The following is a 57,671-nucleotide window of genomic DNA, read 5'->3' as shown; positions in this document are numbered from 1 at the left end:
ACCATACGGAACTTCTCGATCAGCTCGTCAAGCAAGGCAAGCTGAAACCGCAGCACGCGATCAACGAAACGATCACATTCCACGATTCGTGCTACCTCGGCCGCTACAATGATGTCTATGATCCGCCGCGTGAGATTCTGAAGGCGATTCCAGGCGTCAACCTAGTCGAGATGAAGCGGAACCGCAACGACGCGATGTGCTGCGGAGCCGGTGGAGGTCTCATGTGGATGGAAGAGGACGCAGGGCACCGCATCAACGTTGCGCGTACCGAGCAGGCGCTTGAAGTGAGCCCGGGCATCATCTCGTCCGGCTGCCCATACTGCCTGACGATGCTTTCGGACGGCACGAAAGCGGTCGAAGTCGAAGACAAAGTCGGCACGTACGATATCGCGGAATTGCTTGAGCGGTCCGTGTTCGGCGAAGATTATGAACCTGCTATTGTCGAGGAAGAAGAACCAATCTTGCAATAAGATGATTGCAGATAGAAATGAACAGCGATATAATTAAGAAAATAGGAACTAGCGGATGCATTGCTAGTTTTCCTGGCAACCGAAGAGGGAGTGGAGATGCTCCCTCTTTTTTTGAACACTCGTCGAGCGAGCGTTCAGTCAGCGGTTTATCCAGAAATGAAAACGCTATCAAACATATGGAGGCGGTTCAATTGGCAAAGACAGTCATTCTTGACGGGGCACGCACCCCGTTTGCGAAACTCGGCGGTGCCCTTGCGTCAAAATCGGCGAGCGATCTCGGCGGCATTGCAATCAAGGAAGCGCTCAGCCGCGCAGGCGTGCAGCCTGACGAAGTCGACGAAGTGATCATGGGAACAGTGCTTCAGGCAGGACAGGGGCAGATCCCTTCCCGCCAGGCGGCGACGAAAGCGGGCATCCCGTGGAATGTCAAAACGGAGACGGTCAACAAAGTGTGCGCGTCCGGCATGCGTGCTGTCACGCTCGGCGACCAGCTCATCCGGCTCGGCGACGAAGAAACGATTGTTGCGGGCGGCATGGAATCGATGTCAAACGCGCCGTATTATGCGCCGGGCGTTCGTTTTGGACTCAAAATGGGCGACGCGGCGCTCGTCGACGGCATGATCTACGACGGACTTTCCTGCTCGTTCTCGCCGGACCGCGTCCATATGGGCACATACGGAAACAGTACGGCAGATGAATTTTCAATCAGCCGGGAGACCCAGGATGAATGGTCGCTCCGCAGTCATGAACGCGCACTGAAGGCGATCGATGAAGGGCTGTTCGCTGAAGAAATCACGGCAGTTGAAATCCCGCAGCGCAAAGGCGATCCGGTCCGCGTCGATACGGACGAAGCGCCGCGCCGCGATACATCACTCGAATCGCTCGCGAAACTGCGTCCTGCATTCGGCAAGGAAGGCACGATCACGGCAGGAAACGCGCCGGGCGTCAATGACGGGGCCGCGGCTCTCGTCCTTATGAATGAAGAGCGGGCAGAGAAGGAAGGGAAATCGGTGCTTGCAACGATCCTTGGCCATGCCGAGGTCGCCATCGAGCCGCAGAATTTCCCCCAGACGCCTGGGCTTGTCATCAATGAACTTCTGAAGAAGACGGGCAAGACATTGGAAGAGATCGATCTGTTCGAGATCAACGAAGCGTTTGCTGCAGTCGCACTTGCAAGCTCGCAAATCGCGGGTCTTGATCCTGAAAAAGTGAACGTTAACGGCGGCGCGGTCGCGCTCGGCCATCCGATCGGGGCAAGCGGCGCGCGGATCATTCTGACACTTGCGTATGAATTGAAGCGCCGAGGCGGCGGAATCGGAATCGCGTCGATCTGCTCGGGCGGCGGCCAGGGCGATGCAATCATGATCGAAGTGCCGAAGCAGTAACCGGAAAAACAGAACATGGTGCGCCTGCTCGCTGGGGCGCGGCCATTCATTCATATGAAAAGCATGGGAGGCAGTCAGATGGAAATCAAAAAGGTAATGGTCATCGGAGCAGGACAGATGGGCGGAGGCATCGCGCAAGTATGCGCGCAGGCCGGCTATGACGTCAAACTGAATGACATCAAAGAGGAATCGTACGCGAAAGGGATCAAGGTCATCGAAAAGAACCTTGCGCGGAATGTGGAAAAGGGCCGGATGACGGAGGACGAGAAACAGGAAGTGCTCGGCCGCATCACGAAATCTCTGGACCTGAAAGACGCATCGGACGTCGATATCGTCATCGAAGCGGCCGTCGAGAACATGGACATCAAGAAATCGATCTTCAAGCAGCTTAACGAAATCGTGCCGCAGCACGCTATCCTCGCGACAAATACGTCTTCGCTCCCGATCACGGAAATCGCTGCGGTCACGAAGCGTCCGGGCAAAGTGATCGGCATGCATTATATGAATCCGGTGCCTGTCATGAAACTTGTCGAGATCATCCGCGGACTTGCAACGGAAGACGCGGTCTACCAAGCGGTCGAGGATATGACGCGCACGCTCAAGAAGACGCCTGTCGAAGTGAACGACTATCCGGGGTTCGTCGCGAACCGCGTACTCATGCCGATGATCAACGAAGCGGTGTTCACGCTGTATGAAGGCGTTGCGACAAAAGAAGCGATCGACGAAGTGATGAAGCTCGGCATGAACCATCCGATGGGCCCCCTTCAGCTTGCTGATTTCATCGGGCTCGACACATGCCTGTACATCATGGAGACGCTCTATGAAGGGTTCGGCGACTCGAAATACCGTCCATGCCCGCTGCTCCGCAAATACGTCAACGCCGGATGGCTCGGCAAGAAATCCGGCCGCGGTTTTTATGAATATTCCTGACAGGAGGCCATATACATGGACCTGCATTTCAACGAAGAACAACAGATGATGCGTAATATGGTGAGGGACTTCGCGAAAAACGATATCGAACCGTTCATCCCGCGCATGGAAGCCGGCGAGTTTCCGCGTGAGATTGTAAAGAAGATGGGCGACCTCGGCCTCATGGGCATCACCGTTCCTGAAGAATACGGCGGCGCGGGGATGGACTTCGTCTCCTATATCATCGCCATCCATGAGCTGTCCAAAGTGAGTGCCGTTGTCGGCGTCATCCTGTCCGTCCATACATCGGTCGGCACGAACCCGATACTGTATTTCGGCAATGAAGAACAGAAACAGCGCTACATACCAAAGATGGCGTCAGGCGAATACCTCGGCGCATTCTGCCTGACCGAACCGCAGGCGGGATCGGATGCGGGCTCGCTGAAGACGCGGGCAGTCTTACAAGGCGACGACTACATCATCAACGGCTCCAAAGTGTTCATTACAAACGGCGGCGAAGCGGATGTGTATATTGTCTTCGCATCGACTGATCCGGCTCAAGGCACGAAAGGCGTCACGGCGTTCATCGTCGAAAAAGGGACGCCGGGCCTTATCATCGGCAAGGACGAGGAAAAGATGGGGCTGCACGGCTCCCGCACAGTCCAGCTGACATTCGAAGATATGAAAGTGCCGCAAGCGAACATCCTCGGCGAAGTCGGGGAAGGTTTCAAGATTGCGATGGCGAACCTCGACGTCGGCCGGATCGGCATCGCCGCCCAGGCGCTCGGCATCGCGGAAGCATCGCTCGAAGCGGCAGCCGCTTATGCGAAAGAGCGCGTCCAGTTCGGCAAACCGATCGCCGCGAACCAAGGCGTCGGCTTCAAGCTCGCGGACATGGCGACAGCCGCAGAAGCAGCGCGGCTCCTCGTCTACCGGGCGGCCCAGCTCCGCGCGGAAGGCAAACCATGCGGCAAGGAAGCTTCCATGGCGAAACTGTTCGCTTCACAGACTGCAGTCGACAATGCGATTGAAGCGGTCCAAGTGTTCGGCGGCTACGGCTACACCGAGGATTACCCGGTCGAACGCTACTTCCGCGATGCGAAAGTGACGCAGATCTACGAGGGCACCAGTGAAATCCAGCGGCTTGTCATTAGCAAGAATTTGACGAAGTGAAGTTTTTTTAGGAACTTTATAAAATATATAAATATATTTAATTGGCACTCTTAGTTGCTTGGAGTGGAGGGCGGCGACTCTAGCGGGAAAAGCATGAGTCTTGAGACCCCGCAGGGAGCGTAGCGGACGAGGAGGCTCAAGCCATGCCCGCAGAAAGCGTCCGCCCGGAACGGAAAGCAACGGGTTTACGAGCAAGGTTTTACAATTCACTTTAAATAATCAATCATTCCACCACCAGCCAAGTGCGCTGGTGCAGATCCAGGAGGAACCCATTATGGACTTTACATTATCTGAAGAGCATGAAATGATCCGCAAGATGGTGCGCGATTTCGCGGTGAAGGAAGTGGCGCCGACTGCAGCGGAGCGTGACGAAGAAGAGCGTTTTGATATGGATATCTTCAAGAAGATGGCGGAGCTCGGACTGACGGGCATTCCGTGGCCGGAAGAATACGGCGGCATCGGCAGCGACTATCTTGCTTATGTGATCGCGGTCGAAGAACTGTCCCGTGTCTGCGCGTCGACAGGTGTCACGCTGAGCGCGCATACATCGCTTGCGGGCTGGCCGGTCTATAAGTTCGGCAACGAGGAGCAGAAGCAGAAATATCTTCGTCCGATGGCGGAAGGCTCGAAAATCGGTGCTTATGGCCTGACGGAGCCGGGATCCGGATCGGATGCAGGCGGCATGCGCACCACGGCGAAACTGGACGGCGACGAGTACGTCTTGAATGGCTCGAAGATCTTCATCACAAACGGCGGCATCGCTGATATTTATATCGTTTTCGCGGTCACGGATCCGGAATCGAAGCATAAAGGCACGAGCGCATTCATCGTCGAAAAGGACTTCCCGGGCTTCTCGGTCGGCAAGAAAGAGAAGAAACTCGGCATCCGTTCATCTCCTACGACGGAAATCATCTTTGACAACTGCCGCGTGCCGAAAGAGAACTTGCTTGGCGAAGAGGGCCAAGGGTTTATCATCGCAATGAAGACGCTTGACGGCGGACGGAACGGCATCGCAGCCCAAGCAGTCGGCATCGCGCAGGGCGCGCTGGACGCAGCGACTGATTACGCGAAAGAGCGTGTCCAGTTCGGCAAGCCGATTGCGGCGAACCAGGGCGTCGGCTTCAAGCTTGCGGACATGGCGACAGCGACGGAAGCATCCCGCCTTCTCACGTACCAGGCGGCTTGGCTCGAGTCCAACAACCTTCCATACGGCAAAGCGTCTGCGATGGCGAAGCTGATGGCGGGCGACACGGCGATGAAAGTGACGACAGAAGCGGTGCAGGTGTACGGCGGCTACGGCTACACGAAAGATTATCCGGTCGAGCGCTATATGCGCGACGCGAAAATCACGCAAATCTATGAAGGAACACAAGAAATACAGCGCCTCGTCATCTCCCGCATGCTGACGAAGTGACCGGGGGGATCGCGGTGGAATCAAAACGGGTAGTGAAATCGTCCGTCAAAGATGAAGGGTTGATTGAAAAAAGGCGTGAGCAGATCATTGACGGCGCGGTGAAGCTCTTCAAGGAGAAGGGCTTCCACCGTGCAACGACCCGTGAAATCGCGAAAGCGGCCGGGTTCAGCATCGGCACGCTGTATGAATACATCCGGACGAAAGAGGATGTCCTCTACCTCGTCTGCGACAATATTTACAATGAAGTGCAGAGCCGACTGCATGCGATGCCGGCGGAAGTCGGCACGCTTGAAGGCCTGCGCTCGGCGATCGACGTCTATTTCCATCTCATCGACGACATGTCCGACGAGTTTGTCGTCATGTACCAGGAATCGAAGTCATTGCCGAAAGACGCGCTTCAGTATGTGCTCAATAAAGAGCTCGAAATGATCGGGCTGTTCGAGGAGCTGCTCAGGTCCTGCGTGAAATCGGGGGAGCTGCGTCTTTCGGAAGATGAAATCATCCTCGCTGCCCATCATATCGTCATTCAAGGGCAGATGTGGGCGTTCCGCAGATGGGCGCTCGCCAAACGCTTCACGCTCGAGGAATTCATTGAAATCCAGACGGCCCAGCTGCTGGGCGGCATTTCATCACGTTCGTAAATCAGAGGGGGAGGATCACGAATGGCAACAGTAGAAGTATACAAACCGAAGCATCATATCCGTTTCGTGACGGCATCGAGCCTGTTCGACGGACATGACGCATCCATTAACATTATGCGGCGCATTTTGCAGTCGAGCGGCGCGGAAGTCATCCATCTCGGGCATAACCGCTCCGTCGAGGAGGTCGTCAACGCGGCGATCCAGGAAGACGTGCAAGGCATCGCAATTTCCTCGTATCAAGGCGGCCACGTCGAATACTTCAAATACATGCATGACCTGCTTCAGGAAAAAGGCGCTCCGCATATCCGCATCTATGGCGGCGGGGGCGGCGTCATCCTGCCGAAGGAGATCAAGGAACTGCATGACTACGGCATCGCCTGGATCTTTTCTCCGGAAGACGGACGGAAGATGGGCCTTCAGGGGATGATCAACCGGATGCTGGAGGAATGTGATTTCGCGACCGAGAAATCGGATGAGATGGCATTGCTGGAGAAGGTCGGCACGGAAAATCCAGAAGTGCTCGCGAACCTGATCACCTACGCGGAAGAGATGTACGACCAGGACAACAGAGAGGCGAAGGCGCTGATCGCAAAAGCGCGTGAGATGTCGAAGGGCACGCCGGTCCTTGGAATCACAGGTACAGGCGGCGCAGGGAAAAGTTCCCTGACGGATGAGCTGATCCGCCGGTTCTTGCGCGAATTGCCGGATAAGAACGTCGCCATCCTGTCCATCGACCCGACGAAGCAGAAGACGGGAGGCGCCTTGCTCGGCGACCGGATCCGGATGAACGCCATCTTCAATAAGCGTGTCTTCATGCGGAGCCTGGCTACGCGCGGCTCGCGCAGCGAATTGTCAGGCGCGATCAAAGACGTGCTAGACGTGACGAAAGCGGCGGGCTTTGACTTGATCATCGTCGAGACGAGCGGAATCGGGCAGGGAGATGCCGAAATCACGGAAATCTCCGATGTCTCGATGTATGTGATGACGAGCGAATTCGGTGCGCCGACGCAGCTTGAGAAGATCGACATGATCGACTTTGCGGATTTGATCGTCATCAATAAATTCGAACGCAAAGGCTCGGAAGATGCACTTGCGCAAGTGCAGAAGCAGTATCAGCGCAGCCATATGCGCTTCGAAGAGGATATCCGCTCCATGCCTGTGTATGGCACGATTGCAAGCCAGTTCAACGACAAAGGGACGAATTCCCTTTTCGCGGCGCTTGTCGCAAAATTGAACGAAAAATGCGGCCTCGACTGGGAGACGTCCTATACGGATTTCGTCAAGACGCAGAAGCAGAACGTCATCATCCCGAACGACCGCACACATTATTTGCGCGAGATCGCGGGCACAGTGCGTGACTATCACAAGAAGACCGAGCAGCAGGCGGACTTTGCGCGGCGGCTGTTCCAGCTGGAAGGTGCGATTGAAGCGGTGAAGGAATCTTCGCCGGACGATGCACTCATATCGTCGCTGGAGAACCTTGCGGAAGGCGTGCACGACGAACTTACGGCGGAATCGAAGCGGATCCTGACGAACTGGCAGGCGCTCAAGGAAGCGTATGCGGGCGATGAATTCGTTACGAAAATCCGTGACAAGGAAATCCGGACAATGCTGACGACGACGAGCCTGTCGGGCACGAAAATCCCGAAGGTCGTCCTGCCGAAATTCAAGGATTACGGCGAAATCCTCCGCTGGGTCTACCGCGAGAACGTGCCGGGTTCATTCCCGTATACGGCTGGCGTTTTCCCGTTTAAGCGCGAAGGGGAAGATCCGAAGCGCCAATTCGCAGGCGAAGGGACGCCGGAACGGACGAACCGCCGCTTCCACTACTTGTCGAAAGACGATGATGCGAAGCGCTTGTCGACAGCGTTCGACTCGGTGACATTGTACGGCGAAGATCCTGACGAACGTCCGGACATCTACGGAAAAGTCGGCGAATCGGGCGTCAGCATCTGTACGCTTGAGGACATGAAGAAACTGTACGCAGGCTTCGACCTGTGCGCGCCGTCGACTTCCGTGTCGATGACGATCAATGGACCTGCGCCGATCATTCTCGCGATGTTCATGAACACGGCGATTGACCAGCAGGTGAAGAAGAAGGAAGAGGAGCTCGGACGCATGCTGTCGGTCGAGGAATTCGCGGAAATCCGCGAAATGACGCTCGGCGTCGTGCGCGGGACAGTCCAGGCCGATATCCTGAAAGAGGACCAGGGGCAGAACACATGCATCTTCTCGACGGAATTTGCGCTCCGCATGATGGGCGACATCCAGCAGTACTTCATCGACCATAAGGTGCGGAATTACTACTCCGTCTCGATCTCCGGCTACCATATCGCGGAGGCAGGGGCAAACCCGATCTCCCAGCTCGCGTTCACTCTCGCGAACGGCTTCACGTACGTCGAATATTACCTCAGCCGGGGCATGAACATCGATGACTTCGCGCCGAACCTGTCGTTCTTCTTCTCGAACGGCCTCGATCCGGAGTATACGGTGATCGGCCGCGTGGCGAGACGCATCTGGGCCGTCGCCATGCGCGAGAAATACGGCGCGAACGAGCGGAGCCAGAAGCTGAAGTACCACGTCCAGACGTCGGGCCGTTCCCTGCACGCGCAGGAAATCGACTTCAACGATATCCGGACGACGCTTCAGGCATTGATGGCGCTGCAGGACAACTGCAACTCGCTTCACACGAACGCTTACGACGAAGCGATCACGACGCCGACCGAGGAATCGGTGCGGCGCGCGATGGCGATCCAGATGATTATCACGAAGGAGTACGGCCTCGCGAAAAACGAGAATCCGCTGCAAGGGTCTTTCATTGTGGAAGAACTGACGGATCTCGTCGAAGAAGCAGTGTTGACTGAATTCGACCGGCTCAACGACCGCGGCGGCGTGCTCGGCTCGATGGAGACGCAGTACCAGCGCGGCAAAATCCAGGAGGAATCAATGCATTACGAGCATCTGAAGCACTCCGGCGAACTGCCGATCATCGGCGTCAACACGTACCTCAATCCAAACCCGCCGTCCGAAGAGGAAATTGACAACATGGAAATCGCGCGGGCGACGAAAGAGGAAAAGGATACGCAAATCAAGAACTTGCGCGCGTTCCAATCGCGCCACGAAGACAAATCGCAGGAGGCATTGCGGAAGCTACAGCAAGTCGCAGTCTCCGGCGGCAATATCTTTGCGGAACTGATGGAAACCGTCAAATACGCGAGTCTCGGCCAGATTACCGGAGCACTTTACGAAGTCGGCGGACAATATAGACGGAATATGTAAGAACGGCAACAGGGGCGGCAGAAGCGGTAATGCATTCTGCCGCCTTTTTGCGAATGTCCGCATATCCACTTCTGCCCTGCGATATAGTGGTGGAAGATGCAGGCCGCCAGCTTACTTGACATCGCGGAAGGGTATAGACGATAGAGATGCAATGAAGTTTTTATTTTCAATCATAAAGGAAAGACCGTATAATGGAATCAATTGAAAGGGGGCCGCACCCATGAAACCGTATCAGCATATCCTGATTGTCACAGCAATCATCGTCATGATCTATTTCATGTATGATGCAGGTTTCGGGGCGGTTCCCTTCCTGCTCGCCGCCTTCTACCTCGCGCTCGTCAGCCTGGATGAATTCAAACGGTTAAAGAAGAGGAAAAGATGGTAGCATAATAGGGACAGCTTTGTATATAATGAGGAGTATGCCTATGTTCAGGGAAAGGACGTGCATCAATTGAACCTACTAGAAATGTCAAAAGAGGAGCTTGCCGAAGAATCGTTGATCGATCTCGCCTTCGCCATTCTGACAAAGCGGCACGAGCCGCTCAGCCTTCAGCAGCTGATGGATGAAATCAGCGAGCTCACGGGCTTGGATAAAGCCGCTATGCAGGAAAGACTCCTTCAATTTTATACGGATATGAACATCGACGGACGTTTCCTGGCGATCGATAACCGCTGGGGACTCCGCGAATGGTACCCGGTAGACCAGATCGAAGAAGAAACAGCGCCTGTCGTCAAAGTGCGCAAGAAGAAAAAGAAGAAGACGTACGAAGACGATGAAGAGGAAGACGAGGACGTCGAGGAAGAGGACGAGGAAGAATTGTTCGATGAAGAGTTTGATGAACTCGACGACGACGATGAGGAAGAAGATCTCGATGAAGATGAGGACGAAGAAGAAGTCATCGAAATCGAAGAAGACCTGATCGACGGAGACGACGAACTCGAAATCATTCCGGACGACGAACTCGAAATCGAAGACGACGAACTGGACGAAGACGAAGAAGAGGACGAGCTCGTCGAAGAAGACGACGACCTGTAAACGCCTCACATCCCCGCCTGGCAGATGATTCTGCCAGGCGGGGATTTTTTTGTTGGGCGGATGTCAGCAACCGAAGGAAGCAGCGGCCCGCGCGAAGTGAGCAATGAGCACCGATGAATGAGCAATCCGCACCGAAAAGCGGGCAATGCATACGGCTTATGAAGCAATACGGCTCAAAAGTACGCAACGACTGCTGCGAAGTAAGCAACATTCCTCGGCAAGTAAGCAATATCAATTGCCGCTCGTCTAAGGAGCAGTGCCTTTCGCGAAGTAAGCAACACATCCGGCTTAAGAAGCAATACTGCATGCGAAGTAAGCAACAGTCAGCGCAAAGTGAGCATTGCACCTTGCAAAGTAAGCAACGCTGGGCGCAAAGTATGCAATAGGCCTCGCAAAGTAAGCAATGAAGTTTGCCGGTTTCCTGAGATGCAATGCCTCTCGTGGGATTAGCAATGTATCTTGTGCCAGTTAGCAACGGCCACCGCGGAGCATTCCACCGCGCAAAATAAGCAATAACACTCAAAATGTAAGCAACAGTCATCGCAAACTAAGCAATGCTGCTTGCAAAGTAAGCAAGTACTCCCTCGAAGTGAGCAATCTCTCCTGCTAAGCAAGCAATCCACCCCTCGAACGAAGCAACCGCCCCGCCCGCCATGTGTAACACCCACGCAAAAAAACGCGCCTGTCCGCCAGGCGCGCTTTCCGCAAGTCAATCTTCATCCAACACCATGTCATCGTACTCGAGTTTCACCGCTTCGTAGAGAAACAGAGCGGCGAAGGCATGCGGCTGGACGATCCGTTCGATGCCTGGGCCTGGAAGCAATCCTCGCACCACGCCGGTCGATACGTATGTATAGGCAAGCTCCGCGAGTTCATTGCCATCTTCGTCTTTTTCGCCGGCCAGGGCGGCGAATGGCACGAATTGCTCTGCGAGTGTCCGGGCAAGCGCCAGTACTTCTTCGTCCGCTGCGCTGCGCGCCAAAATCCAGACGCGGTCCGCAGATCCGATCGTCATGCCTGGTTCATACCGGACAGCGCCTTTAAACGGTTCAGCGCCATGTAAAGCGCTGCTTGTCAGCGCATCCATTTCACCAAATGCTGCAAAGAGGACGCGGCCTTCGCCGACTGTCGCCTGGGCGAGGAGCCGAGCCGTCTCTTCCACCGCTTCTTCATTGCCGGAAGCCATCCGCTGCAATAATCCGCCGAGTTGTGTCGTCAATATTTTCATCTGTACCACCTCTTCGTCCATTATAGTTCCTATGCAGTCAGTATCGAAAGGATAAAAGCTTACAAGATAGTTGTCAAGACATGCAGGAATTTCTGCACTGTTTGTCAAATATATGAATGGGGATAAACAAATGTCTACAAAGGGGGACGTCTGGGTGAAAAATTTGCTGATAGTCGATGATCAGACAGGAATCCGCATGCTGCTCGACGAGGTGTTCAAACGGGAAGGGCTCGAAACGAGGCTTGCGGGGAACGGAATGGAAGCGATGCAGTTGCTGGAGGAGAGAATGCCGCACTGCGTCCTGCTTGATATGAAGATGCCGGGAATGGACGGCATTGAGGTGCTAAGGCGCATCAAAGAGCAGTGGCCGGACATTCCAGTCATCATGATGACGGCATATGGGGAGATCGAATTGACGGAAAATGCTCTGGATATCGGAGCGGTCCGTTATTTCACGAAACCATTCAATATATATGAAGTGCGCGATGCGGTCATTTCGCTTCTTTCATCGGACGAATAGGGGTTTGATTCAAAGTGAAAACGCTTACTTGACTGCCGGGAGACCACTTTTATAAAAAAGGAATGGGCCGGTTGCATATCCTTCCGCCTCTAAATTGGGACAGTAGTAAACAGTGCATGTTTTTGGTATGATTAATGAGGTAAATCACATAAGGAAACAGCAATGCCAAAGTTCCATTACCTTAGAGGAGGAAGTTCCATGCCACTCGTTTCGATGAAAGAAATGATGATCAAAGGGAAACAGGAAGGCTATGCAATCGGTCAATTCAATTTAAATAACCTCGAGTACACGCAGGCGATCCTGCAGGCTGCAGAAGAGGAGAAATCGCCGGTCATCCTGGGCGTATCCGAAGGCGCGGCCCGCTATATGGGCGGATTCAAGACGGTCGTCAATATGGTGGAAGGCCTGCTTGAAGATTATAAGATCACGGTTCCTGTAGCCATTCATCTCGACCACGGTTCAAGCTTCGAGAAATGTAAAGAAGCGATCGATGCGGGCTTCACTTCCGTCATGATTGACGCTTCGTCGAAACCGCTTGAAGAGAATATTACAACGACGAAGCAAGTCGTCGACTATGCGCATCCGAAAGGCGTATCAGTCGAGGCGGAGCTCGGCGTTGTCGGCGGCCAGGAAGACGATGTCGTAGCGAGTGGCGTCATCTATGCAGACCCGGCGGAATGCAAGCAGCTTGTCGTTGAGACAGGCATCGACTGCCTCGCGCCTGCGCTCGGCTCTGTCCACGGTCCGTATAAAGGGGAGCCGAACCTCGGATTCAAGGAAATGGAAGAGATCTCGAGCCAATCCGACTTGCCGCTCGTCCTTCACGGCGGCACCGGCATCCCGGTAAAAGACATCAAGCGCGCCATCTCTCTCGGCACTGCGAAGATCAATGTCAACACGGAGAACCAGATCGAGGGCACGAAAGCCGTCCGCGAGATCCTCAGCAATGATTCGGATGTCTACGATCCGCGGAAGTATCTCGGCCCTATGCGCGAAGCGATCAAGCAGACGGTCATCGGGAAAATGCGCGAATTCGGAAGCTCGCAAAAAGCGTAAGCAGCACAAAAAGGGAGGCGCCAAGAGGCTGGCCTCCCTCTATCATAAGGAGGAATTGCAACTATGAAGTTTTTCATTGACACAGCGAACTTTGAAGAGATTAAAGAAGCCCATAGCTGGGGCATTCTATCCGGGGTGACGACAAACCCGTCGCTCGTAGCAAAAGAGAACGTATCATTTCATGACCGCCTGCGCGAAATCACGGCGCTCGTTCCGGGTTCTGTCAGCGCGGAAGTCATCGCGCTTGACGCGGAAGGCATGATCAAGGAAGGGCGCGAACTTGCGAAAATCGCCCCGAACATCACAGTGAAGCTTCCGATGACGCCGGAAGGGCTTAAGGCTTGTTCCGTCTTCGCAAGCGAAGGCATCAAAACGAACGTGACCCTCATCTTCAGTGCAAATCAAGCACTTCTTGCCGCACGTGCAGGCGCTACATACGTCTCCCCGTTCCTCGGCAGGCTCGATGACATCGGCCAGGAAGGCATCGAGCTGATCAGTACGATCGCCGACATCTTCACTATCCATGACATGGACACGGAAATCATCGCGGCTTCCATCCGCGGACCGCAGCACATCACGGACGCGGCGCTTGCGGGCGCACATATCGCGACGACGCCGTTCAAAGTCTTGAAGCAGTTGTTCCACCATCCGCTGACGGATAAAGGGATCGAGCAATTCCTGAAAGACTGGGAGTCCCGGGAAAATAAGTGAAACATCAAAGGGGATTGACATGGACGTTTATAAAATAAATGGTGGAACGCCTCTTCACGGAACGATCAAAGTGAGCGGGGCTAAAAATAGCACAGTCGCCTTGATACCGGCCTCCATCCTCGCGTCTTCTCCTGTAACAATCGAAGGGCTGCCGGAAATCTCGGACGTTTTCACGCTTGGCGATCTTCTTCGCGACATTGGGGCGTCTGTTGATTTCAATGAAGGGAAAATGGTGATCGATCCTTCAGAGGTAGTCGCCATGCCGCTTCCTAACGGGAATGTCAAAAAGCTGCGCGCTTCCTACTACATGATGGGTGCGATGCTTGGCAGGTTCAAGCATGCCGCAATCGGACTGCCCGGCGGCTGCCATCTTGGGCCGCGGCCGATCGACCAGCATATCAAAGGCTTTGAAGCGCTTGGCGCAAAAGTGACGAACGAACATGGGGCGATCTATCTGCGTGCGGATGAACTGCGCGGCGCGAAGATCTATCTCGACGTCGTGAGCGTCGGCGCGACGATCAATATCATGCTCGCTGCAGTCCTTGCAAAAGGCAAGACGACGATCGAGAACGCTGCGAAAGAGCCGGAGATCATCGACGTCGCCACCTTGCTTTCAAATATGGGTGCGAACATAAAAGGGGCAGGGACGAATGTCATCCGGATCGAAGGCGTCGAGGAGCTGCACGGCACAAGGCATACGATCATCCCGGACCGCATCGAAGCGGGCACGTTCATGATCATGGCGGCTGCTGCCGGCAACGGGGTCACGATCGATAACGTCATTCCGTTCCACGTCGAGGCGCTGACCGCGAAGCTTCGCGAGATGGGCGTCACGGTAGTGGAAGAGGAGGAGAAGATCTTCATTCCGAAGGCGGAAGACCTGCAAGCCGTCGATGTGAAGACGCTTGTCTATCCCGGATTCCCGACGGATCTCCAGCAGCCGTTCTCCGTGCTGCTTGCGAAATCGGCAGGCACATCGGTCATCACGGACACGATCTATCCGGCCCGTTTCAAACAGATCGATGAACTCCGCAGGATGAACGCAGACTGCAAAGTGGAAGGGCAGTCGATCATCCTGTCGGGACCTGCAGATCTGCAGGGGGCCGCTGTGCGGGCGAGCGATCTCCGCGCCGGCGCCGCCCTTGTCATCGCAGGATTGATGGCGGAAGGGCAGACCGAAGTCCAGGAGATCCAGCATATCGAACGCGGCTACAGCCATCTGATCGATAAGCTGCGCGGGATCGGTGCTGACATACGCAAAGAGACGATACCTGAAAAAGCGGCCGTCAAAGAGTAGAGGCGGCCTGATCTTTTAGATGTGTTATACTATATTGGACGCAATACGAAGCATATTCCTTCCCACGGGATTCTCGCAGAAGAGACGGCCCGCGGGAGAGCATCGCCGTGCCGAGTGCATGGCGGTTGTTTGCTCATATTGACTACGCTACGGAGCTTTAACCGTACACCGGGAGGAACTAAACGATGGAACGCAGTTTATCAATGGAATTGGTACGTGTAACAGAGGCGGCGGCCGTTTCGGCTTCACGCTGGATGGGGCGCGGTTTGAAAAACGAAGCGGATGATGCCGCAACGACAGCGATGCGCACTGTGTTCGACACGATTCCGATGCAGGGCGTCGTTGTGATCGGAGAAGGAGAAATGGACGAAGCACCGATGCTGTATATCGGCGAGGAGCTTGGGACAGGCCATGGACCGGCCGTTGACGTTGCTGTCGACCCGCTGGAAGGCACGAACATCGTCGCTTCAGGCGGCTGGAATGCGCTGGCGGTCATCGCTATCGCGGACCGCGGCAATCTTCTTCACGCACCCGACATGTACATGGACAAGATCGCAGTCGGTCCTGAAGCGGTCGGCATGATCGACATCGACGCGTCCGTGACTGATAACTTGCGGGCTGTCGCTAAAGCGAAGAACAAAGATATCGAGGATGTCGTCGCGACAGTTTTGAACCGCGAACGCCACTCGAAGATCATCGAAGAGATCCGGGCAGCCGGCGCGCGCATCAAGCTCATCAATGACGGCGACGTCGCGGCTGCGATCAATACCGCATTCCCTGATACAGGCGTCGACATCCTGTTCGGCAGCGGCGGCGCACCGGAAGGCGTCATCGCGGCAGTCGGATTGAAATGCCTGGGCGGCGAGATCCAAGGCCGTCTCATCCCGTCAAACGACGAAGAGAAGGAACGCTGCAACAAGATGGGCATCGATATCACGAAAGTGCTCCGCATGGAAGACCTTGTGAAAGGCGATGACGCAATCTTTGCGGCAACCGGCGTCACGGACGGCGAACTTCTTCGCGGCGTCCGCATCAACGGCGGCTACAGCGAAACGCATTCGCTCGTCATGCGCTCCAAGTCAGGCACGATCCGTTTCGTCGAAGGGCGACACAGCCTGAAGAAGAAACCGAAGCTTGTACTCTGATGAACGTGGAAATACCTCAACCTCTACGCCCGGCTTAGCGCCGGGCGAAACTTCATTGAACGAAAATGTGCCTGCCCGTTTCATTTTCACCTCACAAACTTATCAATTTAAAAAGAGTGGTGCCTAACTGATGACAGTACTGACAATCGCCGAGCTTGAAAGCATGACGCTGAAAGAGCTTTATGCACTCGCGCGGCAATATAAGATTACCTATTATGGTAAATTAACTAAAAAAGAGCTCATTTTTGCGATTCTAAAAACAAGAGCTGAACAGGAAGGCTTCTTCTTCATGGAAGGCGTCCTTGAGATCATCCAGTCGGAAGGCTACGGCTTCCTCCGCCCTATCAATTATTCTCCAAGTTCGGAAGACATCTATATTTCCGCATCGCAGATCCGCAGATTCGACCTCCGAAACGGCGACCGCGTCACCGGGAAAGTCCGTCCGCCGAAAGAGAACGAGCGCTACTACGGACTCTTGCAAGTCGAAGCGGTGAACGGCGAAAACCCGGAAGTCGCCCGTGAACGCGTCCATTTCCCGGCACTCACGCCGCTCTACCCGGACCGCCATATCAAACTCGAAACGACGCCGAACAAATTATCCACACGCATCATGGATCTCGTGTCGCCCGTCGGCTTCGGCCAGCGCGGTCTGATCGTCGCACCGCCAAAAGCGGGGAAGACGATGCTGCTGAAGGAGATTGCGAATGCTATCACGACAAATCATCCGGAAGCGGAACTGATCGTACTATTGATCGATGAACGTCCGGAAGAAGTGACCGACATCGAACGTTCCGTCAAAGCTGATGTCGTGAGCTCGACATTCGACGAGACGCCGGATAACCACGTAAAAGTTGCGGAGCTCGTCCTCGAACGCGCGATGCGTCTTGTCGAACATAAGCGCGATGTCGTCATCCTCATGGACTCTATCACGCGTCTCGCGCGCGCCTACAACCTTGTCATCCCGCCGAGCGGACGCACGCTTTCTGGAGGGATCGACCCCGCTGCGTTCCACCGGCCGAAACGGTTCTTCGGGGCGGCTCGTAATCTCGAAGAAGGCGGCAGTCTCACAATCCTCGCGACAGCTTTGATCGACACCGGATCCCGGATGGACGAAGTCATCTACGAGGAATTTAAGGGGACGGGCAACATGGAGCTTCACCTGGACCGCAGCCTCGCGGAACGCCGGATCTTCCCTGCGCTCGACATCCGCCGCTCCGGCACGCGGAAAGAGGAATTGCTCCTTCCAGAAGGCCAGCTTGAAAAGCTATGGGCGATCCGGAAAACATTTTCCGATGCGCCTGATTTCGCGGAGCGTTTCCTGAAAAAACTGCGTCAGACGAAGTCGAACGAAGAATTCTTCGACAAGCTGAATGATGAAATGAAAGCAAGAGGCGGCAAAGGCCTCTTATAAACGGAAAGACCAGGCTGATGGCGGCCTGGTCTTTTTTGGCTAGGAAGCTGTTCATAAATTTGTTGTTATAAGTGGCGCCCTATAAAGAGACACTGATAAGCGGGACTGTTATAATCCGAAGAGTGTCCGTGAATGTTATTTTCGAATAGCAATTTCACGAATATCGTCTATGACGGAAAGATTGTCATAAGGACGAATATTTACAACGAGAGAGGGGTCCGCAGCTGTGAAGTTCATCCTGTTTATTGCAGCTCTCATCATCATTTTCTTTTTAGCCTATATTGTCAGCAACGAGCGGAAAGGCATCAAGCTGAAACCGATCTTCACGATGATCGTCCTGCAGCTGATTGCGGCGTTCGTCCTGCTGAATACGGGATTTGGCCTCGCCATCATCAAAGGCATCTCGGGCTTGTTCGAGCATCTGCTTTCCTATGCAGCGGAAGGTGTCGATTTCGTATTCGGCGGGATGGCGAACGAAGGGGCGAGCCCGTTCTTCATGAACGTCCTGCTGCCGATCGTGTTCGTTTCTGTTCTGATCGGAATTCTGCAATATTTGCGGATTTTGCCGTTCATCATCCACTACCTTGGCCTTGCTTTGAGTAAAGTGAACGGGCTCGGGAAACTGGAGTCGTTCAATGCCGTCGCCTCCGCAGTGTTCGGTCAGTCGGAAGTGTTCATTTCAATCAAGAAACAGCTGCCGCACATACCGAAACATCGTCTCTATACGCTCTGCACGTCGGCAATGTCCACCGTTTCCGCTTCGATTCTCGGCGCTTATATGACGATGATCGAGCCGAAATACGTCGTCACGGCGCTTGTCCTGAATCTGCTCGGCGGATTCATCATCGCAAATATTATCAATCCGTATGAGGTGGATGATGAGGAAGACGTAATTACGAGCCCGGAAGAGGAGAAGCAGTCGTTCTTTGAAATGCTTGGAGAATATATTATGGACGGCTTCAAAGTCGCCATCATCGTCGGTGCGATGCTGATCGGTTTCGTGGCGCTGATCGCGATGGTCAACCATATCTTCGAGGCGGCCTTCGGAATCAGCTTCCAGGTCGTGCTCGGCTATGTGTTCGCGCCGTTCGCGTTCCTTGTCGGCATTCCGGCAGCGGATATCGTACAGGCGGGCACCATCATGGCGACGAAGTTATTGACGAATGAATTCGTCGCGATGATCAGTCTTGGCGACATCGCTTCGTCATTGTCCAGCCGCTCCGTCGGCATCATCTCCGTATTCCTCGTCTCATTCGCGAACTTCTCATCGATCGGCATCATTTCTGGTGCGGTGAAAGGGCTGAATGAAGAAAAAGGGAATATGGTGGCGAAATTCGGCGTGAAGCTGCTGTATGGCGCGACGCTTGTCAGCCTGCTGACAGCGGCAGTGACGGGAATCATGCTGCGCTGAACGGAAACAAAAGGCTTGCGCACAGCAGAGGGATTTGATATACTCTACTAGTGTGGTTGTTATAACCACCTGCTGCATATACGGCTGGCAAACACGGGCCGTGTAAGGCATCAGTCTTGTCCCTATAGCGGACAACCCCTACAATTTACTCTGTTCCAGATGGTTCAGGGCGAGAGGAGAGAGACCGATGAGAGCAGGAATTCATCCAAATTACAAACTTGCAAAAGTAACTTGTTCATGTGGCAACACATTTGAAACAGGTTCTGTGAAAGAAGACATCCGTGTCGAAGTTTGTTCTGAATGCCACCCATTCTACACTGGACGCCAAAAATTTGCTGCTGCGGACGGCCGTGTCGACCGCTTCAACAAAAAATATGGCCTCAAGTCAGAAGAAGGCCAAGAATAAGACTGACATTCAAGTCCGCCATGTGCATCTGCACGCGGCGGATTTTTCATTTTTATTTCAAAGTGAACTGTGCAAATATCCACAAGGCCATCCACAAAAACAGGCAGGATGCCAACAAGTTATCAACATTATACCGGAAGATATGCACAGATTTATTCACAGTGCACAAGTTATGCACAGAAGCGGTAGACTGCCCGCCATTATCCACATACCATATTCCTTCGGGAAAGAAAAGACGTCATTTCCGGCAGGATTTCGTGTATGATAAACGTTCGACAATGAATGAGTAGAAGTGAAATACATAGCACAGAAGCGGAAGGGGAACGACATGTACGTAGCAATGCAGGGCGGATGGATTGAAGTGATTTGTGGCAGCATGTTCTCGGGAAAATCGGAAGAGCTGATCCGGCGTGTACGCAGGGCACAGTTCGCCAAGCAGAAAATCGCCATTTTCAAACCGAAAATCGACGACCGGTACAGCGAAGAGGCAGTCGTCAGCCATAACGGCACGGCCGTCATCGCGACGCCTGTGGATAACTCGGATGCGATCCGGCAGTTCATCACAGACGAGTTCGATGTGATTGCGATCGACGAAGCGCAATTCTTTGATGAAGGGATTGTCGATGTCGTCATGGACCTCGCGGACGGCGGCTTCCGCGTCATCGTCGCCGGACTCGACCAAGACTTCCGCGGCGAACCGTTCGGCCCAATGCCGCATCTCATGGCAGTCGCTGAAAACGTCACGAAACTCCAGGCGGTCTGCACCGTCTGCGGCTCACCCGCAAGCCGCACCCAGCGGCTCATCAACGGCAGCCCGGCCGGCTCCGATGACCCGATCATATTGGTCGGCGCCTCCGAAGCATACGAAGCCCGGTGCCGCAAGCACCACGAAGTGCCAAACGGTGTAACAGCGGCAGCGGAAATTGCAGATTGATCGATCAGGACAGGCAGAGCATCAATGGCTCCTGCCTGTTTTTTTGTGTTGAGAGAGAGAAGTGAGCAATAAGAGCGGGGAATGGAGCAATGAGGGGCCAGAAGTGAGCAACGAGGCTTGTAAATGAAGCAATCGGAGTCGCAGAGGAAGCAATAAGGCCGGCAAATTGAGCAAGAGAGGCGTGGAAGTAAGCAATGGTCTGCGGTAGGCGGAGAGGTGGATCGTAGTAAGCAATGCAGCGCGTATTTGAAGCAATGAAGTGAGCGAAGTGAGCAACGGGGCTTATATAAGAAGCAACGATGATCGCGAAGGCAGCAATAAGACCGGCAAAGTGAGCAAGAGAGGCGTGGAAGTAAGCAATGGTCTGCGGAAGGCGGAGGGGTGGATCAAAGTAAGCAATGCAGCGTGAATACGAAGCAATGTAGTGCGGGAAGTGAGCAACGAGGCTTGTAAATGAAGCAATCGGAGTCGCGGAGGAAGCAATAAGGCCGGCAAAGTGAGCAAGAGAGGCGTGGAAGTAAGCAATGGTCTGCGGAAAGCGGAGGGGTGGATCAAAGTAAGCAATGCAGCGTGAATACGAAGCAATGTAGTGCGGGAAGTGAGCAACGAGGCTTGTATAAGAAGCAACGACAATCGCGAAGGAAGCAAAAAGTCGCAAAAATAAGCAATATAGACACGGAAGTAAGCAATGTCTCGCGGGGTGCGGAGAGCTTCATCAAAGTAAGCAATAGGAGCGGCTGATGAAGCAATGAGGAACAGATAGTAAGCAACGAGGCCAGTATAAGAAGCAACGACAATCGCGAAGTAAGCAATATGGCGGCAAAGAAAGCAACACCGGCCCTAAAGGAAGCAACGCCAAAGGCATTTTTTTATTTGTCAAAAGCATGCAGCGCGATCGTGCGGGTTGCATGCAGGCGGGAGAGTTGCCGCGAACTATTGTTTATACAAAGACTTGAACAAGCCGCGCTGACCGAATAAATCACTGTATTTACCTCCCCCTTTCCCGTACAATAAACGTACAAACCAGTCCTGAATATGAGGTGGCAGCAATGTTTGAACGGCTTCAAGCAGTGGAAGACCGATATGATCGTTTGAATGAGATGCTCAGTGATCCAGAGATCGTGAGCGATATGGATAAATTACGGACGTACTCGAAGGAGCAGTCCGATTTGCAGGAAACCGTCGAGGCGTACCGGGAGTATAAGGAGGCGGCCGGCCAGCTGAAAGGTGCGAAAGAGATGCTGGAGGAGCCGCTGGATGAAGAGATGCGCGAGCTTGTGAAGCTGGAGGTGGCGGAGCTCGAGGAGTCGATGGAGACGCTTGAAGCCCGCCTGAAGCTTCTTCTTGTGCCGAAAGATCCGAATGATGACAAGAACGTCATCATGGAGATCCGCGGCGCGGCGGGCGGTGATGAGGCGGCATTGTTCGCGGGCAGCTTGTACCGGATGTACAGCCGGTTTGCAGAGATGAACCACTGGAAAGTCGATGTGATGGAGGCGAACCTGACGGAGCTTGGCGGGTATAAGGAGATCGTGTTCATGATCAATGGGCAGGGCGCTTATTCGAAGCTGAAGTTCGAGAATGGGGCGCACCGCGTGCAGCGGGTGCCGGAGACGGAGTCGGGCGGACGGATCCATACGTCAACTGCGACAGTTGCGGTACTGCCGGAAGCAGAGGAAGTCGAGATTGATATCCACGACAAGGATATCCGCACTGATACGTTCGCGTCTTCAGGTCCGGGCGGCCAGTCGGTCAATACGACGATGTCCGCAGTGCGGCTCACGCACTTGCCGACGGGCATCACGGTTTCGTGCCAGGATGAAAAGTCGCAGATCAAGAACAAGGAAAAGGCGATGAAGGTGCTTCGCGCGCGCATTTATGACAAGTTCAGGCAGGAAGCGCAGGCGGAGTATGATGAAAAGCGGAAGTCCGCTGTCGGGACGGGGGACCGCTCGGAGCGGATCCGCACGTATAATTTCCCGCAGAACCGGGTGACGGACCACCGCATTGGGCTGACCATCCAGAAACTTGATCAGATCATCGAAGGCAAGCTGGATGAAGTGATCGACGCGCTGATCCTCGAGGACCAGGCGCGGCGGCTTGAAAGCCTGGAACAAGGATGACGGAGAAAATTTTCGAGGCGCTGCAGAGAGCACAGGCGGAGCTTGCTGCCAGAGGGCTCGATGCGAACGCGGCGCGCCTGCTGATGGAGCATGTCACGGAGAAACCGGGCGCAGCCCTTTTCGCAGATATGCGGGAGGAGCTGGCGCCTGCGCAAGCAGCGGCTTTTCAGAAAGGGCTCGCAGAAATGCTTGAAGGGCGGCCTGTGCAGCATCTGATCGGACATGAGGAGTTCTACGGATACCGTTTTGAAGTGAATCGCCATGTACTCATCCCTCGCCCTGAGACGGAAGAACTTGTCCATGGAGCGCTCGAGCGTGCGGGGCGGATCTTCGGGAAACGGCAGCCGATCCGGATGGCTGATATCGGAACGGGCAGCGGGGCGATTGCGGTTTCATTCAAAAAAGAATGGCCGGACGCGCTTGTGGCAGCCGTCGATATTAGCAAGGAGGCGCTTGCGGTCGCCCGGCGGAATGCTGCATGGAACGGGGCGGATGTTGAATTCCTTGAAGGGGATTTGACTGAGCCGCTCGAGGGACGGACGTGGGATGTCGTCCTGTCAAACCCGCCGTATATCGCGGAGCCGGAAGCATCTATGATGAGCAGAACCGTTGTCGATCATGAGCCGCACGGGGCTTTGTTCGCGGCGGATAACGGGCTTCAATTCTATAAACGGCTTGCCAGGGAGCTTCCGGGTCTGATGGCGGACAAGGCGCTGATCGGCGTCGAGATCGGCCATTGGCAAGGCCCTGTCGTACGCGATCTGTTCGCCCGTGCGTTTCCGGAAGCAGCTGTTTCCGTGAAGCGCGACATCAACGGAAAAGACCGAATGATATTTTGCGAGATTCAGTGAATAAACTGATCCCCTCCTGTCCATAATGTAGGTCAGGAGGGGATTACGATGTTACAAGACTATGAAATTGGCAAAGTACAAAATAGAAGCGGCGGCAAATGGTTTGCTGTCCTTGAATTTATATTGATCCTGTTCATGATCCAGTCGGTGCTCATGCTGTTGAACCATGAACAGCCCGAGGAGGCGGTTCGCGTACGGATTTTGGCGCACTCGAACGCACCAAGCGACCAGCGCGTGAAGGAAGAGATCCGGGAGGCGGTCGAGCCGCTCATCAAAGCGGCATATGCGGAGAGCGGCCTGGATATCAGCGAGTTCCATGCAAGAATGGAAGAGCTCGACGCTGAGATTGAACGGATTGCTGAAGAGAAAGCGCCTGGCATGGGCGTCAAGTTTGATCGGAAAGCTGAATTATTCCCTCCGAAACGGTCGGGTTTTTATATCACTCCGCAAGCGCCATATGAAGCGTACGTGCTGACGATCGGCAGCGGGCGCGGCGACAACTGGTGGTGCGCATTGTTCCCGAATGTCTGTTTCCCGGACAAAAAGGCAGAAGAACCGAAAGAGGAAGAGAAGGTCACATTCTTCCTGTGGGAGTGGATAAAAGGGATCTTTGCATGAAGTTATCCACGCGAAATGTGGATAAGTGAGATAAACTGTGTATAAACAGGGGGTTTATTCATGGAAACAAAACGGATTCCAGTGGATAACAATATGGATAACGAAACAGGTTATCAACAAGCAGTGGATATATTGCGAAATGGAGGCGTGGTCGCGTTCCCGACAGAGACCGTCTACGGACTCGGAGCGCTCGCGACGGATGAGCGAGCTGTCCGTTCGATTTTCGAAGCGAAGGGACGGCCTTCCGACAATCCACTGATCGTACATATCGGGCAGGAGGCGGACGCGGACCGGTATGCGGAAGAAATTCCGGATGCGGCGCGACGCTTGATGAAGGCGTTCTGGCCAGGCCCGCTTACGCTCATCTGCCAGAAAAAACCGGGCGTCATCGCTCCGAGCGTAACGCCAGGCACAGAGACGGTCGGCCTCCGGATGCCGGATCATCCGGTCGCACTTCGTCTGTTGCGGGAGCTCGGCGGCCCGCTCGCTGCGCCAAGCGCAAACCGCAGCGGCAAACCGAGCCCGACAGAGGCGGAACATGTGCGCGCGGATCTGGAAGGACGCATTCCGCTAATCTTGGACGGCGGCCGGACTGGTGTCGGCGTCGAGTCGACAGTTGTGGATATGACGGTCGATCCGCCTGCCATTCTGCGGCCGGGCGGTGTGACGAAGGAGATGCTCGAAGACGTCATCGGCCTGGTGCGCTCGGAAGGCAAAGAGCCGGGGGAAGAGGCGCCGCGCGCGCCGGGCATGAAGTATATGCATTATGCACCGGATTCCCCTTTATTCATGATTGAACCGGATAAGGCAAAGATTCGCGAAGCGGTTGAGCAGCTCCGCAGGGAAGGCAAAAAGGTCGCCGTGATCGGTCCGGATGAATTTGAAGGCGTCGGGGCGGATTGGTATTTTCCGTTCGGCAAGCTGGATGATTCCGGCGCCATGGCGGCAAATCTGTACCGGGCCCTCCGGGAGTGCGACCGGACGGAGGCGGATGTGATCCTCGCCGTGAGCACGGACGCACAAGGGATCGGCGCCGCCATCATGAACCGCCTCGTGAAAGCGGCGGACGGCAAGCGGTTCTGCTGCTGATCGGATGTAAGAGATAAATAGATGTATGCCCCTCTTTTCGAGCGCATAGGATGGATGGATGCGAAAGGCAAGGGGGGCTTTTCTTTGATCGAAATATTCGCGGCATGTATCACAACAGTGGACGTCATTGTCATTTACTCACTTTTACAGTTAAATAAAGGCAGGCTTTCCTTAGCGATCTGGACAGCCATCTTGAACATGGTGTTCCCGCTGATCGGCTTTTTCATGGGACATCTGACGCTGAGCCTCTTCTCGGTCTGGGGACACCTTCTGTCGGGCGTCCTGCTAGGATTGATCGGCATCCAGATGATCTTGCATAACGACGACAGTGAAATATTGAAAAAGAAGATGCCGCCATTCTTCATTGCGCTTGCAGTCAGTTTGGACACGTTCTCCGTCAGTGTGTCGTTCGGCATGCTTCAGTTCAATGAAGTCCTGTTCGTCCTTTCGTCTGGCATTCTGTCATTTGTGTTCGCGTGTTTCGCACTGCTGCTCAGATTGCGGACAGGCAGCCAAGCGGGGGCGATTTTGCGGAAGGTGGCCGGTTTGGCATTGCTGACTATGGGGATATTGTCATGTATTCGTTGAAAAATCATGTATCTTTTTACATGATGTTCAGGTATTCTAAAAGAAGCAGGTGATTTACATGAATATTTATTTGATTTGTACAGGAAATACATGCCGGAGCCCGATGGCGGAGGCGATTTTGCGCTCCAAACAGCTCAGCGGAGTGGAAGTCAGGTCGGCCGGTTTGCACGCGGCGCCCGGCATGCCGATCTCGGCGAACGCCGAAACGCTCATCATCGAACAGCAGCTTCCTTATACGGCGGAGTCGAGGAGCGTATCCAGTGAGGATATCGAGTGGGCGGATCTCATCTTGACGATGACCGGGCCCCATAAGCATTCGCTCCTCGCAAGTTTCCCGGAAGCGGAAGGCAAAACGCATACGCTGAAAGAATATGCGGATCCGGAATCGGGCATGGATGTGCAAGATCCTTTCGGCGGGAATCTCGAGACGTATCGGGAGACTTTCCAGGAGCTCGTGCGCTTACTGGACAAGCTAGAGAAGAAAGTGACGGGGGAATCGACATGAAAGAAAAAAGGGGAATGAAATTCGGATTGCGGAAGAAACTCGTACTGTTCGTGACGATCCTCGCGATTGTCACGTACTCGACGAGTGCTGTGTTCATCAACTACATAGGACCGACCTTCTTCCCGAATGTGAATCCATTTCTTTTCGGCATCATTACATACGGACTCGGAATTCTGTGGTCCGGCATTTTAGCGGCTCTATTCAGTACAGTCCTGATCCGGCCGCTTCAAAATCTGGAAAAGGCCGCAATCCAAGTGGCGGACGGTAAAATCGGACAGGATATCGAGCTGCCGCGCTCCTCTGACGAGATCCGCTCTGTTGCGGAAGCCTTCCAGCAGCTTGTCGAAGGCCTTCGCGCCATCGTGGGCCAAATCGAGACGAACTTCGAAAAGACAGCACATACGGTGGACAGGCTGACTGCGGAAACGGGAGCCGCCGCTTCGCAAGCAGAGGCAGTCGCTTCAACGATCGCTGAAATCTCATCAGGCGCTGAGGCATCAGCTGTCGCTATCCAGGAGACCGCGGAAGCGATTGAGGACGTCCGCATGCTGGCTGCCGAAGTGAGCAGCCGTGCGGAAGACTCGTCCACCCGCTCAAAAGAAATGCTGGAAGAGCTTGAACGGACGACGACAGTCTTCCGGACCCTCGTCGAAGGCATCCGGGGCATGTCCGCGCAGAGCGAACAATCGTTGTCGACAATCCGCGACCTTGACCGCAATGCGCAGCGCATCGGTGAAATCGTCCAGCTCGTCGGCAGCATCGCAGGCCAGACGAATTTGCTCGCGCTCAATGCGTCGATCGAAGCGGCGCGTGCCGGCGAACACGGCAAAGGCTTCGCGGTCGTCGCGGAGGAAGTCCGCATCCTGGCCGACGAAAGTGCAAAATCGGTTGAGATGATTGCCGGTCTCGTCCAAACCATCCAGTCCGACGTCACGAAAGTCGTAAAAGAGATCGAGCAGCAAGTGAAAAGTGCGGCGCAGGAAGCGAACCGCGCCGACGAAACGACGGGCAACGTAGAATCCATGGCGGAGAAGGTGAACGGCATGGCCTCGTCCGTCATCGAAATCACCAAGCTCGTCGAAAATCAGCTCGCCAACATCGAAACGACTGCCATCCAGTCGCAGGAAGTCGCCGCTATTGCTGAGGAGACATCTGCAGGAGCAGAAGAAGTCCTCGCCGCGACAGACGAACAGGCGAAGTCGATCGAGCAGACCGACCAGATGGCGACTGAGCTGAAACGGCAGTCGGAAGACCTGTATGATGTGATTAAACGATTTGATTTGTCGAAATGAATGATAGAGGGCCTTTCCTTTGGGGAGGGCCTTTTTTGTTTGGGCTGGGGCGGGAAGGGATTGCTTCGTATTTGCGGACCGTTGCTTCTTTTGCCAGTCTCGTTGTTTTGATAAATGTCTTGTTGCTTACTTCGACGCTCGTGTTGCTTCGAAACAGGGATTCATTGCTTACTTTTGCACCTGTATTGCTTGTTTCTAATCCGCCTGTTGCTTGCTAGTCGTTTCTGGTTTGATTGCCAGAAATCCAGGTTGCTATAATCCATCGCCGAAACTAGAAATAGAGGGGAGTACTGTGTTTTTTCATGGAAAGATGGTAAAATGATTTGTGAGTAAATTACGAAAAGAGGATTGCTGTGAAAATTGCTATTTCATCGGATCATGGCGGCAATCGGCTGCGCCAGGAGATCATCGAACTGCTGACTGAACTTGGCATGACATACACGGATTTTGGACCGGATTCGGACGCGTCCGTCGACTACCCGGATTATGCGGCACCTGTTGCGAACGGCGTGGCGAGCGGGGAATTCGACCGCGGAATCCTCATCTGCGGCACGGGCATCGGCATGTCCATCGCTGCGAATAAAGTGAAAGGCATCCGCTGCGCGCTCGTCCATGACGTATTCAGCGCGAAAGCGACGCGCGGCCATAATGACTCGAACGTGCTCGCTATGGGCGAACGCGTCATAGGACCGGGCCTCGCGCGGGAAATCGTTTCTGCGTGGCTGGACACGGAATTCGAAGGCGGCCGCCACGAGCGGCGCATCGAAAAGCTGCGGGCCATCGAAGAACAATAAGGAAAGAAGGGTGAACGAATGGACGCATTACAAATGTGGGGACTGCAACTGGAGCAGCTGCTGACGGAATTTGAGGAACAGGCGAAACCTGTTCCGGGAAGCGTATTTGTGGTCGGCTGCTCAACGTCTGAAGTCGCCGGCAAACGGATCGGCACGGGAGGCGCGCTCGAAGTGGCGGAGACCTTGTTCAAACCGCTCCGCGCGTTCGCCCAAAAACATAAACTGCACCTCGCCTTCCAAGGGTGCGAGCATATCAACCGGGCTCTGACGATCGAGCGGCGGACGCTGGAGAAATTCCAGCTCGAACCGGTATCCGTCATTCCGGTCATCACGGCGGGCGGCTCCATGTCGACGTACGCCTACGAACATTTCGAGGATGCCGTCGTGGTGGAATCCATCCGCGCAAACGCCGGCATCGACATCGGCCAGACGCTCATCGGCATGCATCTAAAACCGGTTGCCGTGCCGATCCGGACATCGATCGGTACCATCGGCGACGCGATCATCACCGCGGCGACGACAAGACCGAAACTGATCGGCGGCGAACGCGCTGTCTACAAACGCAGCACACTTGATGAAAATTGCTGACGGCCTTACATAAAAATCCGGCCGCATCTACTGACACTACACGCAAAGGGGAAATGGAAAATGGATTTGAGTAACGTACAACGCGAAGACAAAGCAGTATTCGAAGCGATCATGGCGGAGAAGAACCGCCAGAACGGGAATATCGAGTTAATCGCATCCGAGAACTTCGTATCCGAAGCGGTCATGGAAGCGCAAGGCTCTTATTTGACGAATAAATACGCGGAAGGCTATCCAGGCAAGCGCTACTACGGCGGCTGCGAACACGTCGATGTCGTCGAGAACATTGCGCGCGACCGTGTAAAAGAATTGTTCGGCGCTGCGTATGCGAACGTCCAGGCCCACTCCGGCGCGCAGGCGAATATGGCCGTGTATTTCACTGTGCTCAAGCCTGGCGATACAGTGCTCGGCATGAACCTCTCGCACGGCGGCCACTTGACGCACGGCAGCCCGGTCAACTTCTCGGGTGTCATGTACAATTTCGTCGAGTATGGCGTAGGCGAATCCGATGAACTGATCGACTATGAAGATGTCCGCCAGAAAGCGCTTGAACACAAGCCGAAGATGATCGTCGCTGGCGCAAGTGCGTATCCGCGCGAAATCGACTTCAAGAAATTCCGTGAAATCGCAGATGAAGTCGGCGCATACTTGATGGTCGACATGGCGCATATCGCAGGTCTTGTCGCAGCAGGCGAACACCCAAGCCCGGTGCCGCATGCACACTTCACAACATCGACAACGCACAAGACACTCCGCGGCCCGCGCGGCGGTTTGATTCTCTTAAATGATGAATTCGCGGAAGAATTCGGACGCAAAATCGACAAGTCCATCTTCCCTGGCATCCAGGGCGGCCCGCTTATGCACGTCATCGCAGCGAAAGCGGTCGCATTCGGCGAAGCGCTGCAGCCGGAATTCAAAACGTACATCCAGCAAGTGAAGAAAAACGCGAAAGCCCTCGCAGAAGCGCTCGTCTCGGAAGGCGTGGATATCGTATCCGGCGGCACTGACAACCACTTGCTGCTCGTCAACTTGAAGTCACTCGGCCTGACTGGAAAAGTGGCAGAGCATGCGCTCGACGAAGTCGGCATCACAGTGAACAAAAACACGATTCCGTTCGACACGGAAAGCCCGTTCGTCACGTCCGGCGTCCGGATCGGAACTCCGGCCGTCACAAGCCGCGGCTTCAAGGAAGAGGAAATGAAAGAGATCGCGTCCATCATCGCGAAACTCCTCAAAAACCACGAAGACGAAGCCGTCCAGCAAGAAGCGAAAGAGCGCGTCAAAGCACTTACTGACCGCTTCCCGCTATACGCATAATCAATCAGAGCCGCGCAGAAATGCGCGGCTTTTCTTATGGAATTAAATCGAAAGGAGTGCGGCGGGCAAAGGAAGCAATGCAGCTTTCAAACGAAGCAATGACCATTGAAACGAAGCAACCCGGCCTGCAACAGAGCAACATGGCATGCAAAGAAGCAATCCAGCTTCAAACGAAGCAATGCACCATTGAAACGAAGCAACCCGGCCTGCAATAGAGCAACATTGCATGCAAACGAAGCAATCCAGCTTCAAACGAAGCAATGCACCATTGAAACGAAGCAACCCGGCCGGCAAACAAAGCAACATGGCCCGCAAACGAAGCAATCCAGCTTTCAAACGAAGCAATCCAGCCGTACTCATGAAGCAACCCAGCCCCCAAACAGCACAACCCGCCTGCCCGAATAATGCAAGAAGTTTTACTAAGGCTGACCCTAGGGCAAACACCCACCATCCCTCCGCTTTCTGTTATAATGAACGGGACATTCCGAAAAGGAGCGATATTAATGGCGAAAGTACACGTTTTTGATCACCCGTTGATCCAACATAAATTGACGTATATCCGCGACGTACAGACAGGGACAAAAGAATTCCGGGAGCTGGTCGATGAGGTGGCGACGCTGATGGCGTATGAGATTACGCGCGATCTGCCGCTTCAGGAAGTGGATGTGGAGACGCCGGTCTGCATGTCGAAGTCCAAAGTGCTTGCGGGGAAGAAGCTTGGAATCGTGCCGATTTTGCGTGCGGGCATCGGGATGGTGGATGGCATTCTGAAATTGATTCCGGCGGCGAGAGTCGGGCATATTGGTTTGTTCCGTGATCCGGAGACTTTGCAGCCGGTCGAATACTTCGTCAAGCTTCCGTCCGACGTGGCGGAGCGTGAATTCATCGTGGTCGATCCGATGCTTGCGACAGGCGGAACAGCAGTCGAAGCTGTGAATTCCTTGAAGAAGCGCGGCGCAAAGAATATCCGCTTCATGTGTCTGATTGCGGCTCCGGAAGGCGTTGAAGTTTTTACGAAAGCGCATCCGGACGTTGACGTGTACATCGCGGCGCTCGACGAGAAATTGAACGATCATGGGTACATCGTGCCGGGTCTCGGCGATGCGGGAGACCGCTTGTTCGGCACAAAATAATGGGGAAGGCGTGAAGGGCTTGACGAAAAAATGGAAAGTGATGACGATCTTCGGAACCCGTCCTGAGGCGATCAAAATGGCGCCGCTCGTACTGGAGCTCCAGAAACACAGCGAGGACATCGAGTCGATCGTCACCGTGACAGCGCAGCACCGTGAAATGCTTGATCAGGTGCTGCATACATTCGGCATCACTCCGGATTATGATCTCAACATCATGAAGCAGCGGCAGACGCTTGTCGATGTCGCGACACGCGGGCTGGAAGGCCTGGATGATATCATGAAAAAGGCGCAGCCGGATATCGTGCTCGTCCACGGGGACACATCCACGACGTTCATCGGCAGCCTGGCTGCGTTCTATAATCGGATTGCTGTCGGCCATGTGGAAGCGGGCCTTCGGACAGGCAATAAATTTTCGCCATATCCGGAAGAGATGAACCGCCAGCTGACAGGGGTTCTGGCTGATCTGCATTTCGCGCCGACCGAGCAATCCGCGCAAAACCTTCTCCATGAAGGGAAACCGGAGGACCGGATTTTCATCACCGGCAACACGGCAATCGACGCATTGAAGACGACCGTGAAAGAGGAGTACGATCACCCGATTTTCGAGAAAATCGGCGATGACCGGCTCATCCTTTTGACCGCGCACCGGCGCGAGAACCTCGGAGAACCGATGCGCAACATGTTCCGCGCCATCAACCGCCTGCTCGAAAAGCATGCCGATGTGCAAGTCGTCTATCCGGTACATATGAATCCGGCTGTCCGTGAAGTCGCACAGGAAATCCTCGCAGGCAACGATCGCGTCCACCTGATCGAGCCGCTTGAAGTGCTGGATTTCCATAACTTCGCAGCACGTTCGCACATCATCCTCACCGATTCGGGCGGCATCCAGGAAGAAGCGCCTTCCCTCGGCAAACCGGTCATCGTCCTGCGCGATACGACCGAACGTCCGGAAGGGATTGCGGCCGGCACTTTGAAGCTCGCCGGCACGGACGAGGACACGATATTCGAACTGTCCGACGCACTGCTATCAGACGAGGCGGAATATGCGAAAATGGCGAAAGCCTCCAACCCATACGGCGACGGCCACGCTTCCGAGCGAATTGTCCGTGCGTTGCTTGATTTCTTGAATAAATAAGTAGGAACCGCTGCTGGCCTTGTGCTGGCGGCGGTTTTTATTTTGCGGCAAGGAGGAGGGGAGGCCCAACAAAAGCTTGTGATGTTCCATAGCTAAGCTAATGCCCTTTACAAATAAAGCACTTCACTTCATGCAATAAATGGCCTATTTACGGGTATAGGAAAAGAAATGACCAAATCGCCAATTGTTTACCACGTATCGAGTGGGGAATGGAAAAAGACATTCCTAAACGGCTGGAAGGTGACGGACGCACAATGGAAACGATCGAGGCATATATTATCCAATTCGGCTATGTCGCCATCTTCGTCGCCCTGTTCTTCGGCATCGTCGGCATTCCTGCGCCGGAAGAGACATTCCTGTTCCTGATCGGACTCATGGTCACGCGCCATGACGTGCATCTGACCGTCAGTTTCCTGTCTGCAATTGGCGGTGCGTTTACAGGCATGTTGACCGCGTACGTGTTCGGACGCATGGTCGGAATGCCGATCATCCGCAAAGTCGGCAAATACATCGGACTGGACAAGAAGAAGATCCGGCTGCTCCGGATGCGGCTGCACAAGAAGGCGGGCCGCACGATCATCATGAGTTTTTACATACCGGTCCTCAGGCAGGCAAGCCCGTATTTCGCGGGCCTTGTCAAAATGGACTTTCTGCGTTTTCTGCTACTATCCATTATCGGGGCGGTCTCCTGGTGCGGCTTATACATCGGACTGGGCATGCTGTCGGGCTGGTTTTTGCCGATCAACCCCAATTACATCCCTTATATCGGCGGGGCGTTCTTCGTGATTTTCATCGTCCAACTAATCGTCTCGATCCGCAAGAACAAACGCAAAGGAGGTGCAGCAACATGAAAATCATCATATTCCCGTTCTTCCGGTTTCCGACCGGCCATTCCAAAGTGGCCGAAGCGCTCGAGGAGCGGATTGTGGAAATGAACCCCGGCGCCTCCGTGGAGACGGTCGATTTCCTGACATACTGCAACACTTTTCTTGGACGATTCGTCTCCTCGTTCTACATGGCGATGATCAACCGGATTCCCCATCTTTATGAAAAGGCATACCGCAAGCTCGTCATGGAGGAGCAGACTGGGGGAGCGTGCCGTTCATACCGTGTCTCGCCAATCTATTTTGAACGGAAAATGATGAGCCTTCTTGCAGAAAAGAAGCCTGATCTCGTCATCTTCACCCACTCTTTCCCGTCCAGCATCTACGCACGCCTCGTGCGAAAAGGCAAGGTGCAGGACATCCCGTCCATTAACGCCTACACCGACTTCTTCATCAATGATATTTGGGCGAAGCGGGAAATCACGTACCACTTCGTTCCGCATCAAGGGGTCAAACACGTGCTGACCGAAAATTACGGAGTGGACGAACATAGCGTTTTCGTTACGGGCATTCCCATTAAGAAAGTCTACAAACAGCCGATGCGCAAAAGACGGACGGCCATCCGGCATGTGCTCGTCGCAGGGGGCAATACGGGCCTGTTCGATTCGGCATCCATCGCTGAGCTGCTGCAGGCATTCCCTGACATCAAATTTACTCTCCTTTGCGGAAACAACCAGAAATATATGAAGCAGCTGAATTCGTTAGGATGTAAAAATGCAGTTGTCCACAGTTATATAGACAGCTGCGAAGAAATGAACCGCCTGTACGAAGAGGCGGATGCGATCCTTACAAAACCCGGCGGCGTGACGATTTCGGAAGCTTTGTACAAACAATTGCCGATTTTCATCTGCAACCATCTCCCGGGCCAAGAGCAGTTCAACCTGGACCACTTGACGGAAGAGGGCGTCGCAATGGAAATCGACAAAAACACATTCACGGAAGACGTCTTGTGGAATGAAAACAAGATCAGCCGTCTGCTTGCGAACATGGAGAGATACGTAGAGAACCAGCATTGGGAAGTCGAAAGTGCGCTCGCCCGCGTCATGCTAAAGGAATTTCCGGAAACGCGGCAAGCGGCGCTTCCGAAGCGGTGGCGCATGCGCATAGCGGTTCCTGCTGGCACCTATTCGGCGGAATAACGAAAAGCCATCCTTTCATTGATGCATGAAAGGGATGGCTTTTTCGTTTCATTCAATTTGTGTCTGGCTGTTTGCCCGCTTGAAGCAATGCCCCGGCTTAACTGCGCAATACCGGAGCAATAGGAAGCAACATGCCACAATAACTGCGCAATCCCTTGCCTGCATGAAGCAACCAATGACCAAAGAGGAGCAATCACCCGGGAAAACGAAGTAACATAGACAATGCAACCCTTCATATTCGTCACTCGGCAGAGCATGCAGGGGTTTCCCTGACATCATTTTGCACTATAGCCGCCCACTGCTGCAATGCCTGGAGAATTAGCGCCCATCCTTTGGGGCATTCTTGGCACTGTAGAAAGCCGATTAAACCACTCTATAAAATCTCTATTACACTACCAAAATTTGCGCCTTTATCCGCCGGGCTGCACACCCGAAAACCTACCCAGAATATGTATACGTACCCCGCGAGCACCCAGTAACTGGCATCCGCGACTCCCACATCGAACCAATGGCGAATGTTCCGCCAATCTGTCAATCCTCTTTATTTCCGGGGATGAGAGCGCTTGCATGAAAAGTATGTCGATTATTTGACAAAGGGGCGAGTTTGTGAAGAATTTCACGGGAATCAATTGACATCAAAATGCCCCTATTGTATGCTAACAAAGGGTAAGAATGATAGGGATTCATACATAATTTGTCCAAGGACAAGCCGTCCGCTCGCGGATGGGGTTCCGTCATCCTTGCGCTATTCGCCTGATCCGTCAGTTTTCGCTTTTTCGCGGTTGCTTGTTAAGCAACGCGACCTGGTGATTCGTGATGGAGGTTCATTTCATATTGTTACAGGTTCCGTCCTTTTCACGGAGTCAAGTCATTCATGCAAGTGACCCGCGTTTCGCGTCCGTTCATCCAAAGGCGCAAGCGAATATGCATCCAAACTACAAAACCAGGAGAATCACCCGTCATGCAAACACTGCGAGAAATCTTCAAAAGGCAAAAGAAGGCTCTCTTTTTTTTGCTCGCTTTGTTTATCATAGGATGGGCTTTCACTGTATATAAAGATATTTTTGCAGGATTGATCCTAGGTTCAGCATTTGGATTGTATAATTTTTGGATTCTTGTCCGTAGAATGGAAAGATTCGATCGGACACTTACGGAAGGAACGGGAAGGAAGTCGCTTGGAACACCTTTGCGGTTTGCGTCTGGACTGGCTGTGGCGGCGATTGCGCTGTCGATGCCGGAGACATTCAACCTGTACGCCGCGGTGATCGGCCTTATGCTGCCGTACGCCTGGCTGTTGATTGACAGAATCGTATTTCACGCAAAGAACCCGTAATCTCATTGAAAAAAGGGAGGTGAACGAAACTTGGAACACGAAAATCCGTATTTTGAGTTATTCGGAATAGGATTCAACCCTGCCAATATCATGATGCTGTTCATCACATGTCTCATCGTATTCCTTATCGCATTTTTCTCTACCCGCAATTTGAAAGTCAAACCGACGGGCATGCAGAATTTCATGGAATGGGTGATGGATTTCGTCAAAGGGATCATCAAGAATAATATGGACTGGAAAACAGGCGGACGGTTCCATGTACTTGGCATTACGCTGATCATGTTCGTGTTCGTAGCCAACATGCTTGGTCTTCCATTCTCGATCTCATGGGAGCACAAACTGTGGTGGAAATCGCCGACAGCCGATCCGGTCATCACAATGACGCTTGCGTCGATGGTCGTTATCTTGACGCACTTCTATGGTGTGAAGTTGCTCGGTGCCAAAGGATATTTCAAGACATATCTCCAGCCGATGCCATTCCTTGCGCCTCTTAAGGTCATCGAGGAATTTGCGAATACGCTGACACTCGGTCTTCGTCTTTACGGTAACATCTTCGCAGGGGAGATCCTCATCGGACTTCTCGCGACACTTGGGGCAGGAAGCGCTCTCGGCTTTGCCGGCGCAATCATTCCAGCACTCGCTTGGCAAGGGTTTTCGATCTTCATCGGAGCGATCCAAGCATTCATTTTCGTTATGTTAACGATGGTCTACATGGCTCACAAAGTCGAAACGGACCATTAAACATATATAGCCCGCTTGCCGGGACAAAAAACATACAATTCATTTCTTAGGAGGAAATTACACAATGATAGGTTCAGTTGGTCTACTCGCAGCAGCTCTTGCAGTCGGTCTAGGTGCACTAGGCGCAGGTATCGGTAACGGTTTGATCGTTTCTAAGACAGTCGAAGGTATTGCACGTCAGCCAGAAGCACGCGGTATGCTTCAAACAACAATGTTCATCGGGGTAGCACTAGTTGAGGCCCTTCCGATCATCGCGACAGTTATCGCGTTCATCGTCATGAACCGATAAGATAGTCTATACCAACATGGCGAAGTACGCTAATTTGTCCTTCGCCATTCGTTTTATGCAATAAAAGCAGTATTGACACCGAAAATAAGAATCCACGTTCTTTCTATAACGTACGAATCGAAAATGATTTGATCTCTTGAAGGGAGTGAAACAATCGTGTTTGGAGATACCCTCGTCCTACTTACGGCAAACGCCGATGCTGGATTTTTGGCAGCCTTGAACGACAAGCTCAACCTTGGCGACATCATCGTCACCGTCGTATTCTTCTCGATTCTGATGATCCTCTTGAAGAAATTCGCATGGGGCCCCCTCATGGGAGTGATGGACCAGCGTGCCGAATTGATCGCAAGTGAAATCGAAGCGGCGGAAAAGAGCCGCATGGACTCGCAGAAACTTCTTGAAGAACAGCGCGCCCTTTTGAAGGAAGCGCAAAGCAACGCGCAAGCGATTGTTGATAATGCAAAGAAGCAAGGCACGACGCAGCGTGAAGAATTGATCGCAGCGGCCCGGGCCGAAGTGAATCGCATGAAGGAATCGGCTGCTCTTGAAATCGCCACTGAGCGTGAAAAGGCAGTTGCGGCAGTCCGCGAAGAATTCGTTTCCCTCTCAATCCTTGCAGCATCCAAAGTTCTCGGCAAAGAGATTTCCGAGGAAGAGAACCGTGCTTTGATTGAAGAAACGATTGTGAAGGCAGGCGAAGGCCGATGAGCCAATCGGTTGTAGCGGAGCGCTATGCATCGGCCCTGTTCGACCTTGCGCAAGAGCACGGAATCGCTTCACAGATCCAGGAAGAACTTTTGGAACTGAAAAAAGCGTTTCGTGAAAACAAAGGCCTTGGCGAGCTGCTCGTGTCGCCGGACCTTTCATCGGCAAAGAAGAGAGAGTTGCTGAAGACAGTGCTATCGGGCGTCAATCCGATGATCCTGAACACGCTGTTCGTCATGCTGGACGCGAAGCGTATGGATGAAGTCCAGAACGTCTTCGAAGAGTTCCATCAGCTTGCGAATGACGCGGCAGGCATCGCGGAAGCGAAAGTCTACTCGACCCGCCCGCTGACGGATGTGGAGACGAATTCCATTTCGTCGACATTCGGACGCAAAGTCGGCAAGCAATCACTACGAATTGAAAATATTATCGATCCAAGCCTGATCGGCGGCATCCGCCTGCAGATCGGCAATCAAATCTACGACAGCAGCCTCAGCCACAAGCTTGAGAAATTGCAGCGTACATTGATCGGATCCTAACCTAATCTGAAATTGAGGGGTGACATACATGGGCATCAAAGCTGAAGAGATCAGCACGCTGATAAAACAACAGATTGCGAATTACCAATCTGAGATGGAAGTAAGCGAAGTCGGTACGGTAATCCGCGTCGGTGACGGTATCGCGCTTGCTCATGGCCTCGACAATGTCATGGCCGGAGAGCTTCTTGAGTTCTCGAACGGTGTCATGGGTATGGCGCAGAACCTGGAAGCGAACAACGTCGGTATCGTTATCCTGGGGCCATTCGCAGACATCAAAGAAGGCGATGAAGTACGTCGTACAGGCCGTATCATGGAAGTACCTGTCGGTGAAGAACTAATCGGACGCGTTGTGAACCCGCTCGGTATGCCAGTCGATGGACTTGGCCCGATCAACACAAGCAAAACACGTCCAATCGAAAGCCCTGCACAAGGCGTCATGGCCCGTAAATCGGTACATGAACCGCTTCAAACAGGCATCAAGGCGATCGATGCACTTGTGCCGATCGGCCGCGGACAGCGTGAATTGATCATCGGTGACCGCCAGACAGGTAAGACGACTGTCGCGATCGATACGATCTTGAACCAGGCTGACCAGAACATGATCTGTGTGTACGTCGCAATCGGACAGAAAGAATCGACAGTCCGCGGCGTTGTTGAGACGCTCCGTAAGAACGGCGCACTCGATTACACGATCGTCGTAACAGCATCGGCTTCCCAGCCGGCTCCGCTTCTTTACTTGGCACCATACACAGGCGTTACAATGGCTGAGGAATTCATGTTCCAAGGCAAGCACGTCCTTGTCGTATATGATGACCTTTCGAAACAAGCGGCTGCGTACCGTGAGCTTTCCTTGCTCCTTCGCCGTCCTCCAGGCCGTGAAGCATATCCTGGTGATGTCTTCTACTTGCACTCGCGCCTTCTTGAGCGTGCAGCGAAGTTGAACGATTCTCTTGGCGCTGGTTCGATCACAGCTCTTCCATTTGTTGAGACGCAGGCTGGAGACATCTCCGCTTACATCCCGACAAACGTAATTTCCATCACTGACGGACAGATCTTCCTTCAGTCGGACCTCTTCTTCTCGGGCGTGCGCCCTGCGATCAACGCAGGACTTTCCGTATCCCGTGTAGGTGGTTCCGCACAGATCAAAGCGATGAAAAAGGTTGCGGGTACACTCCGTCTTGACCTTGCCGCGTATCGTGAACTTGAGGCGTTCTCCGCGTTCGGTTCCGACCTTGACGCAGCGACAAAGGCGAAGCTCGACCGTGGTGCGCGCACAGTTGAAGTACTGAAACAGGACCTCAACAAGCCGCTTAAAGTCGAATACCAAGTCGTCATCCTTTATGCGCTTACTCGCGGACTTCTTGATGATGTCGCAGTTCAAGACATCCTCCGCTTCGAAAGCGAAATCAACAACTGGCTCGAATCGAACCACACTGAAGTGCTGGATCATATCCGTACGACGAAAGACCTTCCGTCTGACGATGTCATGAAGGAAGCGATCAACGCATTCAAAAAGACATTTGTTCCGTCTGAGGCATAAGAAAACGATCCAACAAACATAAGGTGGTGAATTGCCAGTGGTATCATTGCGCGATGTCCAAAATCGAATTAATTCGACGAAGAAGACAAGTCAGATCACGAAAGCGATGCAGATGGTGTCCGCTTCCAAGCTGAACCGCGCGGAGCTGAATGCGAAAGCGTTCGTTCCGTATATGGAGAAGATGCAGGAAGTTGTCGGCGCGATCGCGGGAGGGGCAGGCGATGCCAACCACCCGATGCTCGTCAGCCGTCCGGTGAAGAAGACGGGTTATATCGTCGTCACCAGTGACCGCGGACTCGTCGGCGGCTACAACGCGAATATCCTTCGTGCGGTGCGCCGTGCGATCGAATCCCGCCACGCTTCGAAAAACGATGTGGAAATCATCGCGATCGGACGAAAAGGCTACGAGTTCTTCCAACGTTCCGGCTTCCATGTCGCGGACAGCCTGCTCGGCGTATCCGACCACCCTTCTTTCGATGAGATAAAAGAGACCGCGTCAAAAGCTGTTGGCATGTTCACGGAAGGCATCTACGATGAAGTGTACTTGTACTACAACCACTTCATCTCCGCCATTTCCAGCGAAGTGACGGAACGGAAACTCCTTCCGATCACAGACCTTTCACCTACCGGAGCGATGGCATCGTATGAATTCGAGCCTTCCGCAGAAGCGATTCTCGAAACGTTGCTCCCGCAATACGCGGAGAGCCTCATCTACGGTGCTGTCCTGGATGGGAAAGCGAGCGAACATGCTTCCAGTATGACAGCGATGAAGACAGCTACAGACAACGCCGGCGAATTGATTGATTCGTTGACGCTTGTATTCAACCGCGCACGGCAAGCCGCGATCACGCAAGAGATCACGGAGATTGTCGGCGGTGTTGCCGCACTCGAATAACGGGGCGGTTTGTACGGGAATAGTACGACAGGAGGGAAAAGCATGAATAAAGGACAAGTCCTTCAGGTTATGGGTCCGGTCGTTGACGTCAAGTTCGAAGACGGTCATCTCCCTGCCATCTATAACTCATTGAAGGTTCAAATTAACCGTCCGAACGCTGAATCGGAAACGTTGACGCTTGAAGTCGCACTCCACCTTGGAGACGACTCCGTCCGCACGATCGCGATGTCCTCGACAGACGGACTTCAGCGTGGTTCCGAAGTGACGGACATGGGCGCAGCGATTTCCGTTCCAGTCGGAAACGTGACGCTTGGCCGGGTATTCAACGTACTCGGAGATATCATCGATCTTGGTGAGGAGATCCCAGCAGGCGAACGCCGCGACCCGATCCACCGCCAAGCTCCGAAGTTTGAACAACTTTCGACAACAGTTGAAATCCTTGAAACAGGAATCAAAGTCGTTGATTTGCTCGCTCCTTACATCAAGGGCGGTAAAATCGGCCTCTTCGGCGGTGCCGGTGTAGGTAAGACGGTTCTGATCCAGGAATTGATCAACAACATCGCGCAGGAACACGGCGGTATCTCCGTATTCGCAGGTGTTGGTGAGCGTACTCGTGAAGGAAACGACTTGTACCATGAAATGACAGACTCCGGCGTTATCAAGAAAACGGCGATGGTCTTCGGTCAGATGAACGAGCCGCCTGGCGCACGTATGCGTGTTGCACTTACAGGTCTTACAATGGCTGAATACTTCCGTGATGAGCAAGGCGCGGACGTTCTTCTCTTCATCGACAACATCTTCCGTTTCACGCAAGCCGGTTCTGAAGTATCCGCCCTTCTTGGACGTATGCCTTCAGCGGTTGGTTACCAGCCGACACTTGCAACGGAGATGGGTCAGCTGCAAGAGCGGATCACATCGACAAACGTCGGTTCCGTAACATCGATCCAAGCGATCTATGTTCCAGCCGATGACTATACAGACCCGGCTCCGGCTACGACGTTCGCTCACCTTGACGCGACGACGAACCTTGAGCGTAAACTTTCCGAGATGGGTATCTATCCTGCGGTTGACCCGCTTGCATCGTCTTCCCGTGCACTTAGCCCTGACATCGTAGGCGAAGAGCACTATGAAGTTGCTCGTCAAGTACAGTCGACATTGCAGCGCTACCGTGAGCTTCAAGATATCATCGCGATCCTCGGTATGGACGAATTGAGCGAAGAAGACAAAATGGTCGTTGGACGCGCACGCCGCATCCAGTTCTTCCTGTCCCAAAACTTCCACGTTGCGGAGCAGTTCACAGGCCAGCAAGGTTCATATGTACCAGTCGCTGAAACGGTCAAAGGCTTCAAGGAAATTCTTGAAGGCCGCTACGACCACCTTCCGGAAGATGCATTCCGCCTTGTCGGTCGCATCGAAGAAGTCATCGAAAAAGCGAAAAGCATGGGCGTAGAGGTCTAATAAATAGGGTTCAGGAGGGGAAACCATGAGTACCATCAAAGTGAATATCGTCACTCCCGACGGCCCTGTCAGCGAAACCGAAGCGAATATGGTCATCGCCGCCACTGAAAGCGGCGAGATCGGGATCCTTCCCGGCCATATCTCGATGGTCGCGCCTCTCGAAATCGGCACTCTTCGCCTCAAAACAGGCAATGCGACCGAAACGATTGCGGTCCACGGCGGCTTCATCGAAGTCCGTCCGGATGTGATCACCGTCCTCGCACAGCTCGCTGAAAAGGCGGAGAATATCGATGTTGCCCGGGCACAGCGGGCGCAAAAACGCGCGGAAGCTGAACTGAAGGCGAAGAAAGACAGTCTGGAAGCCAAGCAGGTTGAGCTTAGCCTCAGACGGGCCCTCAACCGGATCAAGGCATCCCAGTATAAATAAGTAAAATGCATATCCAGTCTCGCCTAACAGCTTTTCTGGTAGCAGGAAGTCAAGTCGGCAACCGCGCGGCATACACAGTTCCGTGCGGTTCACAAGCAGGCCCTTTTCATGAGCTTGCGGACTGGCGGGCAGAGGAGCTTCTCTTCTGCCCGTCTTTTGCCTTTTATTGCCGGGAAACAGGACGCCGGCCTTATGGAAATGAATGCAGTAAGGAGTGTATAATGATGAGCAATGTCTTAGCTTACAATCCGCTGCTTGCGATCTGTTCCCACGTGTTTTTCATCGGACTCACCTTCTATGCACTGCAGGCGATCATGCCCGAAAAAATGATCCGCAAGAACCAAGTGTTCCGTGCGCAGCTTCTGTTCATTTTATTGAGTTTTGCGATCGGTTCGGCAGTATCAAATTTCTTTTTGGACATATCCTATTGGTCAGGAAGGGTTCCTTATATATTTGGCGGATGATTCACGTGCATACTTTCACGGGAAACGGGTATAGAGAGCGAGTGAGCATTTATTCATGTCGTCGCCGCGCAGGCGCATGCCGTTTTCGGGGCGATGGCATGAAAAAAGAAATAGGTTTAATTTAGCAGGAACTGAGGAAATTACATACTATCGCTGGCATTCGCCTAAACGGCAATGACACAATTCGCCAAATGGGTACATATTATAGACTATCTTGCAGATAGACGGGAAATAGCTCTGCGGTTACTTGTTTAAAAGCGCTGGGCACTGTAGAATAGTATGTGTTTTTATGCTTATTTCATGTGAAATCAAATGGGAAATGAAACTGATAAATGTAAAATGGCTATGGAGTATACCATTGGAGTCGGAGGGGCTTTTTGTGGACAAAATTATTATTAACGGTGGACGTGTTCTGAAAGGTACTGTGCGCGTAGAAGGGGCTAAAAATGCGGTCCTGCCAATTTTGGCCGCTGCCTTGCTTGCATCCGATCGACCGAACATCATACGTGAAGTACCGAATCTCTCGGATGTCAGGACGATCAATGAAGTCGTCAGAAGCCTGAATGCCGCAGTCGAGTACGATGCGGAAGCAGGCGAAGTGATCATCGATTCGACGAAGCAGCTTTCAAGCGAAGCACATTTTGAGTATGTACGGAAAATGAGGGCTTCCATCCTCGTCATGGGACCGCTTCTTGCACGCAACGGATTCGCACGCGTCGCGATGCCGGGCGGATGCGCCATCGGTTCCCGGCCGATCGACCAGCACCTGAAAGGGTTTGAAGCGATGGGTGCTGAAATCACATTCGGCAACGGACATGTGGAAGCGAAAGCGACACACGGCCTGCGCGGCGCGAAGATCTACTTGGACTTCCCAAGTGTCGGCGCAACGGAAAATATCATGACGGCCGCGGCGCTTGCCAAAGGCACGACAATTATCGAAAACGCGGCGAAAGAGCCGGAAATTGTCGACCTCGCCAACTTCATCAATGAAATGGGCGGCAGAGTCGTCGGTGCCGGAACAGACATCATCCGCATCGAAGGGGTTCCTAAACTATACGGGACGACCCACCACATTATTCCGGATCGCATTGAAACCGGAACATTCATGGTCGCAGCTGCCATCACGGGCGGCGATATCATCATCGAGAACGGCGTGCCGGAGCATAACGCGGCATTGATCTCGAAACTTGGCGAAATGGGCGTCGACATCATCGAACTGGAAGAAGGCATGCGCATCACGGCGAAATATCCGCTTCGCGCAGTCGACCTGAAGACGATGCCGCATCCAGGATTCCCGACTGACATGCAGTCGCAGATGATGGCACTCATGCTGACAGCAACCGGAACCGGCGTCTTGACAGAAACGGTCTTCGAAAACCGCTTCATGCACGTCGAAGAATTCCGCCGCATGAACGCCAATGTCAAAATCGAAGGACGGTCCGTCATCATCTCAGGACCATCCCGGCTGCAAGGCGCTGAAGTCGCAGCAACCGACCTTCGCGCAGCCGCCGCGCTGATCCTCGCCGGCCTGCATGCAGAAGGCATCACACGCGTCACAGAACTCGACCACCTCGACCGGGGCTACGTCGACTTCCACAAGAAGCTGAAAGCACTCGGCGCAGACATCGAACGCGTCTCGGAAACGGAGAAATCCACCGAAAAAGAATCGCAGCTCGTTTAAGTTACACTATACGCACTTATATGCAGAGACCACATTCGTTGGAATGTGGTCTTTTTGTTTGTCGGGTGTTCTTTCGGAAGCAATAAAGCGGAAAAGTAAGCAACGAGGTCGCGGTAGGAAGCAATGTGGCGGTAAAAGTGAGCAACAGCATGCGTAAAGTAAGCAATTGGGCGTCGGAAATAAGCAATGATGATCGTGACGTAAGCAATCATAGGTCTGCCAGCGCTGGCGTGCTCTGGTGGCGTTGTCGTGCGGCGCGGGAAGCAATAAAGCGGAAAAGTAAGCAACGAGGTGTCGATAGGAAGCAATGTTGCCGTGAAAGCGAGCAATGGCATGGGTGAAGTAAGCAATGATGGTCGTAAAATAAGCAATCATCGGCTGGCAGGCTCTGGTGGCGATGTTGTGCGGCGTGGGAAGCAATAAAGCGGGAAAGTAAGCAACGCTGGGTCGGTAGGAAGCAATCATAGGCCTGTCAGCGCTGGCAGGCTCTGGTGGCGATGTTGTGCGACGTGGTGCAATAAAGCGGAAAAGTAAGCAACGAGGTGTCGGTAGGAAGCAAGGAAGCTGCGAAAGCGAGCAATGGCATGGGTGAAGTAAGCAATCGGGCGGCGGAAATAAGCAATGATGATCGTGAAGTAAGCAATACTACATTTTCCATCATTAGCTTTTTAATTGCCAAGTGCATACTGCGCGTAGATGAGATGGCGGATGTATATCGTGAATTCCCGCGGATATGGCAAGTATCCGCCTGATCAGCCCGTCCCGACGACAATCGTAATAAACCTCGCCTTTCATTCCAGAAACAACGTTCATACACACGCCTCCACTCGCATACGATTTACCATGGACAAACTACTAACCGCGTTACTGATCATCCTTTTATTTTTCATTCCAATCCTACTGAGACCTGCACTATCGAGCGAAAAACCACCGAGCGTTGCTAGCGACGAGGCATGCGATGTGTTCATTACGGTGGAGGGGGTGGACGAGCCTCTGCCCCTTGAGGAGTATGTGCTGGGCGTTGTGGCGGGGGAGATGCCGGCGACGTTCCATGAGGAGGCGCTTAAGGCGCAGGCGATTGCTGCCCGCACGTATGCACTCCGGTCAACGGACAACGGAAAGAGGCCAATTGGAGCGACTGTTTCCGCCCAGGTGTATAAAACGAAGGCGGAACGGAAAGAACGATGGGGAAAGGAGTTTAAGCAGAACGAGCTGAAACTTCGGAGCGCCGTTCAGGGGACGAAGGGGAAAGTGATTGAGTATGAGGGCGATATGATCACTGCGATGTTCTTTTCCACGTCGAATGGCAAGACAGAGGCGGCGCAGAATTACAGCGGCAATCCGATTCCTTATTTGCAGATTGTCGAGAGTCCGGGTGAGGCGGATGTCGCGGCGGAGGTCGAGCGCAAGCAGACGATGACGCTGACGGAGTGGAACCGGAAGATTGGCACGGAGCCGTGGAATGCGGACCGGTTCAGTAATCTGCAGCTCGTCCGGAACCAGTCGGGGCGGGTGCAGCGTATCGTGTCGGGCAGCTTTGAAATGACAGGCCGCGAGGTGAGGGAAGCGCTCGGATTGCCATCGACCGATTTTAATATTGCCTATGATATTACAAATCAAATCGTCCACGTCACGACGAACGGCTACGGGCATGGCGTCGGCATGAGCCAGTACGGCGCCGAGGCGTTCGCGCAGAAAGGATGGGCAGCCGAAACGATCCTCGGCCATTATTATACGGACACCGAGATTAAAAATTTTCAAATTGATGAAAAGGAATGTTTAAAAGCACCTCCACTTGCAAAGAATAGCAATTGAGGTGATGACCATGCGAGAAGAAAAAACGAAACTCCCTTCTCAAAACAAGAAAAGTCCAAAGAAGAATAGTTGGTTCTGGGCAGCCATCTACTCCGGAATTGCAGTCGTGTTTGTCGGGATGGTTTGGGGCTACAATGTAATTACGAAGGACAAGGCCGCTGAAACCGCAGATGTCGAAGGCTCGGAGAATGACACAATCATCGAAGTGAACGCACCTAAAGAAGTCTTAAAATACCCATTCAGTGAGGAACAGTTCGACAACGTAGCCATCTTGCAGGAATTCTATGATGCATCCGCGGATGCGGAATCACGGGAAAGTGCCCTCCTCGTTTTTAATCAGACCTATGTGACGAACGAAGGTGTATCCATCTCCATCAACGACCAGCCGTTCGAAGTGCTGGCAGCGATGAGCGGAACGGTGGAAAAAGTGATTGTGGATCAATTCATGGGAGGCGAAGTGACCATCGCGCATGCTGACGGCATGAAGACCGTTTACGGGTCACTCACAGGCATCCTCGTCAACGAAGGCGATGAAGTGCTTCAAGGCGCCGTGCTCGGTACAGCAACAAGCAACGAGTGGAACGCGCAGGCAGGGACACACTTGCATTTTGAAGTTCTGCAGGACGGCGTGACAGTCAACCCACGCACTTTCTTGGCATTCTAAAATAGTTCGCAAGCCGCTCTCCCAAAGGGCGGTTTTTTTGCGTGCCGCATAAACCGGGAAAGGCCCGCATATAACAGTACAAACCCACTGATTCATTTCTGGAAAGCTGGTGAAAATAGCGGGAGCGATTTTGATTGAAATCAAAGATGAATGTTCGGCAGGATAGAAGCAATGAAGGCGCAGAAGGAAGCAATCATGTCGCCGAGAGAAGCAATCGGCATGATCAACGAAGCAACCAGCCGTCAATATGAAGCAATCACCAGGCGAAACGAAGCAGCCGGCCTGCCAAATGAAGCAATGCCTCTCCACGGGCTGGAAAGAAGCAATGAGGGCGCAGAAGGAAGCAATGATGTCGCCGAAAGAAGCAATCGGCCTGATCAACGAAGCAACCAGCCGTCATTATGAAGCAATCACCTGGCGAAACGAAGCAACCGGCCTGCCAAACGAAGCAATGCCTTTTCGCTGGGCTGGAAAGAAGCAATGACGGCGCAAAAGGAAGCAATCATGTCGCCGAAAGAGGCAATCGGCTTGTGCAACTTAGCAACAAGCCGTCAATATGAAGCAATCACCGGGCGAAACGAAGCAACCGGCCTGCCAAATGAAGCAATGCCTCTCCGCAGGGCAGGAAGAAGCAATGAGGGCACAGAAGGAAGCAATCATGTTGCCGAAAGAGGCAACTGGCTTGAACAACGAAGCAACTAGCCGTCAATATGAAGCAATCATCGGGAGAAACCAAGCAACTGGCCTGCCAAACGAAGCAATGCTTCTCCGCGGGCTGGAAAGAAGCAATGAGGGCGCAGAAGGAAGCAATGATGTCGCCATAAGAAGCAACCGGTCTCACCAACGAAGCAACCAGCCATCAATATGAAGCAATCACCAGGCGTAACGAAGCAACCAGCCCGCAACACAAAGCAACCAGCCCGCAACACAAAGCAACCGGCATGACGAAAAAAGCAACCATCCCACCATCGCCGCAGAAGTGACCATCCTCCATCCGGACTAACACCAGTTCATATAAGCAGAGGCAGCAGCATATGCTATAGGAAGAAGTGGAGCTGACAGGAAAGGAAGAGGGCGTGCACGAGCAAATTCGGAGGCGATGCGTGCGCCTCGGCAAAATGCTGCTGGACACTGGACTTACCGTACGGGCACTGGCGAAAGCGACCGGCTATTCCAAGAGCACTGTCCATAAAGACTTGACGGAACGGCTGCCGAATGTGGATGTGGAACTTTCAGAAGAAGTCGCCAGGATCCTTGCGTACCATAAGTCTGTCAGGCATTTGCGGGGCGGGGAAGCTACACGGATGAAATGGATGAATGAACATAATAAGGCCAGGAATGGCTGAGGGAGAAGACGGGGGTCCCATGTGACGGGGTTCCTAGTCTTTTTCCGCTTGGAATGAAATAGGAGAATGCGTCCATGGAAAACGAGGTTCTCCAGCCGATACATAAAAGGAAGGTGCAGGCGGCCTGGAAATAGGGCCAGGCATGCACATCGAAAGACCCGCCGGAAATCCTGCGAAAGTTCGACAAAAATCCAAATTAACTTGCAAAAGCTGGGCGGATTATATGTTCAATCCAATTTGTCTATGCTACAATTATTAGTTAGAAGAGAACGTTCGGACACGCATGTCCAGGATGATGCCGGAAGGGGTTAAAAGGAAACATGTTCGCTAAAGACATCGGAATCGACCTAGGCACGGCCAATGTGTTGATTCACGTGAAAGGAAAAGGGATTGTGCTGAACGAACCTTCCGTTGTCGCGATCGACAAGCAGTCGAGCCGCGTGCTGGCGGTAGGCGAGGAAGCGAGTAAAATGGTCGGCAGGACGCCGGGCAATATCATTGCCATCCGGCCGATGAAAGACGGCGTCATAGCGGATTTTGATATGACAGAAGCGATGCTGCGGCATTTTATTAATAAATTGAACGTCAAAGGATTCATGTCGAAACCTAGGATCCTCATCTGCTGCCCGACAAACATTACAAGTGTCGAGCAGAAGGCGATCCGGGAGGCGGCGGAGAAATCCGGCGGCAAGAAGGTGTACCTGGAAGAGGAGCCGAAAGTGGCGGCCATCGGTGCGGGGATGGATATTTTCCAGCCGAGCGGTAATATGGTCATCGACATCGGCGGCGGTACGACGGACGTCGCGGTGCTTTCGATGGGCGACATCGTCACGTCCCAGTCGATCAAGGCGGCGGGCGATCTGTTCGACGACGACATCATCCAGTATGTCAAAAAGAAGTACAAGCTGTTAATCGGGGAGCGTACGGCGGAGACGATTAAACTGACGATCGGCACGGTGTTCCCGGGGAGCCGCAAAGAAGAGATGGACATCCGGGGACGCGACATGGTGACGGGCCTGCCGCGCACCATCACCATCCATTCCGAGGAGATCCTTGAGGCACTCAGCGAATCGGTGAGCCTGATCATCCAGGCGGCGAAGAATGTGCTGGAGAAGACTCCGCCAGAATTGTCCGCGGACATTATCGACCGGGGTGTTTTCCTGACGGGCGGAGGGGCGCTTCTTCACGGCATCGACCAGCTGCTCGCGGAGGAATTGAAGGTTCCGGTATTTGTTTCGGACGAGCCGCTCAGCTGCGTGGCGATCGGGACAGGCATCCTGCTTAACAACATCGACAAGACGTTACGCTGACAGGACACGGTTTATCCAATTAAAGGAGGCGGACTTATGTTCCGTGGTTTTTATACAGCCGGCTCCGGCATGATCGCCCAGCAGCGCAGGACGGAAATGCTGGCGAATAATATGGCGAATGCAAATACGCCGGGTTTCAAGGCAGAGCAGTCAACCATCCGGTCTTTTCCGGAAATGTATCTTTCAAGCATCGGAAAAACGGATATCCCTGTGAAAAACCCTCTTCACCTGAAAGGCCTCAAGCCGGTCGGACCGGTGTCGACAGGCGTCTACATGCAGGAGACGCTTCCGCTTTTCGTGCAGGGCCAGCTGCGTGAGACAGGTCTCACGACGGATATGTCACTGGTGGACGGGGCGCTTCCCGCAAATCCTGAGACAGGAAGGGCAGGGACTGTGCTTTTCCGCCTGGAGAATGAAAACGGCCAGGAACTGTATACGCGAAACGGCAATTTGACACTGGATGCGCAAGGATACTTGACGAATCCGGACGGTTATTATGTACTTGATACAGGAGGACAGCGGATCCAGCTGCCGAATGACGACTTCCGTGTGACGCAGGACGGCGGCATCATGGTCGGCGGAGCGCAGGCGGCAAGGCTCGGCATCGCGTATGCAGCGCAGCCAGAGACGCTTATGAAGCAAGGGAACGGCCTGTACCAGGCGGACGGCAATCTGCCAGACGCGCCGAATGCCGGTTATTCATTGCAGCAAGGATATGTGGAAGGCTCGAACGTCGATGCTGGCATGACGATGACGGATATGCTGTCCGCGTACCGGGCGTTTGAAGCGAATCAAAAGATTCTGCAGGCCTATGACCGGAGCATGGAAAAAGCGGTGACGGAAGTCGGACGGGTCAATGGCTGATAGGCTCAGCACGCGAAAGGGGAAGTAACGGGCAATGATACGCACAATGACGACTGCAGTCAACACGATGAACGGGCTGCAGCAGCAGATAGATGTAATTGGAAACAACCTTGCAAACTCGGCGACTAACGGATATAAGGCGAATCAATCGTCGTTCCAGGAAATGCTGTATCAGCAGTTCGACAATGATAAAGCGGACAGCGCAGAACGAATGTCACCGGGCGGCATCCGGTACGGCAACGGAGCTAAAATCGGCACGACGCTCATGAACTGGAAGCAAGGCTCCTTGCAAGTGACGGGCCGGGAACTCGATTTCGCGCTCACAGAGCCGAAGCAGTACTTCAACGTGCTCATGCCGGGAGAGAACGGCGAAATGACAGCGTACACGCGCCAAGGGAACTTCTATGTGTCTCCGGCTGAAGGCGGGCGCCTCATGCTCGTGAACGGCGACGGCTACCCGGTTGCGGACAGCGCAGGAAACGGGATTGTTTTCCGCGAAGGCGTGAAGAATTACTCCGTCCGTCCGGGCGGCGTGCTCGAAGCTTCGTATGAGGACGGAACGGTGATGGCCGTGCAGCTCGGCGTGACGACACTCGAGCGGCCGAACCTCATGAACCGCCTGTCGGACACGGTGTTTGCCCTCCCTGGGAATCTTGCGGATCTCGGAGTCACTGCGGGTGACGTCCTGACGGAAATGAACGGCGCAAACCGCCAGCAGATCGGGCTTAGCAGCCAGCAACTGGAAGCATCAAATGTCAATTACGAGAAAGAAATGACGGATCTTATCAATGTCCAGCGTTCATACCAATTCAACGCACGGACAATCACGCTCGCCGATCAAATGCTCGGCTTGGTCAACAGCATACGATGATCCGGGTTAGGGAGTCCTCGATATGATAGATGAAAAGCATAACGGCATGGAGCGGGAACGTCCGCTGCAATCGAATACATCTGAACTGCCGGCAACGCGCGCGGAGCGGAACCAGCGAAGCCGCAAGCGTGCCGCGGAGCAGCCGGTCTCCCGCGGAAAAGAGACGCGGGAAGAGGCGGCGCCGAAAAGACGGTTCTGGGTGCAAGTGCGCCTCTTGCCGATCTGGCTCCGCATCATCCTCGTCGTGCTGCTCCTAACGGGGGCGGCGGTCACCGGGGCGATGATCGGCTACGGCTACATCGGCGACGGACAACCGGCGGACGTATTGAAAAAAGAGACATGGAGTCACGTCTTTGATATTATGAACGGAATTGAGAAATGAATTACATAAGGAGGGCATGTGCATGCTAGGAGCAGAACAGATCCAACAGATCCTGCCGCATCGATATCCATTTTTGCTCGTCGACCGGATTTTGGAAATGGAAGAAGGAAAGAAAGCGGTCGGGTTGAAAAACGTGACGATCAATGAAGACTTTTTCAACGGCCATTTTCCTGGCTATCCTGTCATGCCCGGCGTTCTGATTGTGGAAGCGCTCGCGCAAGTCGGCGCGGTCGCGCTACTTTCGAAGGAAGAGAACAAGGGAAGGCTTGCTTTCTTCGCAGGCATTGACAATTGCCGGTTCAAGCGCCAAGTTGTGCCGGGCGATACGCTTCGCCTGGAAGTCGAGATCACGCGCCTGCGCGGCACAATCGGCAAAGGCAAGGCGATTGCGACAGTGGACGGCGAAGTTGCATGTGAGACAGAAATCACATTCGCCCTTGGAGCAAAGCAGGAAGAGGAAAACTAAGTTTGCGCCGGTAGCGGAAGTTCGCTACAATGAACATTGCAGTGCCGACGAGGCGCTATTCCAAAAGACAGTTGAATGTCATGAGGAAACGGCCGGATGCGGGTAATCTTCTTGATTCCCATTATGCGCATCGCGCTGTCCTGCTTACAGCCGGCAAGCCGGCACGATGCATCCGGACAGTGGGGCAATCCCTCTTTTCGAGTAGGAGCGCCTGCAATGCACTTAACCGTGGGAGGTAACAAACAGATATGTTCAAAGATCTTTCTCCAAACATAAAAAGCAGCATCACCCGCTCCATCACCCAGACGTTCGAGCAGTATATGGCGTCGATCAGCTGGGATGAAGATGAATACAGCATAGAAGACTACATCAGCTTTTGGCGGGAATACATCACGACGAAAGCGCTGTGGTACTCCAAAATTCCGGACAGCCTGAAAAACGATCCGGCATTCCACGAAGACCTCGCGCAGCGCATCAATGAAGTCATCGGCCGCGTCTTAAGCGAACCGCCGAGCGACGACCAGATCGCAGCCATCCAGACGATGCAGGAAAAACTCGGCACGCACTATGAGTATGATTGCAAAGCGGAAGCGCTATTCGTCGAAAATTTGCTGAAGAACGAGATGGAGTCGCAAGGAAAGTAACCAATCGCATACGGATAGTTCCCTCTTTTTGAGCCACCCTACGGAGTGCCATACGCATTCCGTATGAGAGACGGCTTGTGGAAAGGAGGGAATTTTCATGTTCAAAAAAGCGATTCCACTCGTATTTGCAACAGGGATTGTCCTGGCTGGCTGTGGAAACGGAAACGATGATGCAGTCCCATCGAACGACGAAACGCCAATGGAGAACCGCGACCTGACGCCGCGTGTTGACAACAACAACGGAGCAGGCCCCGATCTGGACGGTGTCAACAACGGAACGAATAACGGAACTGATACCGACAACGGCATCATGAATAATGATACGAATGGCGGTACCATGAATAACGGGACGATGAATGACAACGGAACGGGCACGAACACGATGGGCGGAAATGATTCAGGCACGGGCACCATGGAAGGTACGAACAACGATACCGACATGAAGAGCGGCGGCACAACAACCGTCGAGCCAAACAACACCAATCGCAAGAACAACAACCGCTAACCGCAAGCCGACCCCGGCAGGCCATTCCCTTTTATGGGAGATGGCTTGTTGGGTTTTTTTGATTGTAGTGGCGGCGGGGAGGAAGGAAGCAATAATGCCGTTTACGAAGCAACGCGCGCGGTTTAGAAGCAATAAAGCTCGGCAGGAAGCAACAGCCAGCCGATAGGAAGCAACTGGGCGGTGAAAATAAGCAATAAAGCTCAATACGAAGCAATCAGGCATCTGCCGTGCGAGGCGGGGCGGGAGGAAGCAATACAGCCTGTTTACGAAGCAACCGTGCGAGGTTAGGAAGCAATAAATCTCGGCAGGAAGCAACAGCCAGCCGAAACGAAGCAACCGGGCGGTGAAAGGAAGCAAAAAAGCTCAATACGAAGCAATGGGGCGCCTGCCGTGCGAGGCGGGGCAGGAGGAAGCAATACAGCCTGTTTACGAAGCAACGCTCGCGATTTAGAAGCAATAAATCCCGGCAGGAAGCAACAGCCAGCCGAAATGAAGCAACCGGGCGGTGAAAGGAAGCAAAAAAGCTCAATACGAAGCAATGAGTCTCCTGCCATGCGAGGCGTGGCAGAAAGAAGCAACAGTGAACAGAGCAGTGATTAATTGGTCAAGTGCATGCAGCGCGTCCCAGGCAAGCCTGCCAGCCAGGCGAGTCCCCGCGAACGTCGCCAGCTTACCCACAAAACCGTAGGCAACCATAACAAAAAAAGAGCCCATCGCGGACTCTTTCCTCATTTTGTTTCATGTTCGCGCTTCAGGCGCGGTCTGGCTTGCATGTCGTGTTCGAAACGGGCGAGCAGTTCGGGACCGCCGAGCCCTTCCATGATCAATTCCTCGAGGAGATGCTCCGCGTACTGGGAGCGGGCCCGTTTCAGGCGGCCTTTCAGCAGGACGGAAATATGGTCGCCGATGTCCTGGATCGTGTCGACTGCGACAAGGAAACCGGCGGGCTCGTTCTCCGGGTAGGAGATGACGGCGCGGGCTTCGAGCAGTTCGTCGTTCGCCTTCCACTCTTCGAACAGCTCTTTATGCGCGCGGTCGATGAACATTTCGAGAATCCACATCCGGTGGCTATTTTCCTGATTGATGATGATGCCGTCGACGAGCGGGAAGTCGATGATTTGATTGTCCTGCTGGACGCCGACGGAAATCAATTTAAACGTTTTCAACGCGCCACCCCACTTCTTTTCCTCGATTATAGCACACGTTCCAAACTATTTTCCAAATAGGCGAAGTTCGTATTTTGTAGAAAACGAGAAAATTTACAAAGCGTTGGTCCGCTTGGGATACTGCGTTTATTCAAGAAAATGGAAACGATCAATATCAGGATTTGATCCCGAAAACCATGTCAAATCCGAGACTTGTCGAATTGCTCAGAAAATTAATGTGCCGTATGATGAGGACAATCCACAGGAAAGGGGGGAGGCAGATGAATCAGGTTGCACTCGTCGGACGCATGACGAAGGATCCGGTTTTGCGAAAATTCCCGGATGGCGGGGCGCTGGCGAGTTTCACGGTCGCGGTAAACCGTACGTTCCGCAATCAAAAAGGCGAGTACGAGGCGGATTTCGTTTTTTGCTCGACGCGCGGACGGACCGCGGAAAACACGGCGCAATATTGCCAGAAAGGATCGCTGATCGCCATCACGGGAAGAATCCAGTCACGTTCCTATGAGCGGGAGGATGGAAGCCGCGCGTTCGTGACGGAAGTGTCCGGCGACGAAGTGCGGTTCCTGGAGACGAAGCGACGCGGCGGTTCGGGAGCAAATGAGCCGGACAGGCAAGCGGATCGTGAGCAGGCGTACGTCAGGGAGAATTTCGAGCTCACGGAGAAAGAGAAGGAGGAACTGCCGATTTTCTAACAGCCGCATACATAGGCAGTCGAAAATCGGGCGAAGGAGGGGTCATAGGTCGTCTGGAATGGAAAATGGAATGAATAGTAAGGAGAGGTAGAGGAGGATGCGCAAGGTTGGGGAACCGAACGCGTCCATAAGAAGGAACAGCCGGCATCGAGCCGGCAAAGCATTGATCTGCTTTAATGGGGTTAAAGCGGAAAGCGCTTATTAAAAGCTTGGGGCGGGGGCCGTTCCCGCTCCAAGTTACTCAAAAAAAGGGGGATTTAACATGAAAGACCTTGAAAAGTCCGTCATCCGAATGGAGCTGCAAGTCGAGCAGCTGATCCGCATCATCGCCAATATGAGCGAACGGCTCGAGTACCTGGAAATGCAGGAACGCGGCCGGAAAATCGTCTCCATACATACCCGTAAAATGCACGAACCGATCAGGTGAAATGAAAAGGGGTCCTCAGCCCATGCAGGACCGAGGACCGCAATCATCGTTCGAACGTCAACAGATCATCCAGCTCGCGGTCGGACAGTTCGGTCAACCACTGGCTCGACTGGATGAGGTCGGCGGAGAGGGCCGCCTTTTCCTCCAGCATCCGGTCGATCTTCTCCTCGATCGTGCCGACTGTGACGAACTTATGCACGTGCACGAATTTCGTCTGGCCGATCCGGTAGGCGCGGTCGGTCGCCTGGTTTTCGACCGCCGGATTCCACCACCGGTCCGCGTGCAGCACGTGGTTTGCGTTCGTCAAGTTAAGCCCCGTGCCGCCCGCCTTGAGTGACAGGATGAAGACCGGGAACTCGCCGCGCTGGAAACTGTCGACTAGCGAATCCCGCTGCCCTTTCGGCATGCTTCCGGTCAGGAACGGGACATCGATGTCATGCAGCTCGGACAGGCATTGCCGGATCAATTGGCCCATCCCGATATACTGGGTGAAGATCAGGCATTGCTCGCCGTTTTCCGCAATCTCGGCCGCCATTGAAACGATCCGCTCGAGCTTCACAGAGCGTTCCAGCGCAGTAGATGCCGGTTCATACGGCTCTTTCAGGAATAGCGAAGGGTGGTTGCACAGCTGCTTCAGCTTGCTGAGCATCTTCAAGATCAGCCCTTTGCGCTCAAACGGCGTCAATGTATCCAGCTTGTATTTCGTATCGTCGATGAAGCTTTCGTACAGCGCCGCCTGCTCGGTCGTGAGCGGACAATATTCATTCTGCTCCAGCTTCTTCGGCAAGTTCAATTGGAGCTCCGGATCGTTCTTCGTCCTGCGCAATAAAAACGGACGGATCTTCGAACGCAATTTCCGCTTCTCCCGCTCCGCATCATCCCGCTCAATCGGGATAATATAATCGTCAGTGAACGAACGGAAACTGCCGAAATACCCTTTATGGATAAAATCGAAGATCGCCCACAGCTCGGATAGCCGGTTCTCGATCGGAGTTCCGGTCAAGGCGATATGATGTCCGCCCTTCAGTTTCCGGATGGCGCGCGACTGCTTCGTCTGCATGTTCTTGATGTTTTGCGCTTCGTCGAGCGTGATGCTGCTGAAATCGGTCGCCGCCAGCATATCACCGTCCTGCGTGGCGGTCCCGTATGTCGTCAGGATGACATCGGGCTTCATCTCACCGACGATTTTTCCGAATTCCTCCGGCTCTTTCGTCCGCGTAGGACCGTAATGGATATGAACCGCCAGCGACGGCGCAAACCGCTCGAGTTCCTTCTGCCAGTTGCCGAGGACGCTCGTCGGGCAGATGATGAGGGACGGACTAGCGGCTTCCGTCTCGCCGTGCACACGCAGCAAGTACGCGATCAGCTGGACGGTTTTCCCGAGTCCCATATCATCCGCGAGACAGGCGCCGAACTGATGGTCCCGCATGAAGCAGAGCCAATTGTACCCTTCGATCTGGTATGGCCGCAGTTCTGCTTTAAGGAGAGGCGACACCGGGACATCCGGCAAGCCTTTCTTCGAGAAGACGACGTCGACATATTCGCGCAGCGACTGCTGCATCGTGAAAGCGAATAACGGATCGTCAGGCTCTTCGTCGAGATCTTCTGGGACGATTTCCGCGGGCATCTCCTGGAATAACAAGTCTTTCACGGTCCATTCGCCCGCATCCGCCCGTTCCATTAGCTCCTTGATCCGCTTCAGCCAGGCAGGATCGAGGTGGAACCATTCATTCCCTGACCGGATATACTCCCGGTTTTCGTCAACGAGCCGGCGGAACTCTTCCTCTTCAATGTCCTTGCCCGCGAGCGAGAACGACCAGTTGAAGGAAAGTACTTCATCGAGCCCAGCAGCAGAACGGTAGGATGCAGTTCCGGCATTCGTCCGGACGCGCATTTTCGATTCGGTCACCGACTTCAGCCATGCCGGCAAGATGACCGGATAGCCGAACGCCTGATACAGAGGGAGCG

The 57,671-nt window shown here is 53.7% G+C and carries 62 protein-coding genes (2 of these 62 running past the window's edge); 57 read left to right on the top strand and 5 right to left on the bottom strand.

What is annotated here, in order from left to right; genetic code table 11:
• The 9 genes from ACZ5FK_RS07730 to rpoE all read left to right on the top strand — a co-directional run.
• Positions 1–470: the 3' portion of a (Fe-S)-binding protein gene (locus ACZ5FK_RS07730; protein ID WP_464807317.1), read on the top strand. 1,681 nt of this gene lie to the left of the window's left edge; only the last 470 of its 2,151 coding nucleotides appear in the window; the start codon falls outside the window, past its left edge; the stop codon is at positions 468–470.
• A gap of 191 nt (positions 471–661) precedes the next feature.
• Positions 662–1,855: an acetyl-CoA C-acetyltransferase gene (locus tag ACZ5FK_RS07725; RefSeq protein WP_464807316.1), complete on the top strand. Its 1,194-nt coding sequence runs from the start codon at positions 662–664 to the stop codon at positions 1,853–1,855.
• Between the two features lie 78 nt (positions 1,856–1,933).
• Positions 1,934–2,785 (top strand): 3-hydroxybutyryl-CoA dehydrogenase, encoded by an 852-nt coding sequence (locus tag ACZ5FK_RS07720; protein ID WP_464807315.1) that lies wholly within the window; start codon positions 1,934–1,936, stop codon positions 2,783–2,785.
• A gap of 15 nt (positions 2,786–2,800) precedes the next feature.
• On the top strand, positions 2,801–3,937 hold the full coding sequence (locus ACZ5FK_RS07715) for an acyl-CoA dehydrogenase (protein WP_464807314.1): 1,137 nt from the start codon (positions 2,801–2,803) through the stop codon (positions 3,935–3,937).
• Positions 3,938–4,211: 274 nt separating this feature from the next.
• Positions 4,212–5,351, top strand: coding sequence for an acyl-CoA dehydrogenase (locus ACZ5FK_RS07710; protein WP_464807313.1), 1,140 nt, complete (start codon positions 4,212–4,214; stop codon positions 5,349–5,351).
• A 14-nt stretch (positions 5,352–5,365) separates the two neighbouring features.
• Positions 5,366–5,992 (top strand): TetR/AcrR family transcriptional regulator, encoded by a 627-nt coding sequence (locus ACZ5FK_RS07705; protein WP_464807312.1) that lies wholly within the window; start codon positions 5,366–5,368, stop codon positions 5,990–5,992.
• Between the two features lie 21 nt (positions 5,993–6,013).
• Positions 6,014–9,271 carry a fused isobutyryl-CoA mutase/GTPase IcmF gene (gene icmF, locus ACZ5FK_RS07700; RefSeq protein ID WP_464807311.1) on the top strand — a complete coding sequence of 1,086 codons (3,258 nt, stop codon included), beginning with the start codon at positions 6,014–6,016 and terminating at the stop codon, positions 9,269–9,271.
• 220 nt (positions 9,272–9,491) lie between these two features.
• Complete coding sequence (locus ACZ5FK_RS07695) at positions 9,492–9,656, top strand: hypothetical protein (protein WP_464807310.1); 165 nt, start codon at positions 9,492–9,494, stop codon at positions 9,654–9,656.
• Positions 9,657–9,722: 66 nt separating this feature from the next.
• Positions 9,723–10,307, top strand: a complete 585-nt coding sequence (rpoE, locus tag ACZ5FK_RS07690) for a DNA-directed RNA polymerase subunit delta (RefSeq protein ID WP_464807309.1) — start codon at positions 9,723–9,725, stop codon at positions 10,305–10,307.
• A 709-nt stretch (positions 10,308–11,016) separates the two neighbouring features.
• On the opposite strand, the gene ACZ5FK_RS07685 is transcribed toward rpoE, so the two are convergent.
• Positions 11,017–11,535 (bottom strand): DUF2529 family protein, encoded by a 519-nt coding sequence (locus tag ACZ5FK_RS07685; RefSeq protein ID WP_464807308.1) that lies wholly within the window; start codon positions 11,533–11,535, stop codon positions 11,017–11,019.
• A gap of 154 nt (positions 11,536–11,689) precedes the next feature.
• Between ACZ5FK_RS07685 and ACZ5FK_RS07680 the strand changes: the two genes are divergently transcribed.
• From ACZ5FK_RS07680 to ACZ5FK_RS07640, 9 genes are all read left to right on the top strand, one after another.
• Entirely contained in the window at positions 11,690–12,055 is a 366-nt protein-coding gene (locus tag ACZ5FK_RS07680) for a response regulator (protein ID WP_464807307.1), read from the top strand.
• A gap of 198 nt (positions 12,056–12,253) precedes the next feature.
• The gene (locus tag ACZ5FK_RS07675) at positions 12,254–13,111 is read left to right on the top strand and encodes a class II fructose-bisphosphate aldolase (RefSeq protein WP_464807306.1); all 858 of its coding nucleotides are present in this window, start codon (positions 12,254–12,256) and stop codon (positions 13,109–13,111) included.
• 63 nt (positions 13,112–13,174) lie between these two features.
• Complete coding sequence (fsa, locus tag ACZ5FK_RS07670; protein WP_464807305.1) at positions 13,175–13,822, top strand: fructose-6-phosphate aldolase; 648 nt, start codon at positions 13,175–13,177, stop codon at positions 13,820–13,822.
• A 19-nt stretch (positions 13,823–13,841) separates the two neighbouring features.
• Positions 13,842–15,119 carry a UDP-N-acetylglucosamine 1-carboxyvinyltransferase gene (locus tag ACZ5FK_RS07665; RefSeq protein WP_464807304.1) on the top strand — a complete coding sequence of 426 codons (1,278 nt, stop codon included), beginning with the start codon at positions 13,842–13,844 and terminating at the stop codon, positions 15,117–15,119.
• A 185-nt stretch (positions 15,120–15,304) separates the two neighbouring features.
• Positions 15,305–16,264, top strand: coding sequence for a class II fructose-bisphosphatase (glpX, locus tag ACZ5FK_RS07660; protein WP_464807303.1), 960 nt, complete (start codon positions 15,305–15,307; stop codon positions 16,262–16,264).
• Positions 16,265–16,394: 130 nt separating this feature from the next.
• On the top strand, positions 16,395–17,675 hold the full coding sequence (rho, locus tag ACZ5FK_RS07655) for a transcription termination factor Rho (protein ID WP_464807302.1): 1,281 nt from the start codon (positions 16,395–16,397) through the stop codon (positions 17,673–17,675).
• A 226-nt stretch (positions 17,676–17,901) separates the two neighbouring features.
• The gene (locus ACZ5FK_RS07650; protein WP_464807301.1) at positions 17,902–19,086 is read left to right on the top strand and encodes a NupC/NupG family nucleoside CNT transporter; all 1,185 of its coding nucleotides are present in this window, start codon (positions 17,902–17,904) and stop codon (positions 19,084–19,086) included.
• Positions 19,087–19,273: 187 nt separating this feature from the next.
• A complete protein-coding gene (rpmE, locus tag ACZ5FK_RS07645) occupies positions 19,274–19,492 on the top strand; it encodes a 50S ribosomal protein L31 (protein WP_464807300.1) in 219 nt (72 codons plus the stop codon).
• A 328-nt stretch (positions 19,493–19,820) separates the two neighbouring features.
• Positions 19,821–20,426, top strand: coding sequence for a thymidine kinase (locus tag ACZ5FK_RS07640; protein WP_464807299.1), 606 nt, complete (start codon positions 19,821–19,823; stop codon positions 20,424–20,426).
• A 4-nt stretch (positions 20,427–20,430) separates the two neighbouring features.
• Here the strand turns inward: ACZ5FK_RS07640 and ACZ5FK_RS07635 are convergent, their stop codons facing one another.
• A complete protein-coding gene (locus ACZ5FK_RS07635; RefSeq protein WP_464807298.1) occupies positions 20,431–21,084 on the bottom strand; it encodes a hypothetical protein in 654 nt (217 codons plus the stop codon).
• Between the two features lie 391 nt (positions 21,085–21,475).
• On the opposite strand from ACZ5FK_RS07635, the gene prfA reads away from it, so the two are divergent.
• From prfA to glyA, 10 genes are all read left to right on the top strand, one after another.
• Positions 21,476–22,549: a peptide chain release factor 1 gene (gene prfA / locus ACZ5FK_RS07630; RefSeq protein WP_464807297.1), complete on the top strand. Its 1,074-nt coding sequence runs from the start codon at positions 21,476–21,478 to the stop codon at positions 22,547–22,549.
• Entirely contained in the window at positions 22,546–23,400 is an 855-nt protein-coding gene (gene prmC / locus ACZ5FK_RS07625; protein ID WP_464807296.1) for a peptide chain release factor N(5)-glutamine methyltransferase, read from the top strand. The genes prfA and prmC overlap by 4 nt, the downstream gene beginning before the upstream one ends.
• 48 nt (positions 23,401–23,448) lie before the next feature.
• A complete protein-coding gene (locus ACZ5FK_RS07620) occupies positions 23,449–24,018 on the top strand; it encodes a stage II sporulation protein R (protein ID WP_464807295.1) in 570 nt (189 codons plus the stop codon).
• 60 nt (positions 24,019–24,078) lie between these two features.
• A complete protein-coding gene (locus tag ACZ5FK_RS07615; RefSeq protein WP_464807294.1) occupies positions 24,079–25,107 on the top strand; it encodes an L-threonylcarbamoyladenylate synthase in 1,029 nt (342 codons plus the stop codon).
• 84 nt (positions 25,108–25,191) lie between these two features.
• Complete coding sequence (locus tag ACZ5FK_RS07610) at positions 25,192–25,695, top strand: manganese efflux pump (RefSeq protein ID WP_464807293.1); 504 nt, start codon at positions 25,192–25,194, stop codon at positions 25,693–25,695.
• 58 nt (positions 25,696–25,753) lie between these two features.
• The gene (locus ACZ5FK_RS07605) at positions 25,754–26,200 is read left to right on the top strand and encodes a low molecular weight protein arginine phosphatase (RefSeq protein ID WP_464807292.1); all 447 of its coding nucleotides are present in this window, start codon (positions 25,754–25,756) and stop codon (positions 26,198–26,200) included.
• Entirely contained in the window at positions 26,197–27,492 is a 1,296-nt protein-coding gene (locus tag ACZ5FK_RS07600; protein WP_464807291.1) for a methyl-accepting chemotaxis protein, read from the top strand. Before ACZ5FK_RS07605 ends, ACZ5FK_RS07600 begins: the two co-directional genes overlap by 4 nt.
• A 353-nt stretch (positions 27,493–27,845) precedes the next feature.
• Positions 27,846–28,286: a ribose 5-phosphate isomerase B gene (rpiB, locus tag ACZ5FK_RS07595; protein ID WP_464807290.1), complete on the top strand. Its 441-nt coding sequence runs from the start codon at positions 27,846–27,848 to the stop codon at positions 28,284–28,286.
• Positions 28,287–28,304: 18 nt separating this feature from the next.
• The gene (locus ACZ5FK_RS07590; protein WP_464807289.1) at positions 28,305–28,874 is read left to right on the top strand and encodes a TIGR01440 family protein; all 570 of its coding nucleotides are present in this window, start codon (positions 28,305–28,307) and stop codon (positions 28,872–28,874) included.
• Positions 28,875–28,934: 60 nt separating this feature from the next.
• A complete protein-coding gene (gene glyA, locus ACZ5FK_RS07585) occupies positions 28,935–30,188 on the top strand; it encodes a serine hydroxymethyltransferase (protein ID WP_464807288.1) in 1,254 nt (417 codons plus the stop codon).
• A 42-nt stretch (positions 30,189–30,230) separates the two neighbouring features.
• Here glyA and ACZ5FK_RS07580 read toward each other — a convergent pair whose 3' ends face one another.
• Positions 30,231–30,632, bottom strand: a complete 402-nt coding sequence (locus ACZ5FK_RS07580) for a hypothetical protein (RefSeq protein ID WP_464807287.1) — start codon at positions 30,630–30,632, stop codon at positions 30,231–30,233.
• Between the two features lie 59 nt (positions 30,633–30,691).
• On the opposite strand from ACZ5FK_RS07580, the gene upp reads away from it, so the two are divergent.
• The 27 genes from upp to ACZ5FK_RS07445 all read left to right on the top strand — a co-directional run bounded on the left by upp (position 30,692) and on the right by ACZ5FK_RS07445 (position 53,418).
• Positions 30,692–31,321 carry a uracil phosphoribosyltransferase gene (gene upp, locus ACZ5FK_RS07575; RefSeq protein ID WP_464807286.1) on the top strand — a complete coding sequence of 210 codons (630 nt, stop codon included), beginning with the start codon at positions 30,692–30,694 and terminating at the stop codon, positions 31,319–31,321.
• Positions 31,322–31,340: 19 nt separating this feature from the next.
• Positions 31,341–32,456 (top strand): non-hydrolyzing UDP-N-acetylglucosamine 2-epimerase, encoded by a 1,116-nt coding sequence (wecB, locus tag ACZ5FK_RS07570; RefSeq protein ID WP_464807285.1) that lies wholly within the window; start codon positions 31,341–31,343, stop codon positions 32,454–32,456.
• A 209-nt stretch (positions 32,457–32,665) separates the two neighbouring features.
• A complete protein-coding gene (locus ACZ5FK_RS07565; protein WP_464807284.1) occupies positions 32,666–33,307 on the top strand; it encodes a DedA family protein in 642 nt (213 codons plus the stop codon).
• Positions 33,304–34,479 (top strand): MGDG synthase family glycosyltransferase, encoded by a 1,176-nt coding sequence (locus ACZ5FK_RS07560; RefSeq protein WP_464807283.1) that lies wholly within the window; start codon positions 33,304–33,306, stop codon positions 34,477–34,479. The genes ACZ5FK_RS07565 and ACZ5FK_RS07560 overlap by 4 nt, the downstream gene beginning before the upstream one ends.
• A 961-nt stretch (positions 34,480–35,440) precedes the next feature.
• Positions 35,441–35,812, top strand: coding sequence for an ATP synthase subunit I (locus tag ACZ5FK_RS07555; protein ID WP_464807282.1), 372 nt, complete (start codon positions 35,441–35,443; stop codon positions 35,810–35,812).
• Positions 35,813–35,842: 30 nt separating this feature from the next.
• The gene (gene atpB, locus ACZ5FK_RS07550; protein WP_464807281.1) at positions 35,843–36,553 is read left to right on the top strand and encodes a F0F1 ATP synthase subunit A; all 711 of its coding nucleotides are present in this window, start codon (positions 35,843–35,845) and stop codon (positions 36,551–36,553) included.
• 64 nt (positions 36,554–36,617) lie between these two features.
• Positions 36,618–36,842, top strand: coding sequence for a F0F1 ATP synthase subunit C (gene atpE, locus ACZ5FK_RS07545; RefSeq protein WP_207960194.1), 225 nt, complete (start codon positions 36,618–36,620; stop codon positions 36,840–36,842).
• Between the two features lie 156 nt (positions 36,843–36,998).
• Complete coding sequence (atpF, locus tag ACZ5FK_RS07540; RefSeq protein WP_464807280.1) at positions 36,999–37,550, top strand: F0F1 ATP synthase subunit B; 552 nt, start codon at positions 36,999–37,001, stop codon at positions 37,548–37,550.
• Positions 37,547–38,086, top strand: a complete 540-nt coding sequence (locus ACZ5FK_RS07535; protein ID WP_464807279.1) for a F0F1 ATP synthase subunit delta — start codon at positions 37,547–37,549, stop codon at positions 38,084–38,086. The genes atpF and ACZ5FK_RS07535 overlap by 4 nt, the downstream gene beginning before the upstream one ends.
• A 28-nt stretch (positions 38,087–38,114) precedes the next feature.
• Positions 38,115–39,626, top strand: a complete 1,512-nt coding sequence (gene atpA, locus ACZ5FK_RS07530; RefSeq protein ID WP_464807278.1) for a F0F1 ATP synthase subunit alpha — start codon at positions 38,115–38,117, stop codon at positions 39,624–39,626.
• Between the two features lie 37 nt (positions 39,627–39,663).
• Positions 39,664–40,521 carry an ATP synthase F1 subunit gamma gene (gene atpG / locus ACZ5FK_RS07525; RefSeq protein ID WP_464807277.1) on the top strand — a complete coding sequence of 286 codons (858 nt, stop codon included), beginning with the start codon at positions 39,664–39,666 and terminating at the stop codon, positions 40,519–40,521.
• A 42-nt stretch (positions 40,522–40,563) separates the two neighbouring features.
• Positions 40,564–41,979 carry a F0F1 ATP synthase subunit beta gene (atpD, locus tag ACZ5FK_RS07520; protein ID WP_464807276.1) on the top strand — a complete coding sequence of 472 codons (1,416 nt, stop codon included), beginning with the start codon at positions 40,564–40,566 and terminating at the stop codon, positions 41,977–41,979.
• Positions 41,980–42,004: 25 nt separating this feature from the next.
• Complete coding sequence (locus ACZ5FK_RS07515) at positions 42,005–42,406, top strand: F0F1 ATP synthase subunit epsilon (protein WP_464807275.1); 402 nt, start codon at positions 42,005–42,007, stop codon at positions 42,404–42,406.
• Positions 42,407–42,630: 224 nt separating this feature from the next.
• Entirely contained in the window at positions 42,631–42,870 is a 240-nt protein-coding gene (locus ACZ5FK_RS07510) for a DUF1146 family protein (protein WP_464807274.1), read from the top strand.
• 379 nt (positions 42,871–43,249) lie between these two features.
• Positions 43,250–44,551: a UDP-N-acetylglucosamine 1-carboxyvinyltransferase gene (gene murA, locus ACZ5FK_RS07505; RefSeq protein WP_464807273.1), complete on the top strand. Its 1,302-nt coding sequence runs from the start codon at positions 43,250–43,252 to the stop codon at positions 44,549–44,551.
• Positions 44,552–45,511: 960 nt separating this feature from the next.
• Positions 45,512–46,366, top strand: a complete 855-nt coding sequence (gene spoIID / locus ACZ5FK_RS07500) for a stage II sporulation protein D (protein ID WP_464807272.1) — start codon at positions 45,512–45,514, stop codon at positions 46,364–46,366.
• A gap of 10 nt (positions 46,367–46,376) precedes the next feature.
• A complete protein-coding gene (locus ACZ5FK_RS07495; protein ID WP_464807271.1) occupies positions 46,377–47,030 on the top strand; it encodes a peptidoglycan DD-metalloendopeptidase family protein in 654 nt (217 codons plus the stop codon).
• A 171-nt stretch (positions 47,031–47,201) separates the two neighbouring features.
• Positions 47,202–47,435, top strand: coding sequence for a hypothetical protein (locus tag ACZ5FK_RS07490; RefSeq protein ID WP_464807270.1), 234 nt, complete (start codon positions 47,202–47,204; stop codon positions 47,433–47,435).
• 75 nt (positions 47,436–47,510) lie between these two features.
• Positions 47,511–47,732 carry a hypothetical protein gene (locus tag ACZ5FK_RS07485; protein WP_464807269.1) on the top strand — a complete coding sequence of 74 codons (222 nt, stop codon included), beginning with the start codon at positions 47,511–47,513 and terminating at the stop codon, positions 47,730–47,732.
• 374 nt (positions 47,733–48,106) lie between these two features.
• Positions 48,107–48,376, top strand: a complete 270-nt coding sequence (locus ACZ5FK_RS07480) for a sporulation transcriptional regulator SpoIIID (protein ID WP_464807268.1) — start codon at positions 48,107–48,109, stop codon at positions 48,374–48,376.
• 320 nt (positions 48,377–48,696) lie between these two features.
• The gene (gene mreB / locus ACZ5FK_RS07475) at positions 48,697–49,686 is read left to right on the top strand and encodes a rod shape-determining protein MreB (RefSeq protein WP_464807267.1); all 990 of its coding nucleotides are present in this window, start codon (positions 48,697–48,699) and stop codon (positions 49,684–49,686) included.
• Positions 49,687–49,722: 36 nt separating this feature from the next.
• Entirely contained in the window at positions 49,723–50,550 is an 828-nt protein-coding gene (locus ACZ5FK_RS07470; RefSeq protein WP_464807266.1) for a flagellar hook-basal body protein, read from the top strand.
• 34 nt (positions 50,551–50,584) lie between these two features.
• Complete coding sequence (locus ACZ5FK_RS07465) at positions 50,585–51,421, top strand: flagellar hook-basal body protein (RefSeq protein WP_464807265.1); 837 nt, start codon at positions 50,585–50,587, stop codon at positions 51,419–51,421.
• Between the two features lie 22 nt (positions 51,422–51,443).
• Positions 51,444–51,803: a DNA-directed RNA polymerase subunit beta gene (locus ACZ5FK_RS07460; protein WP_464807264.1), complete on the top strand. Its 360-nt coding sequence runs from the start codon at positions 51,444–51,446 to the stop codon at positions 51,801–51,803.
• 22 nt (positions 51,804–51,825) lie between these two features.
• Entirely contained in the window at positions 51,826–52,269 is a 444-nt protein-coding gene (gene fabZ, locus ACZ5FK_RS07455; protein ID WP_464807263.1) for a 3-hydroxyacyl-ACP dehydratase FabZ, read from the top strand.
• 248 nt (positions 52,270–52,517) lie between these two features.
• Positions 52,518–52,913 (top strand): hypothetical protein, encoded by a 396-nt coding sequence (locus ACZ5FK_RS07450; protein WP_464807262.1) that lies wholly within the window; start codon positions 52,518–52,520, stop codon positions 52,911–52,913.
• Positions 52,914–53,010: 97 nt separating this feature from the next.
• Positions 53,011–53,418, top strand: coding sequence for a hypothetical protein (locus ACZ5FK_RS07445; RefSeq protein ID WP_464807261.1), 408 nt, complete (start codon positions 53,011–53,013; stop codon positions 53,416–53,418).
• Positions 53,419–54,146: 728 nt separating this feature from the next.
• Here the strand turns inward: ACZ5FK_RS07445 and ACZ5FK_RS07440 are convergent.
• Positions 54,147–54,584 (bottom strand): YwpF family protein, encoded by a 438-nt coding sequence (locus ACZ5FK_RS07440; RefSeq protein WP_464807260.1) that lies wholly within the window; start codon positions 54,582–54,584, stop codon positions 54,147–54,149.
• 260 nt (positions 54,585–54,844) lie between these two features.
• Here ACZ5FK_RS07440 and ACZ5FK_RS07435 point away from each other — a divergent pair, with 260 nt between their 5' ends.
• Positions 54,845–55,276 (top strand): single-stranded DNA-binding protein, encoded by a 432-nt coding sequence (locus ACZ5FK_RS07435; protein WP_464807259.1) that lies wholly within the window; start codon positions 54,845–54,847, stop codon positions 55,274–55,276.
• A gap of 262 nt (positions 55,277–55,538) precedes the next feature.
• Positions 55,539–55,703: a hypothetical protein gene (locus ACZ5FK_RS07430; protein ID WP_464807258.1), complete on the top strand. Its 165-nt coding sequence runs from the start codon at positions 55,539–55,541 to the stop codon at positions 55,701–55,703.
• Positions 55,704–55,746: 43 nt separating this feature from the next.
• Here ACZ5FK_RS07430 and ACZ5FK_RS07425 read toward each other — a convergent pair whose 3' ends face one another.
• Positions 55,747–57,671, bottom strand: the 3' portion of a protein-coding gene (locus ACZ5FK_RS07425) for a DEAD/DEAH box helicase (protein WP_464807257.1). 811 nt of this gene lie beyond the right edge of the window; only the last 1,925 of its 2,736 coding nucleotides appear in the window; its start codon lies beyond the right edge, outside the window; the stop codon is at positions 55,747–55,749.

The organism is Sporosarcina sp. GTC18466 (genome assembly GCF_055389225.1).
This window is presented reverse-complemented; position numbering and strand designations above follow the sequence as displayed.

Coding starts and splice junctions, on each gene's coding strand:
- ACZ5FK_RS07720 (WP_464807315.1), top strand. CDS start 1,934: ATGGAAATCAAAAAGGTAATGGTCATCGGAGCAGGACAGATGGGCGGA.
- ACZ5FK_RS07715 (WP_464807314.1), top strand. CDS start 2,801: ATGGACCTGCATTTCAACGAAGAACAACAGATGATGCGTAATATGGTG.
- ACZ5FK_RS07710 (WP_464807313.1), top strand. CDS start 4,212: ATGGACTTTACATTATCTGAAGAGCATGAAATGATCCGCAAGATGGTG.
- icmF (WP_464807311.1), top strand. CDS start 6,014: ATGGCAACAGTAGAAGTATACAAACCGAAGCATCATATCCGTTTCGTG.
- ACZ5FK_RS07695 (WP_464807310.1), top strand. CDS start 9,492: ATGAAACCGTATCAGCATATCCTGATTGTCACAGCAATCATCGTCATG.
- ACZ5FK_RS07685 (WP_464807308.1), bottom strand. CDS start 11,535: ATGAAAATATTGACGACACAACTCGGCGGATTATTGCAGCGGATGGCT.
- ACZ5FK_RS07675 (WP_464807306.1), top strand. CDS start 12,254: ATGCCACTCGTTTCGATGAAAGAAATGATGATCAAAGGGAAACAGGAA.
- fsa (WP_464807305.1), top strand. CDS start 13,175: ATGAAGTTTTTCATTGACACAGCGAACTTTGAAGAGATTAAAGAAGCC.
- ACZ5FK_RS07665 (WP_464807304.1), top strand. CDS start 13,842: ATGGACGTTTATAAAATAAATGGTGGAACGCCTCTTCACGGAACGATC.
- glpX (WP_464807303.1), top strand. CDS start 15,305: ATGGAACGCAGTTTATCAATGGAATTGGTACGTGTAACAGAGGCGGCG.
- rho (WP_464807302.1), top strand. CDS start 16,395: ATGACAGTACTGACAATCGCCGAGCTTGAAAGCATGACGCTGAAAGAG.
- rpmE (WP_464807300.1), top strand. CDS start 19,274: ATGAGAGCAGGAATTCATCCAAATTACAAACTTGCAAAAGTAACTTGT.
- ACZ5FK_RS07640 (WP_464807299.1), top strand. CDS start 19,821: ATGTACGTAGCAATGCAGGGCGGATGGATTGAAGTGATTTGTGGCAGC.
- prfA (WP_464807297.1), top strand. CDS start 21,476: ATGTTTGAACGGCTTCAAGCAGTGGAAGACCGATATGATCGTTTGAAT.
- prmC (WP_464807296.1), top strand. CDS start 22,546: ATGACGGAGAAAATTTTCGAGGCGCTGCAGAGAGCACAGGCGGAGCTT.
- ACZ5FK_RS07620 (WP_464807295.1), top strand. CDS start 23,449: ATGTTACAAGACTATGAAATTGGCAAAGTACAAAATAGAAGCGGCGGC.
- ACZ5FK_RS07615 (WP_464807294.1), top strand. CDS start 24,079: ATGGAAACAAAACGGATTCCAGTGGATAACAATATGGATAACGAAACA.
- ACZ5FK_RS07605 (WP_464807292.1), top strand. CDS start 25,754: ATGAATATTTATTTGATTTGTACAGGAAATACATGCCGGAGCCCGATG.
- ACZ5FK_RS07600 (WP_464807291.1), top strand. CDS start 26,197: ATGAAAGAAAAAAGGGGAATGAAATTCGGATTGCGGAAGAAACTCGTA.
- ACZ5FK_RS07590 (WP_464807289.1), top strand. CDS start 28,305: ATGGACGCATTACAAATGTGGGGACTGCAACTGGAGCAGCTGCTGACG.
- glyA (WP_464807288.1), top strand. CDS start 28,935: ATGGATTTGAGTAACGTACAACGCGAAGACAAAGCAGTATTCGAAGCG.
- upp (WP_464807286.1), top strand. CDS start 30,692: ATGGCGAAAGTACACGTTTTTGATCACCCGTTGATCCAACATAAATTG.
- ACZ5FK_RS07565 (WP_464807284.1), top strand. CDS start 32,666: ATGGAAAAAGACATTCCTAAACGGCTGGAAGGTGACGGACGCACAATG.
- ACZ5FK_RS07560 (WP_464807283.1), top strand. CDS start 33,304: ATGAAAATCATCATATTCCCGTTCTTCCGGTTTCCGACCGGCCATTCC.
- ACZ5FK_RS07555 (WP_464807282.1), top strand. CDS start 35,441: ATGCAAACACTGCGAGAAATCTTCAAAAGGCAAAAGAAGGCTCTCTTT.
- atpE (WP_207960194.1), top strand. CDS start 36,618: ATGATAGGTTCAGTTGGTCTACTCGCAGCAGCTCTTGCAGTCGGTCTA.
- ACZ5FK_RS07535 (WP_464807279.1), top strand. CDS start 37,547: ATGAGCCAATCGGTTGTAGCGGAGCGCTATGCATCGGCCCTGTTCGAC.
- atpA (WP_464807278.1), top strand. CDS start 38,115: ATGGGCATCAAAGCTGAAGAGATCAGCACGCTGATAAAACAACAGATT.
- atpD (WP_464807276.1), top strand. CDS start 40,564: ATGAATAAAGGACAAGTCCTTCAGGTTATGGGTCCGGTCGTTGACGTC.
- ACZ5FK_RS07515 (WP_464807275.1), top strand. CDS start 42,005: ATGAGTACCATCAAAGTGAATATCGTCACTCCCGACGGCCCTGTCAGC.
- ACZ5FK_RS07510 (WP_464807274.1), top strand. CDS start 42,631: ATGAGCAATGTCTTAGCTTACAATCCGCTGCTTGCGATCTGTTCCCAC.
- ACZ5FK_RS07495 (WP_464807271.1), top strand. CDS start 46,377: ATGCGAGAAGAAAAAACGAAACTCCCTTCTCAAAACAAGAAAAGTCCA.
- ACZ5FK_RS07490 (WP_464807270.1), top strand. CDS start 47,202: ATGAAGGCGCAGAAGGAAGCAATCATGTCGCCGAGAGAAGCAATCGGC.
- ACZ5FK_RS07485 (WP_464807269.1), top strand. CDS start 47,511: ATGACGGCGCAAAAGGAAGCAATCATGTCGCCGAAAGAGGCAATCGGC.
- mreB (WP_464807267.1), top strand. CDS start 48,697: ATGTTCGCTAAAGACATCGGAATCGACCTAGGCACGGCCAATGTGTTG.
- ACZ5FK_RS07470 (WP_464807266.1), top strand. CDS start 49,723: ATGTTCCGTGGTTTTTATACAGCCGGCTCCGGCATGATCGCCCAGCAG.
- ACZ5FK_RS07465 (WP_464807265.1), top strand. CDS start 50,585: ATGATACGCACAATGACGACTGCAGTCAACACGATGAACGGGCTGCAG.
- ACZ5FK_RS07460 (WP_464807264.1), top strand. CDS start 51,444: ATGATAGATGAAAAGCATAACGGCATGGAGCGGGAACGTCCGCTGCAA.
- fabZ (WP_464807263.1), top strand. CDS start 51,826: ATGCTAGGAGCAGAACAGATCCAACAGATCCTGCCGCATCGATATCCA.
- ACZ5FK_RS07450 (WP_464807262.1), top strand. CDS start 52,518: ATGTTCAAAGATCTTTCTCCAAACATAAAAAGCAGCATCACCCGCTCC.
- ACZ5FK_RS07445 (WP_464807261.1), top strand. CDS start 53,011: ATGTTCAAAAAAGCGATTCCACTCGTATTTGCAACAGGGATTGTCCTG.
- ACZ5FK_RS07435 (WP_464807259.1), top strand. CDS start 54,845: ATGAATCAGGTTGCACTCGTCGGACGCATGACGAAGGATCCGGTTTTG.
- ACZ5FK_RS07430 (WP_464807258.1), top strand. CDS start 55,539: ATGAAAGACCTTGAAAAGTCCGTCATCCGAATGGAGCTGCAAGTCGAG.